We start from the raw sequence: 49,564 nt of genomic DNA, 5'->3' as shown, positions 1-49,564 counted from the left end.
CAGTCCAGGTCATCGGAAACCCCATTTTGATTTAGCACCAAAAGGGAATCACAACCTGCTGTTATCGCTCAACTACTTTTAAATCGGGCTCTGAGGGAAGGTCCGCGATAGCATGCGGACCTTCGCCCATGTCAACGGTTGTTCAATTGCGAGCGCACGAGCACCAGTCCGCGTTCGGTGATGCGATAGGGCTGGCCCCTTGACGACGAGATCGCCTTCAACCGCTTGAGCTTGCGGAACAGGTCGAGGTCGAGGCTGGGATAGCGCCAGCCTTCCCGATTGAAGCAGGCGACGTGGTCGATCTTGGTCTTCGAGCGAAGATGCTCGATCCAGCCGCCCTGGGCGAGCAGGTGCAGGATGCGCTGTTCGGCGCGGGTGATATCCATGATGAGATGTCCGGACAAGAGAAATGGTCCGGCGCCTGGCAGAGCATGCTCTGGGGCCGGGATGCATGTTCTCCGCTGCGCGCGTGGCGATCGAACATCTTTCGATCGCAAAATCGCGGGCAGGGTCCGTCAGGCAATCTCAGACAAGTTGGACATCAGAACTCCTTTGGGAGAGCTTCAATTTAGCCGCTACGGCTCCGGCGTCAACCCAGGATAATTGCCGGAAGGCCTTGACCGGCAAGGTTTTCCGGGTTTCGATTGATAACGGGGACTGTCTCAACAGGAGCGCCGATGCCGACCATCCGCAGCGCACGCGAAGACGAAGCGGCAGACATCGCCGCCGTGGGCATGCGCGCCTGGGCGAGCGCGGTTGCCGGCTGGGTGGACGCCGAACTGATGTGGGAAAATGCGGAGCGCGCCTTCGCCAATTTCACCCGCAACAGCTTTCTCACCATCGATATTGCCGAACAGGGTGGGCAGATCCTTGCCTGGGCGGCACGGGAGAATTTCGACAATCACATCACCGATCTCTGGGTCGATCCGGTCTGGCAGGGGCAGGGCGTGGGCCGCACGCTGCTCGCCAAGCAGGAGGAAGAGATTGCCGCGCAAGGCTATGACAATGTGCGCATCGAGACGCATTCGCAGAATGCGCATGCGATCGCATTCCTGCAGCGCCAGGGCTATGCCATCCGCTGGATGACAGCTGTCTGGTCGCCGCAGCTCGACCGCGACGTCGACACGGTTGGGCTGGTCAAACCGCTGGAGGCGCAGGAAAAGCCGTCCGTCTACGCGGAGTTCTGACCGGACTCAGTATTCCTTGTCGAAGAACACGCCGCCGGCGGTCGAGGCGTCGGAGCCCGCTTCGCCGCGCAATTTCACGCCCTTGCCGATGTCGAGATTGATGATGACATTCGTGGTGTTGTCGGTGGTATCCTGTTGAAGCTGCAGATAGGTGCGCTTGTTGAGGTATTTGCCGACCGAGACATTGCTCTTGCCGTTTTCGTCCGTACCCACGTCGAGATCGTCGACGCCGAGGCCCTGGCGCAGCCGGTTGAACAGCGAATTCGACTGGCCGCCGGCCAGCGTCGACACGGCATCGGCGAGCTGGGCGATCTGCACCGGCGACAGTTCTGCTGAATTGCGCCCAAAAATCAGCAGCGCCAGCACCTCGTCCTGCGGCAACGAGGGCGACGACGAGAAGGTGACATTCGGATTGTTGGCGAGGCCGCTGACGATGACGCTGACCGTCGTCGCCTCGACCGTCGACGTCGCAGTCATATCGATGGCCGGCGTCAGGTTGCCGCCGAAGGAAATCTGGCCCGCGGTGAAATCCAGCCTGCGGCCGACAATCGACAGGCGCCCGCGCAGCATCTTGAAGCCGCCCGTGACGTCGGGGGCGCCGGCATTGYCTGATATCATGATCTTGCCGCCGAGTTCCGCATCGATGCCGCGGCCGCGGACGAAAATTTGCCTCGGCGCGGAGATGGTAAGATCGAAATTCACCCCACCGGCATCCTTGCCGGTCTTGGTGCCAGGCTGGTTTTCCTTGATCCTGGCTGCCTGGATGGCAACGGCGCGCGATGGATGCTTGTGCTTGATCTGGATCTGCGCCAGCGTTCCCGGCAGTTTTTGCGGGATGGTGATGTCGGCGCGACGCACATCGACGCGTCCACCCACCGTGGGACCTCTGATAAGGCTGCCGGTGACGGTCAGATCGCCGTTCAGCTTGGCGGCCAAAACCTTGCCGTCGGTATAGACAGCATTTTTCAGCGCGATCTTCAGGTCGGCGGGAAAGCCCGAGGCGGGTGTGATGCCGATGGTTCCCGAGACGTTGAGCGTGCCGCCACCGGAGAGTTTCCCGCTCAGGTTGGCGACGCGGGCCTGTTTGCCGTCGAGGTCGACGGTGGCGGCAAGACCGTTGACCGTGAGGTTCTGGCGGATCAGGGTCAAGGTTGCGCCGCTGGTGGAAATCCGGCCGGAGATCGACGGGTTTGCAGTCGAACCGCTGACGGCAATGTCGAACCTCGCATTGCCGCGAAGATCGACGCCCTGCGTGGCTAGAAGTCCGCCCAAAGCCGGGAAGGGCAGTTGGCCGTTGATTTTCAGGTTGAGCGCCTTGCTGCCGGCGATCGCCACGGTGCCGCCGGCTCTCAGCGACAGGCCGTCGCCGCTGCGCGCATTGGCATCGAGCGTCAGGATGTTCCGGGCGAGTTGTCCCTTGGCGGTGACCGAGAAGTTCTTGAGACCGGCGCTGCGTGTCTGGCTGATGGCGGCGTTCTGCCACGCGGTGTCGAAAGTCACGACGGACGCGGTGGGATCGCCCTTGGCGGTGACCGTCGCCGAGATCGTGCCATCGGCGCCGAGCGAGGGGGCAAAGGCATTGGCAATGCTTGCGGGCAGGGCGGTGACCCTGGCGGTGAGATCGAGCGCCTTGCCGGCATTGCCGGTCAAGGTGATCGAGCCCTTGCCGGCGCTGATCGACAGGCTGGTGAGCGATAAGGTGCCATTCTTGATGGCGAAGGAGGTCGGCCTGTTAAGCTTTACCGGGATCCTCTTCGGAGCGGCGGCGAAGCTGTCGAGGGACACATTCAGGCCATCGGGCAATTGCTCAATCGCCCCCTTCGCCGTCAGCGGCGACGCGTCATAGAGGCTTTTCAGGTCGAAAGCGGTCTTGGTGCCGGCGTGGTCAATGTCGAGTGCTAGCCTTGCAATCACATTCGTGCCCGACGCCACGCGGTCGGCGGTGACTTTTCCGGAAATCTGGCCGCTGGCGAGATCGGCGATCTTCAGATCGACCATCGGTTTGACGATCTCGGCGCCGCCGGCGGAAAGCCTGGGACCGCTGGCGGTGATGGCGCCACTGATCTTGCCATTCTGCGACTGGAAGTCGGCCGAACCCTTGATCGCGCCATCGGCCTTCTGGCCGGCAAAGGCCGCCAGCAGTGCCACATCCGGGAGGTCAAAATCGATCTTGCCTGTCGGGAGGAAGTCCGGGCCGAGGTTGAGCGCGCCCGACAGTGTGTTCTTGCCGACATCGAGCGTCAGCGCCGGCAGCGCCACCTTGCCATTGTCGCGGATCGCTTCGACATGGATATCGATCGCCTGCTTGCGGATCGTCCCGGTCGCCGCGACCTTGGCGTCGATCTTGCCGGAGGTTGAGGTGATGTCGGCTGCGCCCTTGAGCGCGCCTTCCGCCTTTTGGCCAGCCATGGCGGCGAGCAAAGCCAGATCGGGCAGATCGAAATCGACTTTGCCGGTCGGCAGGAAATCCGTGCCGAGCGTGATCGCGCCGTTGAGCCTGTTCTTGCCGACATCGAGTGTCAGCGAGGGCAGGGAGACGGCACCATGGTCAAGGCTGACATCCGCCCGCGCTTTGATGGCCTGCTGGCGGACTGAGCCGTCGGCATCCAGCTTGATGCCGATCTTGCCATCCCTGGACGTGATGTCGGCGCGGCCCTTCAGTGCGCCCTCGGCCTTCTGCTCGACGATGGCGGCAAGCGCGCCGGCATCCGGGATATCGAAGGTCACGTGGCCAGCCGGCTGGAATTTCCAATCGAAGCCAAGCGCGCCGCCGAAACTGCTCTTGCCGATCGTGGCTGTGAATGTGGGCACGGCGACCTGGTCGTCGTCCAGCTTCACGTTTGCGGAAAGATGCGTGGGCTGGCCGCGCAGAGCCGTGTCTGCAGTCACCGAAAGTGTATTGTCGGCGAACTGTCCCCTGGCGGTGACAGCGAGTGCCGGCAATTTGGCATTCCGGGTCTGGCTGGTTGCGAGATCTGCGATCCTGGTGTCGAAGGCGATGACCGGCGTCGAGGCATCACCGCTCACCTTGATATTGGCCGATATCAGGCCCGCGGCATCCAGCCCGGGCGCAAAAGCGTTGGCAATCGCGAGCGGTAGCCGATCGATCTGCGCGGTCAGGTCAAGCGTCTTGCCCGCGGTGCCATTGACGGTGATCGACCCATCGCCGAGCGCGATCAGGAGATGATCGAGGCTGACAACGCCGCCCCTGAACAGGATGTCTTTCGGCTGGCTGAGCTTGACCGGAACATTGCGCGGCGCCGCCGAGAATTCGGACAGTGTCAGCTTCAGTGCGCCGTCATCCTGCGCCAACTGGCCGGATGCACTGAGCGGATGAGCGTCATATTGGCCGGAGAGATCGAATTGGGTTTGTCGATCGACCAGATCGAAATTCAGCGCCAGCGAATCGAGATGGTTGGCGCCGAACGAAAGCTGGTCGGCCTTCACATGTCCGGAAAGCTGGCCGGTAGCCAGATCGGCGATGGTGAGGTCCACTTCGGGGTGAACGATCTGCGCCCCATTTGTGGTGATCGTCGTGCCGATGGCGGTGATCTTACCGCTGATCTTGCCATCGGTGGTGATGATATCGGCATTGCCCTTCAATGTGCCGTCTGCCTTTTGACCGGCGAAGGCGGCGAGAAGGCCGATATCTGGGAAATCGAAGCTCAGCTTGCCGGTCGGCAGGAAGGCTTTGTTCAGGGATAGTGCACCGGTCAGCGTGTTCGTGCCGACATTGACGCCGAGCGATGGAATGGAGATCGCACCCTTGTCGGAAACGATATGTGTGTTGATGTCGATCGCCTGATTGCGGATCAGGCCGGTGGCTGCAACCTTGGCGTCCACTTTGCCGGCGGTCGAAGCGATGTCGGCAGTGCCCTTCAAGGCGCCTTCAGCCTTCTGGCCCGCCATGGCGGCGAGCAAAGCAAGGTCGGGAAAGTCGAAATCCAGCTTGCCGGTTGGCAGGAGATCCGCGCCCAACGTGATCGCGCCGTTCAAATTGTTGGCGCCGACATCGAGCTTCAGTGAGGGCAGGGAAAGAGCACCATGGTCGAGGCTGATGTCAGCCAGTGCCGTGATCACCTGCTGACGCACTGTGCCATCGGCGTCGAGCCTGATGCCGATCTTGCCATTTTYGGAGGTGATGTCCGCGCCGCCCTTCAGCGCGCCCTCTGCCTTCTGGCCGATCACGGAGGCAAGTGCGCCGGCATCGGGAATGTCGAAGGTCACGTGGCCTGCCGGCTGGAATTTCGGACCAAAGGCGAGCGTGCCGTCAAAACTGCTTCTGCCGATGGTGGCCTGGAATGTGGGGACGGCCACTTGGCCTTGGTCCAGCGTCACATTGGCGGAGAGATGCGTGGCTTGGTCACGGAGCGCTGTGTCCGCCGTCACCGAAAGCGCGTTATCGACAAACTGTCCCTTGGCGGTGATGGCAAGTGCCGGCAGCTTGGCGCTTCGCGTCTGGTTCGTCGCAAAATCCTGGATTTGCGTGTCGAAGGTGATGGCGGGCGTTGAGGCCTCTCCGCTCACCTTGATGTTGGCCGAGAGGTGGCCCTTGGCATCGAGATTGGGGGCGAAGGCATTGGCAAGTGCGAGCGGCAGCTGCTCGATCCGCGCCGTCAGGTCCAGCGTCTTTCCGGCGGTGCCGTTGACCACCAGTGATCCATCACCAAGCGCGATCGAGAGATTGTCGATACTGACGGCGCCATCCTTGATACGAATATTGTTGGGCTGATCCAACTTGATCGGAATATTGCGCGGCATCGCCGACAGTTCGGACAGCGTCAGCTTGAGACCGCCTTCGCCCGGCGCTAACCGACCGGCTGCGCTCAGGGGACGCGCATCATATTGCCCGGTGAGATCGAATTGTGTCTGGCGGTCCGCCAGTCCAAAGTTGAGCACCAGCAAATCCAGGCGATTTGCGCCTGAAGAAAGCTGCTCGGCCTTCACATGTCCGGAAAGCTGGCCGGCGGCCAGGTCGGCGACAGTGACGTCCATTTCGGGATGGACGATCTGCACCCCGTCTGTTGTGATCGTCGTGCCGGCGGCCGCCACCTTGCCACTGATCTTACCATTGGTGGCGATGAGATCGGCATTTCCCTTCAGCGCGCCATCTGCCGTCTGGCCGGCGAAGGCGGCGAGCAAGTTGATATCGGGGAAATCAAAACTCAGCCTGCCGGAGGGCAGGAAGGTTTTGTCCAGGGACAGCGCACCGGTCAGCGTGTTCTTGCCGACATTGACGGTAAGTGATGGGATGGATATCGAGCCGTTGTCTGACATCAAGTCGGTCCGGATATCGATCGCTTGATTGCGGATCAGGCCGGTTGCCGTCAATTTGGCGTCGATCTTCTTGTCCGCCGACGAGATATCGGCCGTGCCCTTGACCGCGCCCTCGGCTTTCTGCCCTGCCATGGAGGCCAGTAGTGCAAGGTCGGGGAAATCGAAATCGAGCTTGCCGGAGGGCAGGAACGCAGCGTCGAGTGTGATGCCGCCGGACAGCTTGTTGGGGCCGATGGTGGCATCGAGCGAAGGCAGCGAGATGCGGCCCTTATCAGAAACCACGTCGGCATTCAGATCGATGGTCTGACCCCTCAGATTGCCCTGTGCATTGACCTTGGCGTCGACTCGACCGTTTGCCGAGTTGATATCAGCGGCGCCCTTAAGCGATCCTTCCGCCTTCTGTCCGGCCATCGCCGCCAGTAGCGCGACATCCGGGAAATCGAAGCTGATCTTGCCGGAGGGCAGGAATTTCTCGTCGAGCGTCACGGCGCCGGCCAGCAGATTGCGCCCGATATCGATCCGAAGCGAGGGCAGAGCCAGCGCGCCCTTGTCGATGGTCGCCTCTACCAGTGCCTTGATGGCCTGGTTGCGGATCGTGCCGGTCGCGTCGACCTTGGCGTCGGTCTTGCCGTCCTTCGAGGCGATCTCGATGGCGCCTTTCACCGCACCTTCGGCCTTTTGGCCGACGATCGCGGCGAGCGCATTGGCATCAGGAATATCGAACGTGATACGGCCCGACGGTTGCGACTGCCGATCCAGGGCGAGCGCACCGGCGAAGCGGCTCGCGCCGACATCTGCGGTGAAGGATGGGATGGAGACTGCGCCGTCCGTGAGCGCAACGTCGGCCTTGGCGTTCGCTGTCTGATCACGCACGTTGCTCGTCGCTGTGACGGTGAGCGCATTGTCAGCGAATTCGCCCTTTGTCGATATCGTCAGAGCCGGCAGTTTGGCGCTGCGGGTCTGGCTGGTCTCAAGTCCGGCTATGTCCGCATCGAATTTGATGCTTGGCTTGGCCGCCTTGCCGGTGATGGTTGCGTTTGCAGAGATATGGCCGCTTGCATCGAGGCCCTTGGCAAAGCTGTTGGCTAGCGCAACTGGCACGTCCTTCGCTTTTACGGTCAGGTCAAGCAGCTTGCCGGCGGTGCCGTTGACGACGATAGTTCCGTCGCCGGCGGCAATAGTGAGATCTTGCAGCCGGGCTGTCCCGCCCTGGACCAAGATTTCTGTCGGCTGGGCTAACCCAACGTAAACTTGTCGGGGGGTGCCTGAGAAAGATGCAAGCTTGACGACAAGGCCTTGATCCTGCTGCAGAACCGCGCCCTTGACGGTGAGTGGCCCAGAATCGAACCTGCTATCCAATGCGAAATCGATCTGCTTGCCAGCGAGCGCAAGATCAAGCGCGACCTGATCGAGATGATTGCTGCCAGACGCGATCTTCTCTGCCGTGATGTGGCCGGACATCTGTTGCGTCAGCAGGTCGGACGACTGCAATGCRAGGCTGGGAGCCGTGATCTCAATGCCTGACGTCGTCAGCCTGGGGCCATTCGCGGAAATCTTGGCTGCGAGCTTGCCATCCTTCGCGGTGAGGTCGATCGTGCCTTTCAGGGCGCCATCGGCTGTCTGGCCGGCAAGCTTTGCCAGGCTGGCAATATCGGGCAGATCGAAGGCAATTTGCCCTGACGGCAGGAAGGTGGTGTCGAGGCTGAGCGCGCCCACAAGGCTGTTGGCGCCGATGTCGGTCTTCAGCGAAGGAATGGCGACCAGTCCGTCGTTCAACCGCGCTTCGGCTTCCGTCTTGATCGTCTGGCCGAGATAGGTCGCGGACAGCGTGATTTTCGCGCTAGGCTGCTTCAGGTCGAGTGACGGATTGGCGATTGTTGCGTCGATTGCCTGGAGCGCCTTGCCGGCGAAGGCGATCTCATCCGATGCGACATGGACGATGACCGATGGCTTGTCCACCGTACCAGAAGCGTCGATGGCGATGCTTGCTTTGCCGGAGGCCTGAGACGCGAAAGGCGCGAGGTCGGGTACGTCGGCGACAAGATTGGCTGTCAGGGCATCGCCGTCGAGCGAGGCGGTGCCGCTGGCAGTCATCAGGTTCGATGTGAGCTGCAGGTTTTGTACTGCAAAGGCCGAAGGCAGCGTGGCGCTGACATGGCCTGAGAGCCCGACAGTGCCGGAAAGCTTCGTTGCGATTGACGGCGGCAGCAGGTCTTGTGGCAGGAGGAAGAGGTTGAAGTCGGCGGCGATTTGTTGGTTGGCGAGCGCGAAACTGCCCGAGAATTTGCCGCCGATCTTGGCGCTCTCTAGTTCTGCACCGGCCAGCGTGATCACGTCCGGCTTGATATCGGCGGTGCCGCGCAGGTTCAGCGGACCCTGGACCAATTTGGCGGCGGTGGGATTGGCGAGATCGAGTGCAGCAGCGCCGAGTTGGTAGGACAGCTTTCCGGTCTTGCCGCCAAAGTCGAAGGCGTCGGAATGCGCTGTCAGGCTGATCTTGCCCACTTGCGCCTGCGGCGTCGTCAGATCAGCGAGATCGGCAGCGATATCGATTGTCGCCTTGCGGAATGCGCCGTTCAGCGTCAGGCTTGCCTTGCTGAGGTCCACCGAGACCGGTCCCGACGCGAGCGGCAGGTCCAGGTGAACGCTGTCCTTGTCTCTGGCCGGCATGAGATTGCCGGTCAGCTTTGCTTCGCCTTTCGGATCGAGCGCGCCATTGGCAATCAACGCAAAACTGTCATTGGTGATCGATCCCGAGCGGATATCGATGAGGCCGGTTTCGGCGAAACGGGTGTCGACATCGATCTTGGTCTCGCCGGCAAACAGCGTGCGGAATTGCGGTGGCAGGAATTCGGCAATGTCTCCGCCGCCGATCAGCGCGACTTCATGCACATTGCCGTCGACGAGTTTGTGACTGCCATTCATCAACAGCACGTTCTGGCTATCGACGGCGCCCTTGATCTCACCTGTCCAGTTGTCGAGCGTGCCGTCACCTTTGACGGAGATTTCGACCGGCGGCTCGCCGGGCAAGGAAAGCAGACGGGCGAGCAGGCCACCCTGCGGTTCCTCGACCGAACTGTCCACCGTCAGGCGCTTGGTGTTGACGGCATAGGTGACGGAAGCCTTGGCGGTGGCGTTCAGCCGATCCTTCTCGGCAATGTTCAGATCGAGCGCGATGCGATCGGCAACCGCCTGGGCCGATCCCCGGAGGCCGAGCATGGTGTCGCGCCCAGCAATCGCCTTGCCGAGCGCAATCATCGGCAGGTCGAAACTGTCCACCTTGATTTCGACCGGCAGCGAGAAGGAGCCTGCGGCCTGAGAGGGCTTTTCAGGCAGCGTCTTGATTGGTGCGCGCGCGACGCTGAGTTTCTCGGCGGCGATCCTGTCGGCGTGGAAGCGCAGGCGCAGCAGTTCCGATGGCGTCCAGAAGACGTCGATATCCCTGGCCTCGGCGAATTTGCCCTTTGTGTCGGCAAGCGTGGCCTGGTCGAGATGCAGGCGGCCTTCGAGCAGGCCGCTCACGCCTTCAAGCGAAATCTGCATGTCCGGCGTCGAGACCTGCTCGGCGACGCGGTCGGCGAGGAACTGGTTGCCCGAGGCGGTGAAGCCGAGATAGCCGATCGCTACCGCGAGCAGCACGACAATAATCACGAGACCGGTGAGCAATCCGCGGATGAATCTGCCAAGGAAGTGCAACATCGCCGCCTCTCAGAATGACTGGCCGATGCCGGCATAGATGCCGAATGTGGCACCGCCGTCATAGCGTTTGAGGGGCAGGGCGACATCGAGCCTGAGCGGCCCCAGTGGTGTCGCATAACGAATGCCGATGCCGAGACCGGCGCGGATGTCGCTGAAATCAGGATAGGGCTGCCGTCCGACAGTGCCGACATCGAGGAAGGGCACAATGCCAAACTTGTCATTGATTCTGATGCGCGGCTCGATCGACGCCAGCACATAGGATTCGCCGCCCAAGGCATCGCCATCATTGTTGCGCGGCGAGATTTCCTGGAAGCCATAGCCGCGCACCGATCCGCCGCCGCCGGCGTAGAAGCGCCGCAGTGCCGGAATCTCGGAAATGTCGCCGACGCCGAGCAGCGTGCCCATGGAAAGCTTGCCGGCGAGCACGATATCGTCCTGCTGCCCGATAGGATAATAACCTGAGACGCTGCCTTCGATCGAGGTGAAGGGCAGGCTGTTGTTGATCTCGTAGCTCGGCTGGGCCTTCAGGTTAAGCTTGTAGCCCGACTTCGGATCGAGCGGATCGTCGGTCGTGTCTCTCAGCCAGTTCAGCGGCGCTGAAACGACCAGATATTTGTTGTCGCCGAACACGTCGTCGGTCTCGCTCCAGGTGACGTCGCCGCCCGCGGTCAGCGTATCGATGCGGCTCAGATCGAAGCCGACATTGGCAAAGGTCGAAAGTGCCGCGGACTGGTAGGTGTCGGGATGGGTGGCACTGGCGACGATCCCGGCATTGAAGGTGGTGATTTCGCTGAAGGCGTCCGGCTTGGAGAACAAGATGGAGAAGTTATAGTCGAGATCCTTGTAATCCAGGGTCTGGCCGAAACCGGATATGGATCCGCTGATCTTGAGCGATTCGGCCCCGCCAAAGAGGTTGCGGTGTCCCCAATAGCCCTGCAGGCCGAGGCCGTCGATCGACGAGAACTGCACGCCGCCGCCAAAATAGCGCTGCTTGCCATCCGACACCTGGACGCTCATCGGGATGCGGCCCTGCTTGTCGAGCCGATCGCCCTTGGTGATGATGATCGAGGAGAAGACGCCGAGTTTCCGCAAGCGTTCGGCGGCGTCCTTGACCTCCTGCGGCGAGTAGCGGCGGCCTTTGTCGAGCCGCGACCAGTCGCGGATGAAATCCTCCTTCACCTTCTTCGAACCGGTGACGACGGTGTCACCGTAATCGGCAACCGGGCCGCCTTCGGCGCCGATGGTGATATCGGTGGTGTTGTCGTCGTGATTGGCGACGAGCTGGCGCTGTGTCAGCCTGGCGAGCGGACGGCCATCGGCCTCGAGATCCTCGACCATCTTGCCGGCGGCGAGCACGATGACATTCGATTTCGCGTCGGCGCCAACCGGCAGGCCGTAGTCATCCGGCTTGAATTTTGCGGCATCGCCGGTGAGCGTGACGGATTTGATGTGGAAAACCGGGCCGGGGTCGACACTGACGCTCACTGGCACCGGATATTCATGCGGGAAGAGCGGCACGGCCGGCAGCTTGTCGATGTCGGTGCCGGCGACCTTGATGGTGACGACGGCGCCATAGCGGGCCTGTTCATAAAGAGCGGCGAGCAGGCGCTTGCGGTCATCACTGGCCTTGATCACTAGGCCGAGGTCGCCGGAAACTGCTTCTTTCTGGTCGGTGTAGAGCAGGGAGGCGTCTTCAAGAACCTTGCCCAGGTCCTTGTCGGCACCGCTGTTGAAGGTCAGCGCATAGTTGACGGGATCGGAGACAGGCGCGTCCTTGTCGCTTTCGAAAAACTTCCAGCCGAAGATTTCGAAGGCCTGGGCCTGGCTGGCAGCAGTCAGCGCCGCTCCGCCCAGAAGGAAAGCAAAAAGGACAGTCGAGGCCCGAATATGTGCCCTTAACCTACGCATGGCCTCTATAGTCTCGTTCCTGTGCTGCGGACGCTAACAGAAAGAAAATTCTATGAAAACCCCATATTGGCCTTTTGGGCCGAGCGCAACGTGCGGGCGTGGCATATCTTTCCGCCCGGCTGCTGATGTACTGAAAAGCTTGCCTGTTTGCATCAATTGCTCTACCGGAGGGGATCGAACCGATGCATGCGAGAAGGCCGAGAGATGAGCTTAGTCGACGTCCGTACACCCGATCCGAAGCGCTTCATTGCCGGGGCTACCGGCGACTGGGAAGTGGTGATCGGCATGGAAGTGCATGCGCAGGTGACCAGCAAATCAAAGCTGTTCTCCGGCGCCTCTACCGAGTTCGGACGGCCGCAGAATTCCAATGTCTCGCTTGTCGACGCGGCCATGCCCGGCATGCTGCCTGTTATCAACGAAGAATGCGTCAAGCAGGCCGTGCGCACCGGGCTTGGTCTCAAGGCACAGATCAACCATCGCTCGGTCTTTGACCGCAAGAACTATTTCTATCCGGACCTGCCGCAGGGCTACCAGATCTCGCAATACAAGGACCCGATCGTCGGCGAGGGCAAGATCATCATCTCGCTCGGCCCGGACCGGCAGGGCCAGTTCGAGGATATCGAGATCGGCATCGAGCGCCTGCATCTGGAGCAGGATGCCGGCAAGTCGATGCACGACCAGCATCCGACGCTGTCCTATGTCGACCTCAACCGTTCCGGCGTGGCGCTGATGGAGATTGTCTCCAAGCCCGACATGCGCTCGTCCGACGAGGCCAAGGCCTACCTCACCAAGCTCCGCACCATCGTGCGCTATCTCGGCACCTGCGACGGCAACATGGACGAAGGCTCGATGCGCGCCGACGTCAACGTCTCCGTGCGCAAGCCGGGCGGCGAATTCGGCACGCGCTGCGAAATCAAGAATGTCAACTCGATCCGCTTCGTCGGCCAGTCGATCGAATATGAGGCTCGCCGCCAGATCGCCATTCTCGAAGAGGGCGGCACGATCGACCAGGAGACCCGGCTCTTCGACGCTGCCAAGGGCGAGACGCGGTCGATGCGCACCAAGGAAGATGCGCATGACTATCGCTATTTCCCCGATCCGGACCTGCTGCCGCTGGAATTCGACAATGCCTTCGTTGCCGAGTTGTTGGCCGGCCTGCCGGAACTGCCCGATGACAAGAAGGAGCGCCTGGTCAAGGACCTTGGCCTGACCGTCTACGATGCCTCGGTCCTGGTGTCGGAAAAGGCGATCGCCGATTATTTCGAGAAGCTGGCCGATGGCCGCGACGCCAAGATCGCTGCGAACTGGGTGATCAACGATCTGCTCGGCGCGCTCAACCGCACCGGCAAGGACATTGAAGAGACGCCGGTCGATCCCGATCAGCTCGGCGCCATCATCGACCTGATCCGCGACGGCACGATTTCCGGCAAGATTGCCAAAGACCTGTTCGAGATCGTGCTCAACGAGGGCGGCGATCCCAGGGAGATCGTCGAAGCCCGCGGCATGAAGCAGGTCACCGACACCGGCGCTATCGAAAAGGCGGTGGACGACATCATCGCGGCCAATCCGGATCAGGTCGCCAAGGTCAAGGCCAAGCCGACCATGGCCGCGTGGTTCGTCGGCCAGGTGATGAAGGCCACCGGCGGCAAGGCCAACCCGCAGGCCGTTCAGGCCCTGGTCAAGGCCAAGCTCGGCATCGAAGAGTGAGCTCGATCTTCTTCATCCGTTCGGCGGGCGGGGGCGACCTCGCTGCCGTTGCCAAGCTGATCGAGGCGCGCGAGCCGGAAGCGGCGCGCTCGGTCCAGAACCTCAAAGCCGATCTGGCGCGGCCTGATTCGGAATTCGTGCTCGCCGATGACGGCCGACGCATTGGCGGCATGGGCTATGCTGCGATGGCGGCGGGCGAAAGCGACGTCGTCATCCTGCATCGGCTGATCGTCGATACGGAATTCGAAGGGCAGGGCCTCGGACGCGATCTTTTCGCCGAGCTCGAAACCTGTTTTCCCGATGCCAAACGGATGCGGGTGGAGGTCGGCAGGCAGGATGAGGGCGCGAAGCGCTTCTTCTCCGGCCTGGGTTTTGCCGAAGTGGGCTGGTCCAAGCACGGTGTGGACCGGCCGCATGCGTCCGAAGTGTCGGTCTTCGAAAAAGAGCTGGCCTTCTGAGGAAGGCCTATTCGAGATTGGTGTGCCGCGCGCGCATGCTCTCCGCTGCTTCGCCCAGACGGTCGCGCAGTTTCATCACCAGGATTTCGAAAAGCAGGAATTGCGCGCCTTCGAACAGGCTGCCCATCGGCAGGAACGACGTCGGTGCGCTTTCATCGCGCGCCATCGTCTGTGCCGGGATGGCAAGCGTGAGATCGGCAAGTTCTGTGACGCGCGAGCCGGGCTCTGCGGTGATGCAGGCGGTTCTCGCACCTGCCTTGCGGGCTTCGCCGAGCAGCGTCAGCACGGTTGCGGTATAGCCGGGGCCGGAACTGACCAGCAGCAGGTCGCCRGGACCGACGGGCGGCGTGGTCATGTCGAACACCATGTGCGCATCCATGCCGAGATGGTACATGCGCATGCACAGCGCCCGCATCATCAGGCCTTCGCGCCCGCAACCATAAATGCAGATGCGCTTCGATGTCGCCAGCAGTTCGACCAGATCGGCGACCTCGTTGTCTTCGATCCGGTCGAGGCACTGGCCGAGTTCGGAGAGTGCCCTGGCGCCCATCGCAGCGATCGTGTTCATGATGATTTCCCGTGAGGTTCTCGGGCGCCGAGAATGGTTCTGCTGCGACATGAAGGCAAGTGTGAAACCGATTGATTTTGCCGAAACATCACTGGACAATTCGGATGACAGGCGGCATAAGCGGGTGACTCCATAGGCGCCGTTCCGGCGCAAACCGCACCGTTCAAGGCTGTTGCGACATGAAGCTTCTCCTGCAGATTCTCACCTGGTGGAACGGTCAGACGATCGGCACCCGTTTCTTCACCTGGCGCTTCGGCAAGCGCGTCGGCGAAGACGAATTCGGCAATGTCTATTACGAAGGGCCGATGAGCTCCTATGGCCTGCAGAAGCGCTGGGTGATCTATAACGGTTATGCGGACGCCTCGGCGATCCCGCCGGGCTGGCACGGCTGGATGCATCATCGCACCGACACGCCGCCTTCCAAGGAAGACTACAAGCCGCGCGAATGGCAGAAGGCACATCAGGCCAATCTGACCGGCACCGCCTTCGCCTATCGGCCGAAGGGCTCCATTGCCGCCGGCGGCGAGCGCCCGCGTGTTACCGGCGACTACGACGCCTGGACGCCGCGCAACTAGGGCTCTCTTCTTCCGGCCATAATCGCTTTGTAACGAATGGCTGGATTGGGAACCGGCTGGCGGATGGATTGATGAGATCAGCAACAGCGACCAGATTGAGAGCGGCGGGTGCAGCGGCAATCGCCGCTCTTGGGCTATTCTGCGCGCCGCAAATCGCGTCCGCCGCGAAGGTCAAGAATCCGGTCGCGGTGTTCTCCGGCCTTGACAAGATCACCGGCCGCACGACGTCTTTCGACGTCTATGTCGATGAGACGGTGCAGTTCGGTGCACTGCAGGTCACGCCGCGCGTCTGCTACACCCATGAGGAGTCCGAGGCGCAGAAGGTCGATTCCTTCGTCGAGGTTGACGAGATCACGCTCGACCGCAAGATTCGCCGCATCTTCACCGGCTGGATGTTTGCCGCGTCGCCCGGCCTCAACGCCGTCGACCATCCGATCTATGATATCTGGCTGACGGGCTGCAAGCAGTCTTCGGATGTGCCGGCGCCGAACGAGACCAAGTCCAATGCGGGCGATCAGAAGCAGCCGCAGGCAAATACCAGCACGGATACCGGCGCCAGCACCGATGCCGGCGCGGACAATAAGCAGAAGACCAACAACGATCTCCGCACCAATGACAGCGACGAGTTGGGGACGAACAACGGCGACAACAATGATGTTGGCGCCGACGATCCCAGCACGGATGATCTCGGCACCAACGATTTCAATGACAACAATAACGGCACCAACCAGCAATAGTTGCCTGGTGTTGTGATGCTTCTGCCGGCAGGGCAATTGCCCTGCACGCCTGTGGAGCCTGTTCAGACCGAGTCGTATGGTGGCGGCTGATTTGGCTTGCGCTTGAAAAGCTTGGCGATCGGCTTGAAGATCGCGCCGGCGAGCACCGCGATGACCACGGCACCTTTCTTGAGAAAGACCAGCGCAATAGCAAGCAGACCAACCTTGGCCGCCACCTTCGCGCCCACTGCCGTGGCGATCAGTCCAGCCAGCCCGTAAGCTGCGACTTTGTCGCCCTCCTCATGTGCCTCATATTTTTTGTCGGCGTCATAGGAGACAAGACCGGCGACGCGTGGGACCTGCGTCTCGATGGTGTGTAGCTGATCCATTCCGGCAATGAAGTTGACTTCGAGGATACCCTGTCGGCCGAGAATACGGAGCTGGTAGTTCAGCGTATGCGGTGCATTCATATCGTTGCCGAACAGCAGGTCGCGCGCCCAGCGGAGCGCGTGCAGGCTGCTGTCGTAATGAGGTGGCGATGCCCAGCCGACGAGCTTGATCGGTTCATAGCCCTTGGCTTTGCGCTCGACGTTGTCTTGTTCCGTCTCCTGCTTGAGATCGGACAGCACTTTGTCGTAGTCGATCGATTGCGCGTCGGTGTCTGCGACATAACCGTCATCGGAATAGTCAATCAGTGCGCCCCAAGCTTGCGGATCCTCAGGTGACATCTGCCGTGGGAAGACCATCCCCAACACGCCGTCGGCAGCGTCCGGCGGATTACCCCAAAGCTTGGTCAGCACTTTCGCTGCGTCAACGGCATTGAGGAAGTAAAAATCTCCGGCCGGATTGAGCGCGGCATAGGCTGAGGGCAGCGGCAGCTTGTCTTCCCTGAAATCCAGTGTGCCCAGCAAACCGTCCCGCATCGTTGGAGCCGGCCGGTGGAACATTTCTTGGTAGGTCTTGGCTTCGGCCAAAGCGGGCAGGAAGGCGAATGCAATCAATCCAACAACGATACTACGCATGCTATGCTCCATCAGTTGTCATGACTGTAGCAATCGTGGCGTGCGGATCAACCTGAATCTGACTCAGAAAGGYACATCCCCCGAATGCATCGCCTGTTCGAGCAGCCGCTCATAAGCCTTGCGCGGCATGTCGATGGCGCCGAAGGTTTTCAAATGCTCGGTGGTGAACTGGGTGTCGAGCAGAGTGAAACCTTTTTGCTTCAGCCGCTCCACCAAATGGACGAGACAGATTTTCGAGGCATTGGTGCGGCGCGAGAACATGCTTTCGCCAAAGAAAGCCGAGCCGAGTGAAACGCCATAGAGCCCGCCGACCAGTTGGTCATTCTCCCAGGCTTCGACGGAATGGGCGTAACCGAGGCGATGGAGCTCGGTATAGAGCCTGCGGATCAGCGGATTGATCCAGGTCGTCGGGCGATCTTCGGTCGCTTGGGCGCAACCCGCCATGACGGCCTCGAAGGCAGTATCGAAGCGGATGTCGAAGGGTTTTTGGCGGATCGCTTTGGCGAGGCTTTTCGACACGTGGAAGTCAGCGAACGGGATGATACCGCGCACTTCCGGCTGGACCCAGTAGATTTCCGGGTCGTCGGCTGATTCCGCCATGGGAAAGAGCCCCGCGGAATAGGCGCGGAGCAGGATTTCGGGCGTGACGGCGGGGGGATTGAGATACCGCGCCATCACGGTCGTCCGTTAATGCGCATCCTGCGCAAGGTAGCTTTCGAGCCAATGGATGTCGTAGTCGCCATTGGCGATGTCCTGATTGGACACGAGATCCTGGAACAAGGGCAGGGTGGTTTTGATGCCGTCGATGACGAATTCGTCGAGCACCCGGCGCAACCGCATCATGCATTCGACGCGCGTGCGGCCATGCACGATCAACTTGCCGATCAGGCTGTCATAGTAGGGTGGGATCTTGTAACCGGCATAGGCGCCGGAATCGACGCGGACGCCCAGGCCGCCGGGGGCATGGAAATGCGTGATCGTACCGGGCGAGGGCACGAAGGTGCGCGGGTCCTCGGCATTGATGCGGCATTCGATGGCGTGGCCCTGGAACTCGATGTCGGCCTGGGTAACCGAAAGGCCTGCGCCGGAGGCGACGCGGATCTGTTCGTGCACCAGGTCGATGCCCGTGATCGCTTCCGTGACCGGGTGCTCGACCTGTAGGCGGGTGTTCATTTCGATGAAATAGAATTCGCCATTCTCATAGAGGAACTCGATCGTGCCAGCGCCGCGATATTTCAGCTTCTTCATCGCGTCGGCGCAGACCTGTCCGATCTTCATCCGCTGTTCAAGGTTGAGCGCCGGCGAATTCGCCTCTTCCCAGACCTTCTGATGACGGCGCTGTAGCGAGCAGTCGCGCTCGCCCAAATGCACGGCATTGCCTTCGCCGTCGCCGAACACCTGGATTTCGATGTGGCGCGGCTTTCCGAGATATTTCTCCATGTACACGGAGTCGTTGCCGAAGGCATTGGCCGCTTCCGAACGGGCGGTGTTGAAGGCTTCGAGCACGTCGGCCTCGGTCTTGGCGACCTTCATGCCGCGTCCGCCGCCACCCGCCGTTGCCTTGATCAGCACCGGATAGCCGATTTCCCTGGCTGTGCGGATGGCATCCGCCTCCGTGGCAACCTCGCCGTCCGAACCGGGCACGACGGGAATGCCGAGATCCTGTGCCGTCTGCTTGGCGGTGATCTTGTCGCCCATGATGCGGATATGATCGGCCGTCGGGCCGATGAAAGTGACGCCATGGGCATCGAGGATGTCGGCGAATTTGGCGTTCTCCGACAGGAAGCCGTAGCCGGGATGAACGGCATCGGCGCCAGTGATTTCGCAGGCGGCGACGATCTGGTGGATGTTGAGATAGCTGTCACGCGAGGGCGGTGGGCCGATGCAGACGCTCTCGTCGGCCAACCGGACATGCATGGCATCCGAATCCGCCGTCGAATGTACGGCGACGGTGGCGATGCCGAGCTCCTTGCAGGCGCGCAGCACGCGCAGCGCAATCTCGCCGCGGTTGGCTATCAGGATTTTGGAGATCATGCGCGCGTCCCCTATTCGATCACGAGGAGGGGTTCGCCATATTCCACCGGCGACGCGTCGCCGACCAGGATCTGTGTCACCTTGCCGGAGCGCGGTGCCGGAATCTGGTTCATCGTCTTCATCGCCTCGATGATCAGCACCGTCTGGCCTTCCTTGACGGTGGCGCCGATTTCAACAAAGGGCGGGCTACCCGGAGCCGGGGCATAATAGCAGGTGCCAACCATGGGGGACGTGAGCGTAAAGCCGGCGGCCGGCGCGGGCACTGCCGCCGGGGCTGCGGCTGCTGCCGGTGCGGCGGCCATCTGGGGTGCGGCCATCATCGGCGGCGCATAGGCTGCGAACTGGGGTGCCGCGACATAAGTGTTCTCGCGGGTGCGCGAGACGCGAATGCGCAGGTCGTCCTGTTCGACTTCGATTTCGGTCAGATCGGTATCCTTGAGGATATTGGCGAGATCGCGGATCAGCGCCTGATCAATGCCCGTCTTCTTTTCAACCATTTTTCGATTTTCCCAATTATGGTTATTTCACCAGAGTTCTGGCTGCCTGAAGCGCCAGCAGATAGGAATCGGCGCCAAAGCCGCAGATCACGCCTTTGACGGCAGGCGCAGTCCATGTCTTGTGGCGGAATTCCTCGCGCGCGTGAATGTTGGAAAGGTGCAGCTCGATTACCGGTGTGGCGATGGCCCGGATCGCGTCGTGGAGCGCGATCGACGTGTGGCCATAGGCGCCGGGATTGAGGAGCACGGCAGCGGCCTTGTCATTGGCCTCATGCAGCCAGTCGACCAATACGCCCTCATGGTTCGTCTGCCGGAAGTCGACATCGAAGCCCAGTGTCTTACCGGTCTCACGGCACTCGTCGGCAATCATATCGAGGGTCTTGCCCCCATAGATACCCGGTTCCCGCTTTCCCAGCATGTTCAGATTGGGGCCGTTCAGGACGAATATGAGGTGGGCCATCCACGCTTTCCGAATTCACGCGATGCCCTCCTATAGACTGTGCGCTGCAGGAGGAAAAGAGGATATGCGCGCAGCATCGCCGTTTCAGGGCGCGCGGCGATAGATAATCACAGGATTTGGTTCTAAAGCTTTAGCTTTACAGCATATTGTCGTCAAATCTACAAAAAAATCCACTGCTTCAGGAATCACATCACCGAAACCCGGGAGGGGTAACGCACCCTAATGCAGCGACACGAAAGGCGTCGCGATAGACCAGCGACGCCCGGATTTCATGACAGGAGTTTCCACCTACTCAGCAGGTCGTCTTGCCGCACTGCTGGACATTGGTGATCTTTGTATCCAGGGTTTCGGCACCGACCGCGCCGAAGATCGCCTCGTCGCCGATCACATAGGTGGGCGTACCGGTGATACCGATCTTGCGGGCCAGCGCATAGGTCTCGCCGACGCTCTTCTCATTGTTGGTCTTCTTCATCTGCGCGCGGATCTGATCCTCGCTGACGCCGAGCGATTGCGCCACTTCGAGTGCGCGCGCCTCGCTTGCATGCTCCTCGCCGCCCAGGAGTTCGCGATGGAACTGAACGTATTTCTGCGGCGCGATACGGCGGAAGGCGTCGGACACCTGATGGGCAGCGACCGAATCCGGCCCGAGGATCGGGAATTCCTTGAGGACGAAGCGAACATCGGGGTTCTTCTTGATCACCGCATCCATGTCGGAAATGGCGTGCTTGCAGTAGCCGCAATTGTAGTCGAAGAACTCGACGACGGTGACTTTGCCCTTGGGATTGCCGAGCGAGATGTCATAGCCGTCGTCAAAGATCAGCTTCCTGTTCTGCTCGACAGCATCCTTGGCCTGCGCCATGCGGGCTGCGTCCTGCTTCTTTTCAAGCGCCTGCTGCACTTCAACGAGCACTTCCGGATGCTCGAGCAGGTAATTCTTGACGATCGTCTCGATCTCTTTCTTCTGTCCGTCGTCGAAGGCGTTGGCGGGCGAAAAAGCCGCAAACGCAACGACCAGAGACATGGCCGTGGCCGAAAGCAGGGTCTTGAATGTCATGCAATTGTCCTCTGGCAGGCTGCCGAAATAGTCCGATTTGCGGAAAGTCTATAACGTATAAACGGTTGCACGAAACATAATTTTCCGGAGCCGGCGAATTCTCGCGGGATTGTGATCAGCGTTTTCATGCTGTGCTGGGCAGTCAATCGCCAGTTTTCTGAAATTCGTTTGGCGGTTCTGCCGTTTCAGCATCTTGCGGCCAGACGGTAAATGCGAAGGATGTAAGGACGTGCATGCTGCATGACAGCAAAAAACCCGCCTTGCGGCGGGTTTTCCGGATCATTGCTTGCCAGTGATCAAGCGCCAGACGGCATCAAAGAAACCCCCTTTTCTGCCACCAGCCTGCCTTCTTCGGCTTGTTTTCTTCCTCGCTACGCTCGGTATTCGACGACGTGACGACCGCCCTGGTCGAAGAACTCAGCGCAGCTTCACCGCGATTGCTGCGGCGGGGCTTCTCTTCGGCCGTGGCATCCTCGGTCTCGGCGACTGGTGCGACCGGCTCGGCGGCAGCGGGCTGCGCGGCAGCGATCGGAGTCTCGGCCGCGGCCTCGGGCTCAGCATCCGCCGCGTCGTCGTCATCGTCGGAAGAATCCGCTTCGATCGCTTCGGCAGCCTCGTCGCCATGTGCGCCTTCGCCCGGGGTGCCCTCGCGGCCACGACGTCCGCCGCGCTTGCCACGCCTGCGCTTCTTCGATTGGCTGGAGGTCGCGGCAGCGGTTTCGTTTTCCGCTGCTTCGGCGGCAGAGGAATCGGTCTCTACCGAGGTTTCTTCACCCTCGGTGTCGTCTTCGTCCTCGTCGCCGTCCTCATCCTCGTCGGCGTCATTTTCCTCGTCCGCAGCCGCCTGTTCCGGCGTCACCGACGACGGAGTTCCATCTGTCGGAGTGGATGTCGCCTCGGATGTCGTGGTGGGCTTGCTGCCGGAACTGCGGCGGCGGCGGCGGCGCTTCTTCTTCGAGGCGCCTTCACCACTTTGCGGCTGGCTGGACTGCTGCGCCGGTGCGGCCTGAGCAGCGACGGGCTTCTCCTCGGCCTCGTCGACTTCCTCTTCCTCGACCGGAATATCGTCCTCCTCTTCCTCCTCGACGGGGAAGTGGATGAGCTGGTCGATCTTCACCGGGTTTTCGACCGCTTCGCCACGCTCGATGGTGAAGTGCGGGCCGCCAGGCGCGCCATCCGCCTCGATGATGATCGAGACACCGAAACGGTTCTCATAATCGACGATCGTAACGCGCTTGTGATTGAGCAAGTAGAGCGCCGTATCGGCCTGCGTATGGACGACGATATCGTGGGTCGTGCTCTTGAGCAAGAATTCCTCGATGCCGCGCAGCACGTGCAGCGCCACCGACGACTGCGAACGGATATGGCCGGTGCCGCCGCAATGCGGGCAGGTCTGCATCGTCGACTCGAGCACAGAGGCGCGAATGCGCTGGCGCGACATTTCGAGCAGGCCGAAATGCGAGATGCGGCCGACCTGGATGCGGGCGCGATCGTTCTTGAGGTGATCCTTGAGGCGCTTTTCGACGTGGCGGTTGTTGCGCTTCTCCTCCATGTCGATGAAGTCGATGACGACGAGGCCGGCAAGGTCACGCAGACGGAGCTGGCGAGCGACTTCCTCGGCCGCTTCCAGATTGGTCTGCAGCGCCGTGTCCTCGATCGAGTGCTCGCGGGTCGAACGACCGGAGTTGACGTCGATGGAGACCAACGCTTCGGTCTGGTTGATGATGATATAGCCGCCGGACCGCAGCGTCACCTGCGGCTGCAGCATGCGGTCGAGCTGTGCCTCGATGCCGGCGCGCGAGAAGATCGGATGGATGTCGCGATACGGCTGAACCACCTTGGCGTGGCTCGGCATCAGCATCTTCATGAAATCCTTCGCTTCACGGTAGCCTTCCTCGCCGGAAACGATGATTTCACTGATGTCCTTGTTGTAGAGGTCGCGGATCGAGCGCTTGATCAGGCTGCCTTCCTCATAAACGAGGCAAGGTGCCGTCGACTGCAGCGTCTTGGTGCGGACATTCTCCCAGAGGCGCATCAGATATTCGAAGTCGCGCTTGACCTCGGCCTTGGTGCGGTTGGCGCCGGCCGTGCGCAGGATCACCCCCATGCCGTTCGGCACTTCCAGGTCCTTGGCGATTTCCTTGAGACGCTTGCGGTCCTGCGGGCTGGTGATCTTGCGGGAAATGCCGCCGCCGCGCGCCGTGTTCGGCATCAACACCGAATAGCGGCCGGCGAGCGACAGATAGGTGGTCAGAGCGGCGCCCTTGTTGCCGCGCTCTTCCTTGGCGACCTGGACCAGCAGGATCTGGCGGCGCTTGATGACTTCCTGGATGCGGTACTGCTTGCGCGGCTTGCGCTGAATGCGATCCGGAACCTCTTCCATCGCGTCCTCGGCGCCGACCGATTCGATGACTTCCTTTTCGCCGTCATCCTCATCGTCATCATCGTCGTCGTCATTGCCGCGACGTGGCGCGTCTTCCGAGATCGTGTCGATATCAGCGACCATGGCCATAGCCGGCGGCGTCGAGCCATTGTCGTCATTGCCGCCGTCGGACGCAGGAGCCTCGGGCTCGGCGCTTTCCGCAGCCGGTTCGGCCTCTGTGGATGCTTCGGCCTTCGGCTTTCGGGCGCGAGGCTTACGGACTCGCTTGGCCTTCTCCACCGGCTTTTTTTCTTCGGCCGGTTCTGCGGGCGCGGCCTCTTCTGCCGGAACAACGTCCCGAGCCACAGCTTCGGTTACGGCCTCCGGTTCCGTTGTTTCCGGCGTTTCGGCAGCATCGTCGCCGAGGCCCTCGGTGGCGACACCGGTTATTTCGCCCTGCCAGGATTCAATGATCGGCTGCGGTGCATCGTCCGACGCCAGAACCGCAGCCGGATGCCTGTCTTCGTCTGACGGACGACCGCCTCTGCCTCTGTTCGATGCAGTGGGAACCGATTCGAACTCCTCGTCCCGACGATGCTCCTCGGCCTCGGCGCGCAACAGCGCCTGACGGTCGGCGAGGGGGATCTGGTAATAATCGGGGTGGATTTCCGCGAAGGCCAGGAAGCCGTGGCGATTGCCGCCATAATCGACGAAGGCGGCCTGGAGGGAGGGTTCGACCCGGGTTACCTTTGCGAGGTAGATGTTACCCCGCAATTGTTTCTTGTGCTGCGATTCGAAGTCGAATTCTTCTATGCGGTTGCCGCGTACGACAACGACGCGCGTCTCCTCAGCGTGAGACGCGTCAATGAGCATCTTGTCTGCCATGTAAGTAAAACTCCTCGGCAAGCGAGGTCTGGCGGTGGCTCGCTGGCGCCCGGGGGAGCCAAGGAACGTGCCGAATGACGATTGCCGAATTTTCTGCCTCTCCTGGCATCGGAAGGCGTAATCGCCAAGGGGCGGCGGAGAATCGGACGAGCCGATCCTACTCTGTATGCCGCTACTAACTCTGTCCCTTGCGCCAACGTCGAAATACCAAGCGAGAATGCCAATACCCAAGACCTTACGGTCCAATGAAATGCCCGAACACACGGGCGTGAAGCGGCGTAGCGCCGGAAACAACATGCGGATTGCCCGCATGATCGGATTGAGCCTGGGGTGAGCACGTGTCGACGGCAGATGATCTCGCATAACCGGCGCCAAACGTCCTGGCAGCCTTGCGAGAGACGTATCCCGTCTTCGCCTTTCACCTTGCATATCCTTCTATGTTTTATCCCGTCGAATATCAAGAGGTGACGCAAATCCGTCACAATATTGATGAATTGAATGCACTGTTTCTTGGAAATCCTTGAATTGGCTCAACAGGCTGCGACCAGCTTCACACTTGTCTCACCTGCGATGGAAGGCTATGCCCTGATCGAATCGAGGGGCGCGCGGCGGACGTTCGAGCCCTGTCCGTGGGATCGCAAACGAGAAAACGGCTTGCCGGTACTATGATGTGGAAGACTGCGCAGACGATCCTCCTGGCACTCGTTGCCACTATCGCGCTGGCATTCCCGGGCCGGGCCGCAGACGAGCCGCTGTCGAACAATGCCAAGCCGACCGAACCGCTGATCGCCTATGCCGCCCGTATCGCCGGCGACGATGCGCGCACCCGTATCGTCATCGATTTCGATCGCAAGCCTGAATTCTCGCTGCATTACACCGCCAAGCCCAACCGCCTGATCGTCGATCTCAACGAGACGGCATTCGGCTTCGCGCCGGCCGATCTCGAGGCGAAGGGGCTGTTTCAGGATATCCGTTACGGCCGGATGGGCGAGCAGCAGTCGCGAATCGTGCTGAGCGCCCGCCGGCCGGTAAAAGCCATGCTCGCTGCCGTGCAGCCGAATGAGCCGGGCAAGGGCTACCGGCTGGTGCTCGACTGCGAGGTGGTGCCGCAACATGTCTTTGCCGATCTCATCAAGATGCAGACGTGGAACGGCACCGAAAAGGTGGCCGGCGGCAAGATGGATCGCATTGGCGACAAGGATGCGCCGCCAAAATCCGAGGATTTCCTGATTGCCATCGATGCTGGCCATGGCGGCATCGACACCGGTGCGCTCGGCGCGAGCGGTAATGTCGTCGAAAAGGATGTGACGCTGGCCTTCGCCAAGGCGCTCGCCGACCGTATCAACCAGGAAAAGGGCATTCATGCCTTTCTGACGCGCGACGACGACACATTCATTTCGCTCTCCGAGCGTGTCGTCATCGCCCGTCAGCGCGGCGCAAAACTGTTCATCTCGCTGCATGCCGACACGCTGCGCCAGAAGGATATCCGCGGCGCCACCGTCTACACGATCTCCGACAAGGCGTCGGATGCGCTGGCTGCCAACCTGGCGCAACGCGAAAACAAGTCGGATGGTATTGCCGGCGTCGAGATCAAGGACGAACCGGCTGAAGTCACCGACATATTGGTCGACCTGACGCGGCGGGAGACGCAGGCTTTTTCGATTCAGCTGGCGGAAAACGTGTTGAAATCCTTCGAGGGTCAGATCGACGTGATCAACAATCCGCTCCGGCATGCCGGCTTCCGCGTCCTGCAGGCGCCGGACGTGCCGTCGATCCTGGTGGAGCTCGGCTTTCTGTCGAATGCCGATGATGAAAAACTGCTTGTCGATCCGGACTGGCAGAAGACGATGGCGGAACGGCTGACCAACGCAATCAAGACCTATCTGGATGCATCCGGCACCGGGCGTGGCGGATAGGCTACGCTTGTCGCGGAAATTGCAGCCTGCGAGGTGTATCATTCCGGAAAAGGCACTGTCAGCCCTATTTTTCTCACATTCACGACGCTATGCCTCGATGCTGGTGTCGTGATGGCGGATGGAGTACAAGGCGCCGAGTCAGGCCATGCAGGCCGGCATCCGGGTCAGCCGCGGAAAGAGTTCAATGATTAGACTGATCGGCTATTTCTTCGGTATCGGATGCGTGCTGTTTCTGGCCGCCGCGACAGTGCTCGCGCTTTATCTGGGCGAAGTGACGCGCGATCTGCCGGATTACGAAGTGCTGGCCAGCTATTCGCCGCCGGTGACGACGCGTGTGCATGCCGATGACGGCTCCCTGATCGGCGAATTCGCGCATGAGCGGCGGCTGTTCATCCCGATCCAGGCCGTTCCCGACCGCGTCAAGGCGGCGTTCCTGTCGGCCGAAGACAAGAATTTCTACACCCATAACGGCGTCGACTTCCAGGGCATGGCCCGTGCCGTGTTGCTCAACTTGCAGAATATGGGTTCCGGCAAGCGGCCGATGGGCGCTTCGACGATCACGCAGCAGGTGGCGAAGAACTTTTTCCTGACTCGGGACCAGACGATTGGCCGCAAGGTCAAGGAAGCGATCCTCGCCTTTCGCATCGAGCAGGCCTATTCGAAGGACCGTATTCTCGAACTCTATCTCAACGAGATCTTCTTCGGGCTGAATTCCTATGGGCTCGCCAGTGCCGCGCTGACCTATTTCAATAAGCCGGTGACGGATCTTTCGATCGCCGAATCCGCCTATCTCGCTTCGCTGCCCAAGGGGCCAAGGGGCTATAATCCGTTCAAGCATGCGGATGCCGCGCTCGAGCGCCGCAACTGGGTGATCGACCGCATGGTCGAGAACGGCTATGTCACCAAGGACGACGGCGAGACAGCCAAGAAGGAGCCGCTTGGCGTCGTCTCCAGCAAGAGCAATGCCTATCTGCCCGCGTCCGACTATTTCGCCAGCGAGGTCCGCCGGCAGTTGTTGGACAAATATGGAGAGAAGGCGCTTTACGAAGGCGGGCTTTCGGTGCGCACGTCGCTTGATCCGCAGCTGCAGCTCTTCGCCCGCAAAGCGCTGCAGGACGGCCTCGTGGAATATGACGAGCGCCATGGCTTCCATGGTCCGATTTCACATATCGACGCCGGCGCGGATTGGGGCGTGCCGCTCGCCAAGCTGCCGCCGCTCCGTGACGTGCCGGAATGGAAGCTCGCCGTGGTGCTTGCCGCGGACAATGCCGGTGTGGATATTGGCATACGGCCGGATGTAGACGGCGGCGGCAAGATCGCCGCGGACCGGAAGACCGGCCGCATCGATGCCAAGGACATGAAATGGGCTTACCGCCCGTCGGCGAGTGATCGCAAGGCCGCCAAGGATCCGACCGGCGTGGTCGACACGGGTGATGTCATCTATGTCCAGGCGCTGGACGACGGCGGCTACCAGTTGCGCCAGCCGCCGAAAGTGCAGGGTGGTCTTGTCGCCATGGACCCGCAGACAGGTCGTGTCTTGGCCATGGTCGGCGGCTTCTCCTATTCACAATCTGAGTTCAACCGGGCGACGCAGGCGATGCGGCAGCCGGGTTCGTCCTTCAAGCCGTTCGTCTATTCGGCGGCGCTGGACAACGGCTACACACCGGCCTCCGTGGTGCTCGACGCGCCGATCGAGATCGTCACTGGCGGCCAGGTATGGAAGCCGTCCAACTATGACGGCGAGGCGCCGGCCGGCCCGGCGACACTGCGCTTCGGCATCGAGCAGTCGCGCAACCTGATGACCGTCCGGCTTGCCAACGACATGGGCATGAACGTCGTTGCCGAATATGCCGAGCGCTTCGGCATTTATGACCATATGCAGCCGGTGCTGGCCATGGCGCTCGGCTCCGGCGAGACGACGGTGCTGCGCATGGTCTCGGCCTATTCGGTGATCGCCAATGGCGGCAAGCAGATCAAGCCGACGCTGATCGACCGTGTCCAGGACCGCTACGGCAAGACGATCTTCAAGCATGAGGAGCGTATCTGCCAGCTTTGCAATGCTAATGACTGGACGAGCCAGGATGAGCCTGAGGTCGTCGACAATCGCGAGCAGGTGCTCGACCCGATGACCGCCTACCAGATCACGACGATGATGGAAGGCGTGATCAAGCACGGTACGGCCTATGGCAGGATCAAGCTCGACACCGACGTCGCCGGCAAGACCGGCACGACCAATGACGAGAAGGACTGCTGGTTCGTCGGTTTCACGCCCAGCCTCGTCGCCGGTCTCTATATCGGCTTTGACGATCCCGCGCCGCTCGGCCGCGGCATGACCGGTGGTGCGCTCGCGGCACCGATCTTCAACGAATTCATGCAGGCCGTGACCAAGAACCAGAAGCCGGAAAAATTCATCATGCCCGATGGCATGAAGCTGATCGCCGTCAACCGCAAGACCGGCATGGCCGCGACGGCGGGCGACCCGAACACGATCATGGAAGCCTTCAAGCCCGGCACCGGCCCCGCCGACGTGCTGTCGGTGATCGGCGCCGACGCGAACGAAACGCCTGAGGAAATCCTCAACAAGTCGCAGCAGGCGAAGGACGCCGTTCAAAGCCAGAAGGGCGGGCTCTTCTGAAGCATGTCGCGAGACACGCTTCAGGTATTTGTTTGCGCAGGTCTTTTTCGCGAAACCGCTGCACAGTTTCGCGAGACACGCCATGAGCCGCCCACCGGTTTTATCGGTCGCAGCCTTTACATCAGAGACATGTTTCCCTAAAGGACGGGCCGTTTTTACGGTTCGAATGGTGGGTTTTGAATGCGCAGTGAAATCATCAATGTGGTCGACGAAATCAAGCAGGCCGTAAGCCTGCTGAGGAGGCATCTTTGACTGGGACCAGGCGGTAAGACGACTGGACTGGCTCAATAACAAGGCCGAAGACCCCAATCTCTGGAACGACGCGTCGGAAGCGCAAAAGCTGATGCGCGAGCGCCAGCARCTCGACGACGACATTTCGGGCGTGCGCTCCTTCGAGAAGCAGCTCCAGGAGAATGTCGAGCTCATCGAGCTCGGCGAGATGGAAAATGATCAGGAGGTCATTTCCGACGCCGAGAACGCGCTGAAAGTGATGCTCACGGAGGCAAACCGCCGCCAGGTCGAGGCGATGCTTTCCGGCGAAGCCGACGGCAACGATACCTATGTCGAAGTCCATTCGGGCGCCGGTGGTACCGAGAGCCAGGATTGGGCCAACATGCTGCTCCGGATGTATACCCGCTGGGCAGAGCGTCAGGGCTTCAAGGTCGAGGTGCTGGAAATGCATGACGGCGAAGAAGCCGGCATCAAGTCGGCGACGATCCTGGTCAAGGGCCACAATGCCTATGGCTGGATGAAGACCGAATCGGGCGTTCACCGGCTTGTGCGCATTTCGCCCTATGATTCGAATGCCCGTCGGCACACTTCGTTCTCTTCGATCTGGGTCTATCCCGTGGTCGACGATTCGATCACGATCGACATCAACGAAAGCGATTGCCGCATCGATACCTACCGCGCCTCGGGCGCCGGTGGCCAGCACATCAACACCACCGATTCGGCGGTGCGTATCACGCATATCCCGACCGGCATCGTCGTTGCCTGCCAGCAGGAACGTTCGCAGCACAAGAATCGTGCCACGGCCTGGGAAATGCTGCGCTCGCGCATGTATGAAGCCGAGCTGGAAAAGCGCGAAGCTGCGGCCAATGCCGAAGCCGCGTCGAAGACCGATATCGGCTGGGGCCACCAGATTCGCTCCTACGTCCTGCAGCCCTATCAGCTGGTCAAGGACCTGAGGACCGGTGTGGAAAGCACAGCGCCCGGCGATGTGCTCGACGGCGAGCTCAATCCGTTCATGGAAGCGGCGCTGGCACATCGCATCTCCGGTGGTGCGGATGCCGTGGTCGACGACCTAGCGTGAGATTACTTACAGAACTCCGTCCGCCGGAAATCCTTCGGCGGACGTTTTCTTCTCAAAAATAGCTTGTCATTCGAATTCAAATTGAATAACAAGCCGCAGTCCTGTCTCCGGTTCGATTTTTCGGCGGGGAAGGGTGAAGGGGTATAGCTCAGTTGGTAGAGCGGCGGTCTCCAAAACCGCAGGTCGGGGGTTCGAGCCCCTCTGCCCCTGCCAATCGGACGATGGCGAATGCGCGGCCATGGCTGCAGCAACGGCATATGTGAAAAACTTCGTCAACCCCTTGTACAAAGGGGAATCGGAGTTTATGTAGGGTTCAAACAGACACGCGGTGCGTGGGGCTGAATCAGTCAGCTTTACGCGCCGTTATGGCGTGAGCAGTCAATGGCATCCAAAACCAATCCCTTTACGTTTCTGCAGCAAGTGCGCTCCGAGACGCAAAAAGTTACTTGGCCTACGCGGCGCGAGACGACGATTTCCACCATGATGGTGTTCATCATGGCCGGGATTGCGGCTGTCTTCTTTTTTGCCGCCGACTGGCTGATGGGTTGGGTCATCAGCACGCTGTTGAACGTCAATCTGTTCTGAGCTGAGTGGAGATAAAGATGGCGGCACGCTGGTATATCGTCCACGCTTATTCGAATTTCGAGAAGAAGGTTGCGGAGTCGATCGAGGACAAGGCTCGCCAGAAAGGCTTGAGTCATCTGTTCGAGAAGATCGTCGTTCCGACCGAGAAGGTCGTGGAAGTGCGCCGTGGCCGCAAGGTCGACAGCGAACGCAAGTTCTTCCCGGGCTATGTGATGGTGCGCGCCAACCTGACGGATGAAGCCTATCATCTGATCAAGAACACGCCGAAGGTCACGGGTTTCCTCGGCTCCGACTCCAGGCCGGTTCCGATCCCCGACGCCGAGGCAGAGCGCATCCTCAACCAGGTGCAGGATGGTGTCGAGCATCCGAAGCCGTCCGTGTCTTTCGAAATCGGCGAGCAGGTTCGTGTCGCCGATGGCCCGTTCGCCTCGTTCAACGGCATCGTTCAGGATGTCGACGAGGAGCGGTCGCGCCTCAAGGTCGAAGTGTCGATCTTCGGCCGCGCGACCCCGGTCGAGCTGGAATATAGTCAGGTCGAAAAGGTCTGATTGAGCTTAGGTGACGGCTAGCCGTCGCCTATTTGCGCGTGGAAGGCGAGGGCCTTAGCCGGGTCCATTCAAAAGCCGTACCACGCAACCGCAGCCGCCGGCGATGCGCCGGCATTCGAGCCGGGCATCCGGCTATAACCGGTTCTGGACTCCGCATTGCGGGGCGAAGAATCAGAGAGAACAGGCAGAGAAATGGCTAAGAAAGTCGCTGGCAGCCTCAAGCTGCAAGTCAAGGCCGGGTCGGCCAATCCGTCCCCGCCGATCGGCCCCGCGCTGGGTCAGCGCGGTATCAACATCATGGAATTCTGCAAGTCGTTCAACGCAGCGACGCAGGAAATGGAAAAGGGCATGCCGATTCCGGTCGTCATCACCTATTACCAGGACAAGTCCTTCACTTATGTGATGAAGTCGCCGCCGGTGTCCTATTTCCTCAAGAAGGAAGCCAAGATCACCTCCGGTTCCAAGACTCCGGGCAAGGGCGCCAAGGCAGGTTCGCTCAGCAGCGACCAGGTCCGCAAGATTGCCGAAGCCAAGATGAAGGATCTGAACGCTGCCGACGTTGAAGGCGCGATGCGCATGATCGAAGGTTCCGCCCGCGCCATGGGCCTGACGGTGGAGGGTTGATCATGACGAAGATTGCAAAGCGCCTCCAGAAGATCCGCGAAGGCGTGGATCCCAACAAGTCCTACGGCCTCGACGCAGCTGTCGCCATGGTCAAGGAACGTGCGGTCGCCAAGTTCGACGAGTCGATCGAGATCGCCATGAATCTCGGCGTTGATCCGCGCCATGCCGACCAGATGGTCCGCGGCGTCGTCAACCTGCCGAACGGCACGGGCAAGAACGTCCGCGTCGCCGTGTTCGCCCGTGGCGCCAAGGCTGACGAAGCCAAGGCTGCCGGTGCGGATATCGTCGGTGCAGAAGACCTGCTCGAAACCGTCATGGGCGGCAAGATCGATTTCGATCGCTGCATTGCCACCCCGGACATGATGCCGCTCGTCGGTCGTCTCGGTAAGGTGCTCGGCCCGCGCGGCATGATGCCGAACCCGAAGGTCGGCACGGTCACCGTCGACGTCGCCGGCGCCGTCAAGGCGTCCAAGGGCGGCGCTGTCGAGTTCCGCGTCGAGAAGGCTGGTATCGTCCATGCCGGCGTCGGCAAGGCCTCGTTCGACGCCAAGGCGCTCGCCGAGAACATCCGCGCTTTCGCGGATGCGGTGATCCGGGCGAAGCCGACCGGTGCCAAGGGCAACTATCTGAAGAAGATCGCCATCTCCTCGACCCAGGGTCCGGGCGTGAAGGTCGATCCGGCAACGCTGACGGCGTCTGCCTGATTTGGTTTCGGGGAGCCTTCCATCAGGCTTCCGTCAAGAATTCGCGGCCTTCGGGCCGGGAATGATGGGCTAATCCCCATCGTATTTCCTGTCCGAGATTGCAGGTGGTTTATCCTTAATCACTTCGCCTGCATGAGACGGGTAAGATCCGGTTTCCGCGAGTGAATGCTCGCAAAGAACGGTTCGAACCTTGGATGCCTTGTGCCCTTGTTTCCGGAAGGAGACAGGCGCGGGGGGACAGGATCCTCAAGCGTTGCTTGGGATCGATATCCCAAGCGGCAAAGGCAAACCGGCAGGGTCCGCACATATAACAATAGCGGTCCTGCTTAACTGGAGTGAGACAGTGGAAAGAGCGGAAAAACGCGAATTCGTCTCGGAACTGAACGAAGTCTTCAAGGCTTCCGGTTCGGTGGTCGTGGCGAGTTATGCCGGCGTCACCGTCGCGCAGATGAACGATCTTCGTTCGAAGATGCGCGCACAGGGTGGCACCGTCAAGGTCGCGAAGAACCGCCTGGCCAAGATCGCTCTTCAGGGCACGGAGTCTGAAAAGATCAACAATCTTTTCAAGGGCCAGACGCTCATTTGCTATGCGAATGATCCGATTACGGCTCCCAAGATCGCCTCTGATTTCGCCAAGACCAACGACAAGCTGGTCATCATCGGCGGAGCCATGGGCGCGACGGCTCTCGATGCCGAAGGCGTAAAAGCACTTGCGACGTTGCCGTCGCTGGACGAACTGCGTGCGAGACTGCTGGGTATGATCCAAACCCCGGCTACCCGCATCGCTGCTGTCGTTCAGGCTCCGGCAGCCCAGCTTGCGCGCGTTTTCGCGGCATATGCCAAGAAGGACGAAGAAGCCGCTTGAGGCGGTACTTCGCTGTCACATCAACTAGAACCAAGTTCGAACCAAAAGTAAGGAAATATGAAAATGGCTGATCTCGCAAAGATCGTTGACGACCTCTCCAGCCTGACCGTCCTGGAAGCTGCTGAGCTCTCGAAGCTGCTCGAAGAAAAGTGGGGCGTTTCCGCCGCTGCTCCGGTGGCTGTTGCTGCTGTTGGCGGTACTGCTGCCCCGGCTGCTGTCGTTGAAGAAAAGACCGAATTCGACGTTATCCTCGTCGAAGCCGGTGCCAACAAGATCAACGTCATCAAAGAAGTCCGTGCGATCACGGCCCTCGGCCTCAAGGAAGCCAAGGACCTGGTTGACGGCGCTCCGAAGCCGGTCAAGGAAGCAGTCTCCAAGGCTGAAGCCGAAGACATCAAGAAGAAGCTTGAAGGCGCCGGCGCCAAGGTCGACGTCAAGTAATTCGCTGTGTTTGAGAGTGGGCGCACCGCCCACTCTCATCCATAATCTGGTGGTACTGATTACCCAAAAGCCGGTAAATCGGCTTTTGGGTAATGGGTTCTTCAAGAGGATGGTTCCGAACCGAGCGCATGGCAATCCGGCCTGGCGTCTTGGGAAGTGGAACGAGATTGAACGATCCATGATAGACGGAGCCGCCTGGCCAGCGTGCTGCGTCCGTTGCAGGCCCGGATGCAAATTGATAAGGAGCGACGATGGCTCAGACCCTTTCGTTTAATGGTCGTAGGCGCGTACGCAAGTTTTTTGGAAAGATCCCCGAAGTCGCAGAGATGCCCAACCTCATCGAGGTGCAGAAGGCGTCCTACGACCAGTTCCTCATGGTCAAAGAGCCGGAAGGCGGTCGGCCGGACGAGGGGCTGAATGCTGTTTTCAAGTCCGTTTTCCCGATCACCGACTTTTCGGGCGCGGCGATGCTGGAATTCGTCTCCTATGAATTCGAGCCGCCGAAGTTCGACGTTGACGAATGCCGCCAGCGCGACCTGACCTATGCAGCGCCGCTCAAGGTGACGTTGCGCCTGATCGTGTTCGATATCGATGAGGATACCGGCTCCAAGTCCATCAAGGACATCAAGGAGCAGTCCGTCTATATGGGCGACATGCCGCTGATGACCAATAACGGTACGTTCATCGTGAACGGCACCGAGCGCGTCATCGTCTCGCAGATGCACCGTTCGCCGGGCGTGTTCTTCGACCACGACAAGGGCAAGAGCCATTCGTCGGGCAAGCTCCTGTTTGCTGCACGCGTGATCCCGTATCGTGGCTCCTGGCTCGACATCGAGTTCGACGCCAAGGATATCGTTCATGCGCGTATCGACCGCCGCCGCAAGATTCCTGTGTCCTCGCTGCTGATGGCGCTTGGCATGGACGGCGAAGACATGCTGTCGACATTCTACACCCATTCGACCTATCACCGGGATGGCAAAGCCTGGCGCGTGCCGTTCCAGCCGAACACGCTGAGGGGCTCGAAGGTCATTTCCGATCTTATCGACGCCGACAGCGGCGAAGTCGTGGTCGAGGCGGGCAAGAAGCTGACGCCGCGCCTGCTTCGTCAACTGTCCGACAAGGGCATCAAAGCGCTGCGTGCGACCGATGACGAGCTTTATGGCAACTATCTCGCCGAGGACGTCGTCAACCCGAACACGGGTGAAATCTATCTTGAAGCCGGCGACGAGATCGATGAGAAGACGCTGCGCGTCATTCTCGATGCTGGTTTCGACGAGATTCCGGTGCTCGATATCGACCATATCAATGTCGGCGCCTATATCCGCAACACGCTCAACGTCGACAAGAACGAGAACCGCCAGGACGCTCTGTTCGACATCTACCGCGTCATGCGTCCGGGCGAGCCGCCGACGATGGAATCGGCCGAGGCCATGTTCCAGTCGCTGTTCTTCGACGCGGAGCGCTATGACCTGTCGGCTGTCGGCCGCGTCAAGATGAACATGCGTCTGGATCTCACGGTCGATGACACCGTGCGCATCCTGCRCAAGGACGACATCCTGGCCGTGGTCAAGATGCTGGTCGACCTGCGCGATGGCAAGGGCGAGATTGACGACATCGACAATCTCGGCAACCGCCGCGTCCGTTCAGTCGGCGAACTGATGGAAAACCAGTACCGTCTCGGCCTGCTGCGCATGGAGCGCGCGATCAAGGAACGCATGTCCTCGATCGAGATCGACACGGTCATGCCGCAGGATCTGATCAACGCCAAGCCGGCGGCTGCCGCCGTGCGCGAGTTCTTCGGTTCCTCGCAGCTCAGCCAGTTCATGGACCAGGTCAACCCACTGTCGGAAATCACCCACAAGCGTCGTCTTTCGGCGCTTGGACCGGGTGGTTTGACCCGCGAGCGCGCCGGCTTCGAAGTCCGCGACGTGCATCCGACCCACTATGGCCGCATCTGCCCGATCGAGACGCCGGAAGGCCCGAATATCGGTCTGATCAACTCGCTGGCGACGTTTGCGCGCGTCAACAAGTATGGCTTCATCGAAAGCCCGTACCGCAAGATGGTCGACGGCAAGCTGACCAGCGATGTCATCTACCTCTCCGCCATGGAAGAGGCGAAGTATTACATCGCGCAGGCCAATTCGGTGATGAATGCCGACGGCTCGTTCTCGGAAGAGTTCGTCGTCTGCCGTCACGCCGGCGAAGTCATGCTCGCACCGCGCGACCACATCAACCTGATGGACGTCTCGCCGAAGCAGGTCGTTTCGGTGGCGGCGGCGCTCATTCCGTTCCTCGAGAACGACGACGCCAACCGCGCGCTCATGGGTTCGAACATGCAGCGTCAGGCCGTGCCGCTTCTGCGTGCCGAAGCCCCGTTCGTCGGTACCGGCATGGAGCCGATCGTTGCCCGTGACTCCGGCGCCGCCATTGGCGCCCGTCGCGGCGGCGTGGTCGACCAGGTGGATGCGACGCGTATCGTTATCCGCGCGACCGAAGACCTCGATCCGTCGAAGTCCGGTGTCGACATCTATCGGCTGCAGAAGTTCCAGCGCTCGAACCAGAACACCTGCGTCAACCAGCGTCCGCTGGTCACCGTGGGCGACGAGGTCAACCGCGGCGACATCCTCGCCGACGGCCCGTCGACCGATCTCGGCGATCTGGCGCTCGGCCGCAACGCGCTCGTCGCGTTCATGCCGTGGAATGGCTACAACTACGAAGACTCGATCCTGCTTTCCGAGCGGATCGTCGCCGACGACGTGTTCACCTCCATCCACATCGAAGAATTCGAAGTGATGGCGCGTGACACCAAGCTTGGTCCGGAAGAAATCACCCGCGACATTCCGAACGTTTCGGAAGAAGCGCTGAAGAATCTCGACGAAGCCGGTATCGTCTATATCGGTGCGGAAGTGCAGCCGGGCGACATCCTGGTCGGCAAGATCACGCCGAAGGGCGAAAGCCCGATGACGCCGGAAGAAAAGCTGCTGCGCGCCATCTTCGGCGAAAAGGCCTCTGACGTTCGCGACACATCCATGCGCATGCCCCCGGGCACCTATGGCACGGTCGTCGAAGTACGCGTCTTCAATCGTCACGGCGTCGAGAAGGACGAACGCGCCATGGCGATCGAGCGCGAGGAGATCGAGCGTCTCGCCAAGGACCGCGACGACGAACAGGCGATCCTGGACCGCAACGTCTATGGCCGTCTGATCGGCATGCTTCGCGGCCATGTCGGCATTGCCGGCCCCAAGGGCTTCAAGAAGGGCACCGACCTGACCCAGGCTGTTGTCGCCGAATATCCCCGCTCGCAGTGGTGGATGTTCGCCGTCGAGGACGAAAAGGTCCAGGGCGAGCTCGAAGCGCTGCGTGGCCAGTATGACGAGTCCAAGTCGCTGCTCGAACAGCGCTTCATGGACAAGGTCGAGAAGGTCCAGCGCGGCGACGAAATGCCCCCGGGCGTCATGAAGATGGTCAAGGTCTTCGTCGCTGTGAAGCGCAAGATTCAGCCGGGCGACAAGATGGCCGGCCGTCACGGCAACAAGGGCGTGGTCTCGCGCATTGTTCCGGTGGAAGACATGCCGTTCCTCGAGGATGGTACGTCGGTCGACGTCGTGCTCAACCCGCTCGGTGTGCCGTCGCGCATGAATGTCGGTCAGATCCTTGAAACCCATCTGGGTTGGGCCTGCGCTGGCATGGGCCGCAAGATCGGTGAAATGATCGAGGCCTACAAGGCTTCGGGCAATATCGAGCCGCTGAAGGTCCGGATGAACGACCTGATGGGCACCGGCCCGAAGGCCGAGCCGGTCAAGGATCTCGATGATGCGTCTATCCTGCGTCTGGCCGAGCAGTCCAAGCGTGGCGTCTCGATCGCCACGCCGGTGTTCGACGGTGCGCATGAAGCCGACATCAACCGGATGCTGGCGGATGCCGGTCTGAAGGAAACGGGTCAGTCGACGCTGTATGACGGTCGTACCGGCGAACAGTTCGACCGTCAGGTGACTGTGGGCTACATCTATATGCTGAAGCTCAACCACCTAGTCGACGACAAGATCCACGCTCGTTCGATCGGTCCGTACTCGCTCGTGACCCAGCAGCCGCTGGGCGGCAAGGCGCAGTTCGGCGGCCAGCGCTTCGGCGAAATGGAAGTCTGGGCGCTCGAAGCCTATGGCGCCGCCTATACGCTGCAGGAGATGCTGACGGTGAAGTCGGACGACGTGGCCGGCCGCACCAAGGTCTACGAAGCGATCGTGCGCGGCGACGACACGTTCGAAGCGGGCATTCCGGAGAGCTTCAACGTTCTCGTCAAGGAAATGCGCTCGCTCGGCCTGTCTGTCGAGCTCGAAAATACGCTGGTCGAAGAAGCGACGGCCGAACTGCCCGACGCGGCAGAGTAAAATTGACGATTATCAGCCGCGCGCGGGAGAAAACTGCGCGCGGTGCCACTGTTTTGTCCGTTTCGTGTGCCAGCGCCTCGGACGGACCGATCGATGGAATTCCGCGGTGACGCGGTGTCAAGAGATTTCGGAAGCGGTGAATCTTGCCCGAGATGAGCCCCGACTTCCATTTTAAGGGTTTGGCGCCCCCAAGGAGATAGGCATGAACCAAGAGGTCATGAATCTTTTCAACCCGCAGGCCCCGGCACAGGTGTTCGATTCCATCCGGATTTCGATCGCCTCGCCAGAGAAGATTCTTTCCTGGTCTTATGGCGAAATCAAGAAGCCCGAGACCATCAATTATCGTACCTTCAAGCCGGAGCGCGACGGCCTGTTCTGCGCGCGCATCTTCGGCCCGATCAAGGACTATGAATGCTTGTGCGGCAAGTACAAGCGCATGAAGTACAAGGGCATCATCTGCGAAAAGTGCGGCGTCGAAGTGACGCTGTCGCGTGTTCGCCGCGAACGCATGGGCCATATCGAGCTCGCCGCTCCGGTCGCGCATATCTGGTTCCTGAAGTCGCTGCCCTCGCGCATCTCGACCCTGCTTGACATGACGCTCAAGGATGTCGAGCGCGTTCTCTATTTCGAGAACTACATCGTCACCGAGCCGGGCCTCACCGCGCTCAAGGAAAACCAGCTGCTCTCAGAAGAGGAGTACATGCTGGCCGTCGACGAATATGGCGAGGACCAGTTCACCGCCATGATCGGCGCCGAGGCCATCCTCGAAATGCTGGCGGCTATGGAACTTGAGAAGATCGCCGGCGAGTTGCGCAGCGACCTGGCGGATACCACGTCCGATCTCAAGCAGAAGAAGCTGATGAAGCGGCTGAAGATCGTCGAAAGCTTCATCGACTCCGGCAACAAGCCGGAATGGATGATCATGAAGGTCGTGCCGGTGATCCCGCCGGACCTGCGTCCGCTGGTGCCGCTCGATGGCGGCCGCTTCGCGACGTCTGATCTCAACGACCTCTATCGCCGCGTCATCAACCGCAACAATCGTCTGAAGCGGCTGATCGAACTGCGCGCGCCGGGCATCATCATCCGCAACGAAAAGCGCATGCTGCAGGAAGCTGTGGACGCGCTGTTCGACAACGGCCGCCGTGGCCGCGTCATCACCGGCGCCAACAAGCGTCCGCTGAAGTCGCTCTCCGACATGCTCAAGGGCAAGCAGGGCCGCTTCCGCCAGAACCTGCTCGGCAAGCGCGTCGACTATTCCGGCCGCTCGGTCATCGTGACGGGTCCGGAGCTCAAGCTGCACCAGTGCGGCCTGCCGAAGAAGATGGCGCTCGAACTGTTCAAGCCGTTCATCTACGCGCGCCTTGACGCCAAGGGCTATTCTTCCACCGTCAAGCAGGCCAAGAAGCTGGTTGAAAAGGAAAAGCCTGAAGTTTGGGATATCCTCGACGAGGTCATCCGCGAGCATCCGGTGCTGCTCAACCGCGCGCCGACGCTGCACCGCCTGGGCATCCAGGCCTTCGAACCGATGTTGGTCGAAGGCAAGGCGATCCAGCTGCATCCGCTCGTCTGCACCGCCTTCAACGCCGACTTCGACGGCGACCAGATGGCCGTGCACGTGCCGCTGAGCCTCGAAGCCCAGCTCGAAGCCCGCGTGCTGATGATGTCGACCAACAACATCCTGCATCCGGCGAACGGCGCACCGATCATCGTGCCGTCGCAGGACATGGTGCTTGGTCTCTATTATCTCTCGATCGTCGCTCAGAACGAGCCGGGCGAGGGCATGGTGTTCTCCGATCTCGGCGAACTGCAGCATGCGCTCGAAACCAAGGTCGTCACGCTGCACACCAAGATCAAGGGTCGCTTCAAGACCATCGATGCCGAAGGCAAGCCGGTTTCGAAGATCTATGAGACGACGCCGGGCCGCATGATCATCGGCGAACTGCTGCCGAAGAACGTCAACGTTCCCTTCGAGACCTGCAACCAGGAAATGACCAAGAAGAACATCTCCAAGATGATCGACACGGTCTACCGTCATTGCGGCCAGAAGGACACGGTGATCTTCTGCGACCGCATCATGCAGCTTGGCTTTGCCCATGCATGCCGCGCCGGCATTTCGTTCGGCAAGGACGACATGGTCATCCCGAAGGACAAGTACACGATCGTCGACGAGACCGAAAACCTCGTCAAGGAATACGAGCAGCAGTACAATGACGGTCTGATCACCCAGGGCGAAAAGTACAACAAGGTTGTCGACGCCTGGGGCAAGGCGACTGAAAAGGTCGCCGAAAAGATGATGGAGCGTCTGAAGGCTGTCGAATTCCGCGAGGATGGTCGCCAGAAGCAGATGAACTCGATCTATATGATGAGCCACTCGGGTGCCCGCGGTTCGCCGAAGCAGATGTCGCAGCTCGGCGGCATGCGCGGCCTGATGGCCAAGCCGGATGGCTCGATCATCGAAACGCCGATCACGTCGAACTTCAAGGAAGGTCTGACCGTCAACGAGTACTTCAACTCGACCCACGGCGCCCGCAAGGGTCTGGCCGACACCGCGCTGAAGACTGCGAACTCGGGCTACCTGACGCGTCGTCTCGTCGACGTGGCGCAGGATTGCATCGTCACGCATGTCGATTGCGGCACCCAGTCTGGTCTGACCATGACGGCAATCGTCGACGCCGGTCAGGTCGTGGCCTCGATCGGCCAGCGCATTCTCGGCCGCACGGCCCTGGATGACATCGACAACCCGGTCACCGGCGAGCGTATCGTCGATGCCGGCAAGATGATCGATGAAGCCAATGTCGTCACGATCGAAAAGGCTGGTATCCAGTCCGTCCGCATCCGTTCGGCACTGACCTGCGAAATCCGCACCGGCGTCTGCGGCGTCTGCTACGGCCGCGACCTTGCACGCGGTACCCCCGTCAATATCGGCGAAGCTGTGGGCGTCATTGCCGCGCAGTCGATCGGCGAGCCGGGCACGCAGCTCACCATGCGTACCTTCCACCTGGGCGGTACGGCAACGGTGGTCGACCAGTCGTTCCTGGAAGCGTCCTATGAAGGCACGATCCAGATCAAGAACCGCAATGTGCTGCGCAACTCCGACGGCAACCTGGTTGCCATGGGCCGCAACATTTCGGTGACGATCCTGGACGAACGTGGTGTGGAACGTTCCTCGCAGCGCGTCGCCTACGGCTCGCGCCTGCATGTGGACGAAGGCGACAAGGTCAGGCGCGGCCAGCGCCTTGCGGAATGGGATCCCTATACCCGTCCGATGCTGACCGAAGTCAGCGGCCGGATCGAGTTCGAAGATGTCGTCGACGGTCTGTCGGTGACGGAATCGACCGACGAAAGCACGGGTATCACCAAGCGCCAGGTCATCGACTGGCGTTCGACCCCGCGTGGTTCCGACCTGAAGCCCGCCATCGTGCTGAAGGATGACAACGGCCATATCCTGAAGCTCAGCCGTGGTGGCGACGCCCGCTACTTCCTGTCCGTCGAGGCCATTCTTTCGGTCGAGCCGGGCCAGAAGGTCAGCCAGGGTGACGTGCTCGCCCGTTCGCCGATGGAAAGCGCCAAGACCAAGGACATCACCGGTGGTCTGCCGCGCGTCGCGGAACTGTTCGAAGCCCGCCGTCCGAAGGATCATGCGATCATCGCCGAAATCGATGGTACGATCCGCCTCGGCCGCGACTACAAGAACAAGCGTCGCGTCATCATCGAGCCGGCGGAAGACGGTGTCGAGCCGGTCGAATACCTGATCCCGAAGGGCAAGCCTTTCCATCTGCAGGAAGGCGACTTCATCGAGAAGGGCGACTACATTCTCGACGGCAACCCGGCACCGCATGACATTCTGGCGATCAAGGGCGTGGAGGCTCTGGCTTCCTACCTGGTCAACGAAATCCAGGAAGTCTACCGTCTGCAGGGCGTGTTGATCAACGACAAGCACATCGAGGTGATCGTTCGCCAGATGCTGCAGAAGGTCGAGATCACCGAGCAGGGCGATTCCGGCTATATCACGGGCGACAATGTCGACCGGATCGAGCTGGAAGAGGTCAACGAACGCCTGGTCGAGGAAGGCAAGAAGCCCGCTTATGGCGAGCCGGTTCTTCTCGGCATCACCAAGGCGTCGCTGCAGACGCCGTCCTTCATCTCCGCCGCTTCCTTCCAGGAAACGACGAAGGTGCTGACGGAAGCTGCGATTGCCGGCAAGCGCGACACGCTGCAGGGTCTCAAGGAAAACGTCATCGTCGGTCGTCTGATCCCGGCCGGTACGGGCGGTACCATGACCCAGATCCGCCGGATCGCCATGGCCCGCGACGACATGATCCTCGAAGAGCGCAAGCGCGGTTCGGGCGCTTCGGATGCTACCCCGATGCTGCAGAACCTGAACTCGGAAGAGCAGGCTCCGGCCGCAGAGTAAGCGAACGACAATCTAGAATAATGGAAGCCGCCGAGAGCAATTTCGGCGGCTTTTTCTTTTTGGTGGCTTCGACGTACTTTGTTCACGAAATCCAACCTCGTATAGCGCTTGCGTCAGCAGGTCTAATTGTTAACGAAATCTTTCGGTCTATTATAACAGCGCGATCGGGGTCGCCGTTGGTACAATGGGCGGGAGGTTGAGATGGCAGTGTTCAAATTCGGCGATGCGTTGCCGCAATTCACGCAGTTACAGGATGTCTATGACGATGCGAGCCTGGAGCTCAAGTCGCACTCGGCGACGCAGGTCGTCTATGAAGACAAGAATGGCGACACCGTCACGCTGACGGGCAGCGGCCTCAAGACAAAAGGCAACACCGTCACCGCAGGCTCCATCAAGTCCGTCACGTTCGACAACGCCGATGACGGCACTTTGCTTTCGGTCACGGGCGGAGATTACATTGCCAAGACCGTGGCGAGCGCGCTGGCGAGTGATCCAAGCATATTCAATTTCCTGAGCGCGCTTTCCGCTGGCAACGACAAAATCTACGGCAGCAACACCGTCATAGACACGATGAGCGTTGGCACCGATCATGGAAACGATACGATCACCTTCGGCAGGATGGGCGGATTCGCCAGTGGTTCGGAAGGCAACGATACATTCAAGGGCGGTGCCGGATTCGACACGGTTAGCTACGAGGATACCTATTTCTTCTCCGACGCGAAACATGGAATTACCGCGAACCTCGCAACCGGTGTGATCACGGACAGTTGGGGCGGCAAGGACAAGCTGACCGGCAGTATCGAAGAACTGCGCGGATCTATTTTCAATGACAAGATGACCGGCGGCAGTGCGGACGAATCCTTCATGGGCCTGAAGGGCAAGGATGTCATCGACGGAGGCGCCGGCGAGAATACCGCGCGCTATGACCGCGACGCAGTCTATGGCGCAGATGCCGGCATCAATGCCCGGCTCGACAAGGGCTATATCATTGATGGCTTCGGCGACAAGGACACGGTCAAGAACATCCAGGATGTCGACGGCACGGCGAAAAATGACGCCTTCGTCGGCGATGGCTCAGTTAACGAGTTCCATGGTTTGGCCGGCAAGGACAGCTATAATGGGGGTGGCGGCGTTGATGTGGTGAGTTTCTACTGGTCCACCAATATCGGCGAGCATGGCGTCAATGTCGATATGACGAAGTCCGGCGGCCAGATCATCGACGATGGATTTGGCAATACGGAAACGACGAAGAGCATCGAGGCGATCGCCGGCTCAGCCTTCGATGACACGATCAAGCTGGGCTCTGCCGACGGCTGGGCCGCGGGCAATTCGGGCGACGATACGCTGGTTGCGGGTACGGGCGTGCAGCAGTTCTATGGCGGCACCGGTGCAGACACGTTCGTCTTCAACAATGCCCAGGCGATTGGTACCGAGCAGGGACACCGAGATTACATCGCCGATTTCTCCCAAGCCCAAGACGACAAGATCGATTTCAGCGGCATTGGCGGATTGCAGTTCAAGGGAGAGGGCGGTACGGCCGCCCAAGGGGAAGTGCATTTCACGATCGTGAATACGCAGCAGGGTGAATACACCATAGTTTACGGTGATGTCGACGGGCAGACTGGGGCGGACTTCGATCTCGTACTGAAGGGCGCTATTACACTGACTGCCAACGATTTCATCCTGTCCTGAAATATTTGCGGAAGGTGCCCTGCAACACAATGCTGCGGCGGCGCCTTGCGCAGGAATTCGTGCAGTTTGACGAGATCGTCGCCTCGCATGAACGAGTGGCAAGAAAGCCGCCGGCGTGCGTCGGCGGCTTCGAGCAACAGACGACGGTTTTAGTTCAGGCCGAGCGTCTTGCGCAGTTCTTCCTTGGCGGCGTCATATTCTGCCTTGTAGTCAGGATGCGTCATGATCGTGGCAGCGATTACGGTGCCGGCAATGCGCCCGGCCTCGATGTCGGACCGATAGTGGATGCCGCCGATTTCGCGGTTATGGGCATATTCCCAAGCGCGGTCCATGATCGCCGCCTTCTTTTCCGGCACCATTTCGGCGAGGACGATGCCCATCAGCGTGCCGACCGTTGCATGGCCGGACGGATAGGAGCCCGACTTCGACAGTTTTACCACCGGCTTTACAARCTCGGGATAGAGCAGATGCGGGCGAGGACGCTTCCAGACATCCTTGGCCGGATCGACCACTGCGCCTTCGGTAGCGGCGACGCGATCGAAGAAGGCCGCGAATTTCGGCAGGTTCTCCTTGGTGAACTTCGGATTGTCGATGACGTCGGAGAATCTCCAGATGTCTTCTTCCGCGTCGGCGATGGCGCGCTCTTCCATCGCCTTGGTGCGCGTGACTTGGATAGTGAGCAATTCGCCAATCTCTTCCTTGGTCAGCTCGGAATCATTGGCCGGCGGCGGCGCGAGCAACTGGGTGAGATCGATTTCCCGATTATCGGCGAAGGGCTTGGCATCTTCGGCGAAGACGGGCGAGACGAGGCCGAAGGCGATAATGCCGGCGGCAAGGATTTTGGTGATGTTGGCCATGGAGAGCTCCCTTGGAAGGCGGACCGCTGTTCCTACCAAGTGATTGTTTGAGCTCCATGACAATGGTGTGATGCGGCCGAAGAAAATCGATAATCTCTCTGCGACCGCATGGCGCATGATACCAGCAAACGCGACGATTGACGGATCAGGCCCTCAATTGAAGCGGATGATCGAGATCTCTCCTTCGAGAGCGCCCTGATAGGCCGACAGATGCGGCTCCTCGTCCGGTTCGCCCATCAGCGTGCCGATCTGGTCGAGGTCCGCCTCGTGGAAACCTTCTTCGGAGAGGGCATTGAGGGCATCGCGGACGGCGGTGTCGTCATCGGGAGCGCGCAGCAGAATATGAATGTCGATGCCTTCGCCGTCTGCGTCCGCATAGGCCTTGCCGATGATGATGAAGACGAAACCGTGCCGCGGCTCGTTGTCGTTGACGGGTTCTTCCATGACTGATTCTCCTGTGGAATGCGGGCAGGGCAGATGGAAAACCGTGGCCGGCAGGACTCGACTGCGACTCTCTATAGAATCGAAATGGTACAAACGCTTAAAGCGCCCGCTCATTTCCCCGCAAGATAAGGACTCACGCTGTCTGAGACAATGAAATATTGTCTTTTTCGTCCGCCGCTTCTGGAATATGATGACATTGACGCCCAAATTAGTGCCGCAGGACGCCATGCAAGCCGCGCAAGGCGGGCATTCCAGGGTTTTGACGACAAAATCTTGTCCGGGGCCTTGACGTAACGGGGGAATGGCTTTATTTCCCGCGCCATCAGAGCCGATGTGGGGCTGGCTGGTTCGGGACGACGCGTCCTGGAGTTCGCCCCAAACAAGGTTCGTCATAGCACGTTGAAACACGATCGCTGCACGCATGATGCTCTTAACGGGCATCCTCTGTTTGATTCGGGTCATCTGCCACGTCAGGCGGATCGATCCGGTTTTGCGTATGATCGTTCATGTGCTCTGTGCCGGCAACGGCAAGAACATGCTCCGCAAGGAGTGAGGAAAACAGTTTTAAGGATGGTTTCATGCCTACCGTAAACCAGCTGATCCGCAAGCCGCGTCAGGCACAGGTCAAGCGCAACAAGGTTCCTGCCCTGCAGGAGAACCCGCAGAAGCGTGGTGTGTGCACCCGCGTCTACACGACCACTCCGAAGAAGCCGAACTCGGCTCTGCGTAAGGTCGCGAAGATCCGTCTGGTCAATCAGTTCGAAGTCATCGGCTATATCCCCGGTGAAGGCCATAACCTGCAGGAACATTCCGTGGTCATGATCCGCGGCGGCCGCGTCAAGGACCTTCCGGGCGTGCGTTACCACATCATCCGCGGCGTTCTCGATACCCAGGGTGTCAAGAACCGCAAGCAGCGCCGCTCGAAGTACGGCGCGAAGCGTCCGAAGTAAGAATTGCTCCAGTTGAGAGACGAGAAATATGTCCCGACGTCATAAAGCAGAAAAGCGCGAGATCAATCCGGACCCGAAGTTCGGCGATTTGATCGTCACGAAGTTCATGAACGCCATCATGTATGATGGCAAGAAGTCTGTCGCTGAAACGATCGTTTACAGCGCCTTCGACGCTGCCCAGAGCAAGGCCAAAGCTGAGCCGATCGGCCTCTTCCATACTGCGCTCGACAATATCGCGCCGCATGTCGAAGTCCGTTCGCGCCGCGTTGGTGGTGCAACCTACCAGGTTCCGGTCGACGTCCGTCCGGAGCGCCGCCAGGCGCTGGCTATCCGCTGGCTGATCACTGCCGCCCGCAAGCGCAACGAGACCACCATGGTCGACCGCCTTTGCGGCGAAATCCTCGACGCTGCCAACAATCGTGGCTCTGCCGTCAAGAAGCGCGAAGACACGCATAAGATGGCGGAAGCCAACCGTGCGTTCTCGCACTATCGCTGGTAATCATCGAAGGAAGGCAGTCCCAAAATGGCTCGCGAATATAAGATCGAAGACTACCGCAATTTCGGTATCATGGCGCATATCGACGCCGGCAAGACGACGACGACTGAGCGTATCCTGTACTACACCGGCAAGTCCCACAAGATCGGCGAAGTCCACGACGGCGCTGCCACGATGGACTGGATGGAGCAGGAGCAGGAACGCGGCATCACGATTACGTCTGCCGCGACCACGACCTTCTGGAAGGGCCGTGACGGCAAGATGCGCCGCTTCAACATCATCGACACCCCCGGCCACGTCGACTTCACCATCGAAGTCGAACGTTCGCTGCGCGTGCTCGACGGCGCCGTTGCGCTGCTCGATGCGAATGCCGGTGTCGAACCGCAGACGGAAACTGTCTGGCGTCAGGCCGACAAGTACAACGTTCCGCGGATGATCTTCTGCAACAAGATGGACAAGACCGGCGCGGACTTCTACCGCTCCGTCGAGATGATCAAGAGCCGCCTCGGCGCCACAGCCGTCGTCTGCCAGCTGCCGATCGGCGCTGAAACCGAATTCAAGGGCGTTGTCGACCTGATCGAGATGAACGCGCTCGTGTGGCGCGACGAGTCGCTCGGCGCCCTCTGGGACGTCGTCGAGATTCCGGACGACCTCAAGGCTCGCGCCGAAGAGTTCCGTGAGAAGATGATCGAGACCGTGGTCGAGATCGACGAAGCGGCGATGGAAGCCTATCTCGAAGGCAACATGCCCGACAACGATCAGATTCGCGCGCTCATCCGTCGTGGTACGATCGACGTCAAGTTCTTCCCGATGTTCTGCGGCTCTGCCTTCAAGAACAAGGGCGTGCAGCCGCTGCTCGACGCCGTCGTCGAATTCCTGCCGTCGCCGATCGACATTCCCTCGATCAAGGGCATCGACTTCAAGACCGAAAAAGAAATCGATCGTCATGCCGACGACAACGAGCCGCTCTCCATGCTCGCGTTCAAGATCATGAACGACCCCTTCGTCGGTTCGCTGACCTTCTGCCGCGTCTATTCGGGCAAGCTCGAAAAGGGCACGTCGGTTCTCAACACCGTCAAGGACAAGCGCGAACGCGTCGGCCGCATGCTGCAGATGCACTCCAACTCGCGCGAAGACATCGAGGAAGCCTTTGCAGGCGACATCGTCGCCCTCGCCGGCCTCAAGGAGTCCACCACCGGTGACACGCTCTGCGACCCGCTGAAGCCTGTTATCCTCGAGCGCATGGAATTCCCCGAGCCGGTCATTCAGATCGCCATCGAGCCGAAGTCCAAGGGCGACCAGGAAAAGATGGGCCTCGCGCTCAATCGCCTCGCTGCCGAAGATCCGTCTTTCCGCGTCAAGACCGACGAAGAATCCGGCCAGACGATCATCGCCGGCATGGGCGAATTGCATCTCGACATCATCGTCGACCGCATGCGTCGCGAATTCAAGGTCGAAGCCAATGTTGGCGAGCCTCAGGTTGCCTATCGCGAGACGCTGACCCGCGAACACACCGAAGACTACACCCACAAGAAGCAGTCGGGTGGTTCGGGCCAGTTCGCGCGCGTCAAGATCGTCTTCGGGCCGAACCCGGAAGGCGAAGAGTTCAAGTTCGAATCCAAGATCGTCGGTGGTGCCGTTCCGAAGGAATACATCCCGGGCGTTCAGAAGGGTATCGAAAGCGTTCTGTCTTCCGGTCCGCTGGCAGGCTTCCCGATGCTGGGCGTCAAGGCTGCCCTGATCGACGGCGCCTACCATGACGTCGACTCGTCGGTTCTCGCCTTCGAAATCGCCTCCCGCGCCTGCTTCCGTGAAGCAGCGAAGAAGGCCGGCGCACAGCTGCTTGAGCCGATCATGAAGGTCGAAGTCGTGACGCCGGAAGATTATGTCGGCGACTGCATCGGCGACTTGAACGCTCGTCGCGGCCAGATCCAGGGCCAGGAATCGCGTGGCGTCTCGGTCGTGATCAACGCTCACGTGCCGCTCGCCAACATGTTCAAGTATGTCGACAAGTTGCGCTCGATGTCGCAGGGCCGCGCTCAGTATTCGATGACCTTCGATCACTACGCGCCGGTTCCGGCCAACGTCGCCCAGGAAATCCAGGCCAAATATTCCGGTCAGCGTTGATCGGAATATTTACGAATTGATGTGAAATCACAGCCTCTTCGAGAGGCTTGGGAATTAAGGAGCCAAAAATGGCAAAAGGAAAATTCGAGCGGAACAAGCCGCACGTGAACATTGGCACGATTGGTCACGTTGACCATGGCAAGACGTCGCTGACCGC

The 49,564-nt window shown here is 60.4% G+C and carries 33 protein-coding genes, 1 tRNA gene and 1 pseudogene; 22 read left to right on the top strand and 13 right to left on the bottom strand.

What is annotated here, in order from left to right; all coding sequences use genetic code 11:
* Positions 1–131: 131 nt before the first annotated feature.
* A complete protein-coding gene (locus AC1D06_RS25585; protein ID WP_477880926.1) occupies positions 132–386 on the bottom strand; it encodes a YjhX family toxin in 255 nt (84 codons plus the stop codon).
* A 291-nt stretch (positions 387–677) separates the two neighbouring features.
* Here AC1D06_RS25585 and AC1D06_RS25580 point away from each other — a divergent pair, with 291 nt between their 5' ends.
* Entirely contained in the window at positions 678–1,187 is a 510-nt protein-coding gene (locus AC1D06_RS25580; RefSeq protein ID WP_477988617.1) for an N-acetyltransferase family protein, read from the top strand.
* A gap of 6 nt (positions 1,188–1,193) precedes the next feature.
* On the opposite strand, the gene AC1D06_RS25575 is transcribed toward AC1D06_RS25580, so the two are convergent.
* Together AC1D06_RS25575 and AC1D06_RS25570 are read right to left on the bottom strand one after the other, a co-directional pair.
* Positions 1,194–10,163: a translocation/assembly module TamB domain-containing protein gene (locus AC1D06_RS25575; protein ID WP_477988616.1), complete on the bottom strand. Its 8,970-nt coding sequence runs from the start codon at positions 10,161–10,163 to the stop codon at positions 1,194–1,196.
* Positions 10,164–10,172: 9 nt separating this feature from the next.
* Positions 10,173–12,071: an autotransporter assembly complex protein TamA gene (locus AC1D06_RS25570; RefSeq protein ID WP_477988615.1), complete on the bottom strand. Its 1,899-nt coding sequence runs from the start codon at positions 12,069–12,071 to the stop codon at positions 10,173–10,175.
* 204 nt (positions 12,072–12,275) lie between these two features.
* On the opposite strand from AC1D06_RS25570, the gene gatB reads away from it, so the two are divergent.
* Together gatB and AC1D06_RS25560 are read left to right on the top strand one after the other, a co-directional pair.
* A complete protein-coding gene (gene gatB / locus AC1D06_RS25565) occupies positions 12,276–13,778 on the top strand; it encodes an Asp-tRNA(Asn)/Glu-tRNA(Gln) amidotransferase subunit GatB (RefSeq protein WP_477880919.1) in 1,503 nt (500 codons plus the stop codon).
* Positions 13,775–14,236: an N-acetyltransferase family protein gene (locus tag AC1D06_RS25560; RefSeq protein WP_477988614.1), complete on the top strand. Its 462-nt coding sequence runs from the start codon at positions 13,775–13,777 to the stop codon at positions 14,234–14,236. The genes gatB and AC1D06_RS25560 overlap by 4 nt, the downstream gene beginning before the upstream one ends.
* A 7-nt stretch (positions 14,237–14,243) precedes the next feature.
* Here the strand turns inward: AC1D06_RS25560 and hxlB are convergent, their stop codons facing one another.
* Positions 14,244–14,804, bottom strand: a complete 561-nt coding sequence (hxlB, locus tag AC1D06_RS25555) for a 6-phospho-3-hexuloisomerase (RefSeq protein ID WP_477988613.1) — start codon at positions 14,802–14,804, stop codon at positions 14,244–14,246.
* A gap of 179 nt (positions 14,805–14,983) precedes the next feature.
* Here hxlB and AC1D06_RS25550 point away from each other — a divergent pair, with 179 nt between their 5' ends.
* Positions 14,984–15,379, top strand: a complete 396-nt coding sequence (locus AC1D06_RS25550) for an NADH:ubiquinone oxidoreductase subunit NDUFA12 (protein WP_477988610.1) — start codon at positions 14,984–14,986, stop codon at positions 15,377–15,379.
* A 71-nt stretch (positions 15,380–15,450) separates the two neighbouring features.
* Positions 15,451–15,888: pseudogene (locus AC1D06_RS25545) on the top strand (DUF2155 domain-containing protein); the annotation flags it as partial.
* A 290-nt stretch (positions 15,889–16,178) separates the two neighbouring features.
* Here the strand turns inward: AC1D06_RS25545 and AC1D06_RS25540 are convergent.
* The 7 genes from AC1D06_RS25540 to AC1D06_RS25510 all read right to left on the bottom strand — a co-directional run bounded on the left by AC1D06_RS25540 (position 16,179) and on the right by AC1D06_RS25510 (position 24,409).
* Positions 16,179–17,069: a DUF2167 domain-containing protein gene (locus AC1D06_RS25540; protein ID WP_477988609.1), complete on the bottom strand. Its 891-nt coding sequence runs from the start codon at positions 17,067–17,069 to the stop codon at positions 16,179–16,181.
* Between the two features lie 111 nt (positions 17,070–17,180).
* Entirely contained in the window at positions 17,181–17,792 is a 612-nt protein-coding gene (gene aat / locus AC1D06_RS25535; protein ID WP_477880909.1) for a leucyl/phenylalanyl-tRNA--protein transferase, read from the bottom strand.
* 12 nt (positions 17,793–17,804) lie between these two features.
* Positions 17,805–19,151: an acetyl-CoA carboxylase biotin carboxylase subunit gene (gene accC / locus AC1D06_RS25530; RefSeq protein ID WP_477988607.1), complete on the bottom strand. Its 1,347-nt coding sequence runs from the start codon at positions 19,149–19,151 to the stop codon at positions 17,805–17,807.
* A gap of 11 nt (positions 19,152–19,162) precedes the next feature.
* The gene (accB, locus tag AC1D06_RS25525; RefSeq protein ID WP_477880905.1) at positions 19,163–19,648 is read right to left on the bottom strand and encodes an acetyl-CoA carboxylase biotin carboxyl carrier protein; all 486 of its coding nucleotides are present in this window, start codon (positions 19,646–19,648) and stop codon (positions 19,163–19,165) included.
* 22 nt (positions 19,649–19,670) lie between these two features.
* Positions 19,671–20,108 (bottom strand): type II 3-dehydroquinate dehydratase, encoded by a 438-nt coding sequence (aroQ, locus tag AC1D06_RS25520; RefSeq protein ID WP_477988606.1) that lies wholly within the window; start codon positions 20,106–20,108, stop codon positions 19,671–19,673.
* Positions 20,109–20,400: 292 nt separating this feature from the next.
* Positions 20,401–21,162 carry a DsbA family protein gene (locus AC1D06_RS25515; RefSeq protein ID WP_477880901.1) on the bottom strand — a complete coding sequence of 254 codons (762 nt, stop codon included), beginning with the start codon at positions 21,160–21,162 and terminating at the stop codon, positions 20,401–20,403.
* 313 nt (positions 21,163–21,475) lie between these two features.
* Positions 21,476–24,409 carry an Rne/Rng family ribonuclease gene (locus AC1D06_RS25510; protein ID WP_477988605.1) on the bottom strand — a complete coding sequence of 978 codons (2,934 nt, stop codon included), beginning with the start codon at positions 24,407–24,409 and terminating at the stop codon, positions 21,476–21,478.
* Positions 24,410–25,074: 665 nt separating this feature from the next.
* Between AC1D06_RS25510 and AC1D06_RS25505 the strand changes: the two genes are divergently transcribed.
* The 13 genes from AC1D06_RS25505 to AC1D06_RS25445 all read left to right on the top strand — a co-directional run bounded on the left by AC1D06_RS25505 (position 25,075) and on the right by AC1D06_RS25445 (position 44,533).
* Entirely contained in the window at positions 25,075–26,325 is a 1,251-nt protein-coding gene (locus AC1D06_RS25505) for an N-acetylmuramoyl-L-alanine amidase (protein ID WP_477880897.1), read from the top strand.
* Between the two features lie 184 nt (positions 26,326–26,509).
* Positions 26,510–28,960 carry a penicillin-binding protein 1A gene (locus AC1D06_RS25500; protein ID WP_477988604.1) on the top strand — a complete coding sequence of 817 codons (2,451 nt, stop codon included), beginning with the start codon at positions 26,510–26,512 and terminating at the stop codon, positions 28,958–28,960.
* 180 nt (positions 28,961–29,140) lie between these two features.
* Positions 29,141–30,272 (top strand): peptide chain release factor 2 gene (gene prfB, locus AC1D06_RS25495; protein WP_477880893.1). Its coding sequence is split into 2 segments (ribosomal slippage): positions 29,141–29,209 and positions 29,211–30,272, totalling 1,131 coding nucleotides; the frame shifts between segments, so codons are not numbered across the junction.
* A gap of 137 nt (positions 30,273–30,409) precedes the next feature.
* Positions 30,410–30,485: transfer RNA gene (locus AC1D06_RS25490), tRNA-Trp, on the top strand.
* 168 nt (positions 30,486–30,653) lie between these two features.
* A complete protein-coding gene (gene secE, locus AC1D06_RS25485) occupies positions 30,654–30,857 on the top strand; it encodes a preprotein translocase subunit SecE (protein WP_477880891.1) in 204 nt (67 codons plus the stop codon).
* Positions 30,858–30,874: 17 nt separating this feature from the next.
* A complete protein-coding gene (gene nusG / locus AC1D06_RS25480; protein ID WP_477880889.1) occupies positions 30,875–31,405 on the top strand; it encodes a transcription termination/antitermination protein NusG in 531 nt (176 codons plus the stop codon).
* Positions 31,406–31,597: 192 nt separating this feature from the next.
* Positions 31,598–32,029 carry a 50S ribosomal protein L11 gene (gene rplK / locus AC1D06_RS25475; protein ID WP_477880888.1) on the top strand — a complete coding sequence of 144 codons (432 nt, stop codon included), beginning with the start codon at positions 31,598–31,600 and terminating at the stop codon, positions 32,027–32,029.
* A 2-nt stretch (positions 32,030–32,031) separates the two neighbouring features.
* Positions 32,032–32,733 carry a 50S ribosomal protein L1 gene (gene rplA / locus AC1D06_RS25470; RefSeq protein WP_477988603.1) on the top strand — a complete coding sequence of 234 codons (702 nt, stop codon included), beginning with the start codon at positions 32,032–32,034 and terminating at the stop codon, positions 32,731–32,733.
* A 343-nt stretch (positions 32,734–33,076) separates the two neighbouring features.
* A complete protein-coding gene (gene rplJ / locus AC1D06_RS25465) occupies positions 33,077–33,598 on the top strand; it encodes a 50S ribosomal protein L10 (RefSeq protein WP_477880886.1) in 522 nt (173 codons plus the stop codon).
* A 63-nt stretch (positions 33,599–33,661) separates the two neighbouring features.
* Positions 33,662–34,039: a 50S ribosomal protein L7/L12 gene (rplL, locus tag AC1D06_RS25460; RefSeq protein WP_477988602.1), complete on the top strand. Its 378-nt coding sequence runs from the start codon at positions 33,662–33,664 to the stop codon at positions 34,037–34,039.
* Positions 34,040–34,290: 251 nt separating this feature from the next.
* On the top strand, positions 34,291–38,427 hold the full coding sequence (rpoB, locus tag AC1D06_RS25455) for a DNA-directed RNA polymerase subunit beta (protein ID WP_477988601.1): 4,137 nt from the start codon (positions 34,291–34,293) through the stop codon (positions 38,425–38,427).
* A 202-nt stretch (positions 38,428–38,629) separates the two neighbouring features.
* Complete coding sequence (rpoC, locus tag AC1D06_RS25450; RefSeq protein ID WP_477988600.1) at positions 38,630–42,841, top strand: DNA-directed RNA polymerase subunit beta'; 4,212 nt, start codon at positions 38,630–38,632, stop codon at positions 42,839–42,841.
* 201 nt (positions 42,842–43,042) lie between these two features.
* Positions 43,043–44,533: a calcium-binding protein gene (locus AC1D06_RS25445; RefSeq protein WP_477988599.1), complete on the top strand. Its 1,491-nt coding sequence runs from the start codon at positions 43,043–43,045 to the stop codon at positions 44,531–44,533.
* Positions 44,534–44,682: 149 nt separating this feature from the next.
* On the opposite strand, the gene AC1D06_RS25440 is transcribed toward AC1D06_RS25445, so the two are convergent.
* Together AC1D06_RS25440 and AC1D06_RS25435 are read right to left on the bottom strand one after the other, a co-directional pair.
* Positions 44,683–45,390 (bottom strand): acid phosphatase, encoded by a 708-nt coding sequence (locus AC1D06_RS25440; protein ID WP_477988597.1) that lies wholly within the window; start codon positions 45,388–45,390, stop codon positions 44,683–44,685.
* A 153-nt stretch (positions 45,391–45,543) separates the two neighbouring features.
* Complete coding sequence (locus AC1D06_RS25435; protein ID WP_477880877.1) at positions 45,544–45,834, bottom strand: transcriptional regulator; 291 nt, start codon at positions 45,832–45,834, stop codon at positions 45,544–45,546.
* A gap of 578 nt (positions 45,835–46,412) precedes the next feature.
* Here AC1D06_RS25435 and rpsL point away from each other — a divergent pair.
* The 4 genes from rpsL to AC1D06_RS25415 form a co-directional block, all read left to right on the top strand.
* Positions 46,413–46,784 (top strand): 30S ribosomal protein S12, encoded by a 372-nt coding sequence (rpsL, locus tag AC1D06_RS25430; RefSeq protein WP_477880875.1) that lies wholly within the window; start codon positions 46,413–46,415, stop codon positions 46,782–46,784.
* A gap of 28 nt (positions 46,785–46,812) precedes the next feature.
* Positions 46,813–47,283, top strand: coding sequence for a 30S ribosomal protein S7 (gene rpsG, locus AC1D06_RS25425; RefSeq protein WP_477880873.1), 471 nt, complete (start codon positions 46,813–46,815; stop codon positions 47,281–47,283).
* A 24-nt stretch (positions 47,284–47,307) separates the two neighbouring features.
* Positions 47,308–49,407, top strand: a complete 2,100-nt coding sequence (gene fusA, locus AC1D06_RS25420) for an elongation factor G (protein ID WP_477988596.1) — start codon at positions 47,308–47,310, stop codon at positions 49,405–49,407.
* Between the two features lie 68 nt (positions 49,408–49,475).
* The coding region (locus tag AC1D06_RS25415) for a GTP-binding protein (protein WP_032908143.1) at positions 49,476–49,564 on the top strand (89 nt) is incomplete at its 3' end.

The organism is Rhizobium sp. P2_G2 (assembly GCF_056403555.1).
This window is presented reverse-complemented; position numbering and strand designations above follow the sequence as displayed.

Bases quoted from the DNA above. Each gene is read 5' to 3' on its own strand.
- AC1D06_RS25585 (WP_477880926.1), bottom strand. From the start codon at position 386: ATGGATATCACCCGCGCCGAACAGCGCATCCTGCACCTGCTCGCCCAG.
- AC1D06_RS25580 (WP_477988617.1), top strand. From the start codon at position 678: ATGCCGACCATCCGCAGCGCACGCGAAGACGAAGCGGCAGACATCGCC.
- AC1D06_RS25570 (WP_477988615.1), bottom strand. From the start codon at position 12,071: ATGCGTAGGTTAAGGGCACATATTCGGGCCTCGACTGTCCTTTTTGCT.
- gatB (WP_477880919.1), top strand. From the start codon at position 12,276: ATGAGCTTAGTCGACGTCCGTACACCCGATCCGAAGCGCTTCATTGCC.
- AC1D06_RS25550 (WP_477988610.1), top strand. From the start codon at position 14,984: ATGAAGCTTCTCCTGCAGATTCTCACCTGGTGGAACGGTCAGACGATC.
- accC (WP_477988607.1), bottom strand. From the start codon at position 19,151: ATGATCTCCAAAATCCTGATAGCCAACCGCGGCGAGATTGCGCTGCGC.
- accB (WP_477880905.1), bottom strand. From the start codon at position 19,648: ATGGTTGAAAAGAAGACGGGCATTGATCAGGCGCTGATCCGCGATCTC.
- aroQ (WP_477988606.1), bottom strand. From the start codon at position 20,108: ATGGCCCACCTCATATTCGTCCTGAACGGCCCCAATCTGAACATGCTG.
- AC1D06_RS25515 (WP_477880901.1), bottom strand. From the start codon at position 21,162: ATGACATTCAAGACCCTGCTTTCGGCCACGGCCATGTCTCTGGTCGTT.
- AC1D06_RS25510 (WP_477988605.1), bottom strand. From the start codon at position 24,409: ATGGCAGACAAGATGCTCATTGACGCGTCTCACGCTGAGGAGACGCGC.
- AC1D06_RS25505 (WP_477880897.1), top strand. From the start codon at position 25,075: ATGATGTGGAAGACTGCGCAGACGATCCTCCTGGCACTCGTTGCCACT.
- AC1D06_RS25500 (WP_477988604.1), top strand. From the start codon at position 26,510: ATGATTAGACTGATCGGCTATTTCTTCGGTATCGGATGCGTGCTGTTT.
- secE (WP_477880891.1), top strand. From the start codon at position 30,654: ATGGCATCCAAAACCAATCCCTTTACGTTTCTGCAGCAAGTGCGCTCC.
- nusG (WP_477880889.1), top strand. From the start codon at position 30,875: ATGGCGGCACGCTGGTATATCGTCCACGCTTATTCGAATTTCGAGAAG.
- rplK (WP_477880888.1), top strand. From the start codon at position 31,598: ATGGCTAAGAAAGTCGCTGGCAGCCTCAAGCTGCAAGTCAAGGCCGGG.
- rplA (WP_477988603.1), top strand. From the start codon at position 32,032: ATGACGAAGATTGCAAAGCGCCTCCAGAAGATCCGCGAAGGCGTGGAT.
- rplL (WP_477988602.1), top strand. From the start codon at position 33,662: ATGGCTGATCTCGCAAAGATCGTTGACGACCTCTCCAGCCTGACCGTC.
- rpoC (WP_477988600.1), top strand. From the start codon at position 38,630: ATGAACCAAGAGGTCATGAATCTTTTCAACCCGCAGGCCCCGGCACAG.
- AC1D06_RS25445 (WP_477988599.1), top strand. From the start codon at position 43,043: ATGGCAGTGTTCAAATTCGGCGATGCGTTGCCGCAATTCACGCAGTTA.
- AC1D06_RS25435 (WP_477880877.1), bottom strand. From the start codon at position 45,834: ATGGAAGAACCCGTCAACGACAACGAGCCGCGGCACGGTTTCGTCTTC.
- rpsL (WP_477880875.1), top strand. From the start codon at position 46,413: ATGCCTACCGTAAACCAGCTGATCCGCAAGCCGCGTCAGGCACAGGTC.
- rpsG (WP_477880873.1), top strand. From the start codon at position 46,813: ATGTCCCGACGTCATAAAGCAGAAAAGCGCGAGATCAATCCGGACCCG.
- fusA (WP_477988596.1), top strand. From the start codon at position 47,308: ATGGCTCGCGAATATAAGATCGAAGACTACCGCAATTTCGGTATCATG.